Source organism: Pseudomonas sp. AS2.8, assembly GCF_014190935.1.
Lineage (GTDB): Bacteria > Pseudomonadota > Gammaproteobacteria > Pseudomonadales > Pseudomonadaceae > Chryseomonas.
Map to the genome: position 1 here is coordinate 673,850 of NZ_JACHVV010000003.1, position 55,903 is coordinate 729,752.

Here is a 55,903-nt window from a genome sequence, read left to right on the forward strand (position 1 = left end):
TCCGCCTGATGTTCATCGAGGAGCCGGTGCTCAGCGAGCACCACGAGGCACTCAAGGAGATCGCCCTGATGAGCAACACGCCCATCGCCCTGGGCGAGCGGCTGTACTCGCGCTGGGACTTCAAGCGCATCCTCCAGGAAGGCTACGTCGACATCCTGCAGCCGGATCCGTCCCATGCCGGTGGCATCACCGAGACGCGCAAGATCGCGAACATGGCCGAGGCCTACGACGTCGCCATCGCACTGCATTGCCCACTCGGCCCCATCGCCCTGGCGGTCAACCTGCAGCTGGACGCCAACTGCTACAACGCCTTCATCCAGGAGCAGAGCCTGGGCATCCACTACAACCAGGGCAACGACCTACTGGACTACATCAAGAATCCCGAGGTGTTCGACTACGCCGATGGCCACGTGAAGATTCCCCAGGGGCCAGGGTTGGGCGTCGAGGTCAACGAGGAATATGTCAAGGAACAAGCCGCCATTGGCCATCGCTGGCGCAACCCGATCTGGCGGCACAAGGACGGCAGTTTCGCCGAGTGGTAAATCTTCGATTCAACGCTGCTGCGCTTGCCGGAGCGGCGTTGAAAGCCGGTTCGAAATGCTCATGCACTTGATGTGCACTCCGCTTTCTCACCGGCTTTCGCCTTGCTGCGCTCGCGACGCGTTGCTTTCGAAGATTGGCGCCGCTGCTCCCTTACCCCAACCCTCTCCCGAGGGGAGAGGGAGCAAGAGCAGGAGCAGGAGCGCGGGGTAAGACTACCGCACCGACTATCCCCTCTCCCGCTGGGAGAGGGCCAGGGTGAGGGCCGCCGCGGCGCCCTGAACCCCAGACAGCAACAACGCTCGCCACAACGTCAATTACAGGACCCGAGCCATGCCAACCCCTACCCACGCCGCTCCGGCGGCAGCCGTGGCCGCGCCGGCCCTGGCCAAGCCCAGTCGGGCGCGCTTCTTCATCATGACGCTGCTGTTCGTCACCGTGGTGATCAACTACCTCGACCGCAGCAACCTCTCCATCGCCGCACCGCACCTGGCGCAGGACCTGGGCATCGAGCCGGTGCACATGGGACTGATCCTCTCGGCCTTCGGCTGGACCTACGCCGCCATGCAGATCCCCGGCGGCTGGCTGGTGGACAAGGTCGCCCCACGCATCCTCTATCCGGTGGCCATCGCGCTCTGGTCGCTGGCTACCATCGGCCTGGGCTTCGTTGGCAGCTTCATCGGCCTGATCATCCTGCGTCTCGCCGTGGGCGCCCTGGAAGCACCGGCCTATCCGATCAACAACCGGGTGGTCACCACCTGGTTTCCCGAGCGCGAGCGGGCCACCGCCATCGGCTTCTATACCTCCGGCCAGTTCGTCGGCCTGGCCTTTCTCACCCCGGTGCTGATCTACCTGCAGCAGACCTTTGGCTGGCACATGGTCTTTGTCGTCACCGGTGGCGTCGGCATCCTCTGGGCGGCTGTCTGGTACCTGGTCTATCGCGAACCCAAGGACTTCCGCGGCGCCAATGCCGCCGAGGTCGCGCTGATCCAGGAGGGCGGCGGCCTGGTCGATCTGGAGCAGAAGAATCGCAGCCGCGCGGCCTTCCAATGGCGTGACCTCTGGAGCGTGCTCAACAAGCGCAAGCTGTGGGGCATCTACATCGGCCAGTTCTGCCTCAATTCCACCCTCTGGTTCTTCCTGACCTGGTTTCCCACCTACCTGGTGAAATACCGCGGCATGGACTTTATCAAGGCCGGCTTCCTCGCCTCGCTGCCGTTCCTCGCCGCCTTCCTCGGGGTGATCTGCTCGGGCCTGCTGTCGGACTGGCTGATCCGCCGCGGCGCCTCCGTGGGCCTGGCGCGCAAGCTGCCGATCATCGGTGGTCTGCTGATCTCCACCAGCATCGTCGGCGCCAACTTCGTCGACTCGCCCGCGCTGATCATCGCCTGCCTGGCGCTGGCCTTCTTCGGCAACGGCCTGGCCTCCATCACCTGGTCGATGGTCTCGGCCATGGCACCGGAGCGACTGATCGGCCTCACCGGCGGGATGTTCAACTTCATCGGCAACCTCTCAGCCATCTGCGTGCCCATCGTCATCGGCTTCCTGGTCAAGGACGGCAGCTTCGCCCCGGCCATCGCCTTCATCGGCGTCACCGCGCTGATCGGCGCCCTCTGCTACGGCCTGGTGGTGGGCAAGGTGGAACGTCTGCCCGAATAAGGGCGACTAAAGAAGCGCTCGCAGGAGGCGCCTCCCGTCCTGGACGCGGAGGCGCTCTGCCACCGGCCTTGCCGGACCCATAACGACAACAAAGGAGTCTCCTCATGCCTCTCGCCCGCCGCACCTTTCTTGGCGTGTCCCTGGCCGCCTCGGCCGGTCTGGTCGCCAGTCGCGCCCTGGCCGACGACAAGTTCGGTCTCACCCGCAACTGGGAGGGCAAGCCGCCCATCGTCATGCCCGATCCCGCCTGGGAGATCCACGACCAGGCCTTCAAGGGCCGCCTGGGCAATGCCTTCGTCGAGCGGCTGTGGTCCGGCGGCCTCTGGACCGAAGGCCCGGTGTGGATGGCCGACTGGCGCTGCCTGCTGTTCAGCGACATCCCCAATGCCCGGGTGATGCGCTGGAGCGCCGACGACGGTCACGTCAGCGTCTACGACGACCAGTCCCACAACGCCAACGGCCACACCCGCGATCGCGAGGGGCGGCTGATCAGTTGCGAGCACGACAGCCGCCGCGTGACCCGCCGCGAGTTGAACGGCAGCGTCACGGTGCTGCTCGACCGCTTCGACGGCAAGCCGCTGAACGCGCCCAACGACGTGGTGGTCGGTGCCGACGGTGCCATCTGGTTCACCGATCCGGGCTACGGCATCCTCGGCGCCTACGAGGGCCACAAAGCCGAATTCGAGTTGCCCACCAACGTCTATCGCATCGATCCCCAGGGCAAGGCGACGGTGGCGGCGGGCGATTTCGGCCGCCCCAACGGCCTGGCCTTCGCCCCCGACGGCAAGCGCCTCTACATCAGCGACACCGCCGGCGGCGGTAACCCCGGCAAGCCCAATCACCTCAGGGCGTTCACCGTGAAGGACGACGGCACCCTCAGCGGTGGCGAGGTGCTGATCGACGCCAAGGAGCAGGGCGTGATCGACGGTTTCCGCGTCGACAGCGACGGCAACCTCTGGTGCAGCTGGGCCGGCTCGGCCGAGCAGAACAGCGTGCGGGTGTTCACGCCGAGCGGCCAGCCGCTGGCTACCCTGCACCTGCCGGAAACCGTCTCCAACGTCGAATTCGGCGGCCTCAAGGGCAATCGCCTGTTCATCACCGGCGGCGGTTCGCTCTATGCCACCTATGTGAACGCCCAGCCCGCACGGCTCTGGTAAGGGCTTCTTACCAGCCGAACCAAGGGTCGTGGGACAGGTCTGTAACAAACGGATACGGAACGACCCGCGACAACAAGATCGCCCACAAGGCGAGCGAGGAGCCTCTGCCATGAGCAACACCACTACCAACGCCGACGGCCACGTCACCGAAAAGGCCCAGCCCAAGGCGATCTTCGCCTGCCTGATGGCCGCCCTGGCCGGCCTCATGTTCGGCCTCGACATCGGCGTCATCTCCGGTGCCACCAAATTCATCCAGCAGGAATTCCAGATCTCCGACCAGGTGATCGAATGGATTGTCTCCAGCATGATGGCCGGTGCCGCCCTGGGTGCCCTCGGCGCCGGCTCGCTGTCGGCCAAGCTGGGTCGCAAGAAATCGCTGATGCTGGGCGCCGTGCTGTTCGTGATCGGCTCGATCCTCTGTGGCCTGGCCACTTCGCCGACCATGCTGATCTTTGCCCGCTTCCTGCTGGGCCTGGCCATCGGCATCGCCTCCTTTACCGCGCCGCTGTACCTGGCCGAGGTCGCTCCGGAAAACATCCGCGGCTCGATGATCTCGCTGTACCAGCTGATGATCACCGCCGGCATCCTGCTCGCTTTCCTCTCCAACACCGCCTTCAGCTACTACGAGGCCTGGCGCTGGATGCTCGGCATCATCGCCATCCCCGGGGTGCTGTTCCTGATCGGCGTCTTCGCTCTGCCCGACAGCCCGCGCTGGCTGATCATGGCGGGCCGCCGGGAAGAGGCGATCAAGGTCCTGCACCGGCTGCGCGGTGACGAAAAGGTCATCCAGCAGGAGGTCGCCGAGATCGAAGAGCAGCTCAAGGTCCCGCAAAAGGGCTGGTCGCTGTTCAAGGAGAATCCCAACTTCCGCCGCTCGGTGGGGCTGGGCGTGCTGCTGCAGGTGGTGCAGCAGTTCACCGGCATGAACGTGGTGATGTACTACGCCCCGCGTATCTTCGAAGGCATGGGCTACGACACCGCTGCCCAGATGTGGTTTACCGCCGCGGTCGGTCTGACCAACGTGCTGGCCACCTTCATTGCCATCTTCCTGGTCGACAAGTGGGGCCGCAAACCCATCCTCTATACCGGTTTCGTGGTCATGGCCGTGGGCCTGGGCGTGGTCGGCACCATGCTCGGCATGGGCAACCTTAGCCATGGTCAGCAGACCTTTACCGTGGTCATGCTGCTGATCTTCATCGTCGGCTTCGCCATGTCGGCCGGTCCGCTGATCTGGACCCTGTGCTCGGAAGTCCAGCCGCTCAAGGGCCGCGACTTCGGCATCGGCTGCTCCACCTTCACCAACTGGATCGCCAACATGATCGTCGGCGCCACCTTCCTGACCATGCTGGGCACCCTGGGGCAGGGCACCACCTTCTGGATCTATGCCGGATTGAACGTGGTGTTCATCTTCCTGGTGTTCCTGCTGGTACCGGAAACCAAGGGTGTCACCCTGGAGCGCATCGAACGCAACCTGATGCAGGGCAAGCGCCTGCGCGACCTCGGTCAGTAGGCTCGAGCGCACAGGAAAACGCCCGGCGATGCCGGGCGTTTTTTATTACCGATCCCAGTGCTTGTGTCGATGCTTGGCGTGCTTCCAGCCCTTGCCGGGATGGTCGCGGTAGCCACGATAGCCGCGGTCATCGCGGCCGCTGTCGCCCAGGTTGTTGCCCAGGGCACTGCCAGCACCGCCACCCAGGGCCGCGCCGACCAGGCCACCGGTGCTGCCACCGACCCGATTGCCGATCACGTTGCCGCCCGCCGCGCCCAGACCGCCGCCGATGGCGGCCTCGGTCCGATTGCGCCGGTCAGCGCCCAGTACACCACCTGCTGCACCGCCCACGCCGGCACCGATGGCCGCACCGGTGCTGCCGCCGACCTGCTGGCCGACCAGAGTACCGAGCACACCACCCACGGCGCCGCCGAGTCCGGCTTCGGTATTGCCCGCATAAGCCGGGGCAACGCCCGCCAGGGCAAGCAACAAGAACAGGGCTGAAGGTTTCATGGAGTCCACTCCGTGGTAGAGACGAGCCGATCCTCGGCAAAAATCGCTGCCCTGGCAAGTACCGAACGGTCGTTTGAATGGTAAAGGTTGTCTTTACCCATTCCTTTGATTTCCTTGAACAAACCTATACGGGAATAGTGGGTCTCGCCCCTCTGACCGCGTCTGGAGCAGGGTCTGCAGCCGGGCGCAGGCTGGTCTAGACTCAAGGCGATCGCGCTGCCAAGGGGACTCCATGATCCGCGCTCGTCTGTTGTCTGGCTGTCTCCTGTTCCTTGTCAGTGCCAGCGCCTCGGCCTGGGAATACACCCTCATCGCCCCCGACAAGCCGGTGCAGAACTGGAGCATCAGCAGCGATCGTCTGGGCCTGCGCGATGGCCTGGCCTTTGCCGTCGGCGTGCACCGCCTGAGTGGCGGGCGCCAGGAGGGCTCGGTGCTGATCGAGATCGATACCGGCGCCCTGCAACTCACCGTGGTGGCGACCCGGGGCATGAACGTCTTGCGCGCCCAGGCCGGCACCCTGCGACTGGGCTGGGACTCCCCGGTACGCGAGGTGGTCAATCCGGCCTTCGTCAACCTGGAAAGCCGCAACGGCCTGGGCTGGCTGGAAGGCTTCAACGAACTGGTGGCACGCGCCGGCTTCGAGTGGGTCGGCCATCCGGGCCTGGACAGGGGGCAACTCCTGACCCTGCATGGTCGGGCCAGCTACCTGCCGGCCAGCCAGGTGGTGCTGACCATCGACGAACAGCCGCCGCATCGCATCAGCCTCAGGGGCGTGCTGCACGAAGAGGCCTTCAAGCAGGCCAATTTCCGCATCGACACCGAACTGGTCACCCAGGCCGGAGCCACCGGCTTCACACTGCACGACCGCCTGACCAACCAGGGGGCGCATGCCGCCGAGTACCAGGTGCTCTACCACAGCAATTTCGGTCCGCCGCTGCTCGGCGAGGGTTCGGTATTCGCCGCCCCGGTACGGGAGGTGTCACCCTTCGATGCGCGGGCGCGCCGGGAGCTGGCCGAGTGGCAGACCTATCGCGCTCCCACGCCGGGCTATGGCGAGACGGTCTACAACCTCTATCCCTGGGGCGACGATCAGGGGCGCAGCCTGGCGGTACTGCACGATCGCAGTGCCCACCAGGGCGTGGCGCTGGCCTTCAATGTACGGGAGCTGCCGGTCTTCACCCTGTGGAAGAACACCGACGCCAAGGCCCAGGGCTATGTCACCGGCCTGGAGCCGGGCACCAGCTTTTCCTACAACCGCAGCCAGCAGCGGGCCCTGGGGCTGGTGCCGCGGATCGAAGCCGGCGGCACGCGCGACTTCACCCTCGATTATCGGTTGCTGGCCACCGCCGCCGAGGTCCGGCAGGCGCTGGAGCAGGTCGAAGGCATTCGCCACGGACGGCCGACCCGGGTGCGGGAAGCGCCGCTGGCCCAGGAGCCCTAACGGTCGGGCAAACTCGCGCTAGCGCCGCGCGGGCAACGGCCGGGTGCGGCCACTGCCGTCGATGGCGACAAAGACGAACACCGCCTCGGTCACCTTGCTCCATTCGCTGGACAGGGGATCGTCGCTCCAGACCTCGATGAGGATCTGGATGGAGCTGCGGCCCACTTCCAGGGTGTTGGTATAGAAGGAGAGCTGTGCACCCACGGGCACCGGCGTCATGAAGGCCATGCGGTCGATGGCCACCGTGGCCACTCGGCCGGCGGCCAGGCGACTGGCCATGGCGCTGCCAGCCAGGTCCATCTGAGCCACCAGCCAGCCGCCGTAGATGTCGCCGAAGCCGTTGGTCTCGCGGGGCAGAGCGGTGATCTGCATGGCCAGGTCGCCCTGGGGGATGGGATCTTCTTGTTCGAGCTCTTCGATCATGACAGGGCCCTCGGGAGCCCGGATAGGTAGGTAACGTTCAGCATCTGCACGCAAGAATGCTGCCAATCTCTCTAGGGAGATCGTTAGGGGGCTACAGTATAACGCCTGGGGCAGGGCGGCTCGACCGCTTTTGCACCAGGATGGAACAGTCATAGCTCGGCAGATGAGCCCTGAATGGGCACTGAATGAATAGCGGAAATTCCTTGCAGATTTGCTATCGTGGAGACCGTGCACGGCCAGGCAATCCAGAGGGTCGTGCACGTCCGATGATCAGGTAATGATCGGTAGACCTGCTGCTGCCGTGCTCCACAAGAGCGCAGGCGGCGCGGTGCAGGTCCGGCGCCCATCCGGCGACCCGCCCGATCCCTGCCAGCCGCCCCAGGCGGACGGTCACTCGGGGCCGCGTCTTGTCCGCTACACCCGGAGGGATGCCAGAGGCCGAATTTCCTTTGCGCTCCTCTCTTGTCCGGAATCCTCGATGAAACTGCAATCCGCCTCCGCGCCGCTCACGTCGCGCCCTCTGGGCCGCAACGACTACAAGACCCTCTCGCTGTCCGCCCTGGGCGGTGCGCTGGAGTTCTACGACTTCGTCATCTTCGTCTTCTTCGCCGCGGTGGTGGGAAAGCTGTTCTTTCCCGCCGACATGCCCGACTGGCTGCGGCAGATGCAGACCTTCGGCATCTTCGCCGCGGGTTACCTGGCGCGCCCACTGGGCGGCATCATCATGGCCCACTTCGGTGACCTCCTCGGGCGCAAGAAGATGTTCACCCTGAGCATCTTCATGATGGCCCTGCCGACCCTTGGCATGGGCCTGATGCCCACCTACGCCCAGATCGGCGTGGCCGCGCCGATCCTGCTGCTGGTGCTGCGCATCATTCAGGGCGCGGCCATCGGCGGCGAGGTGCCCGGCGCCTGGGTGTTCGTCTCCGAACACGTTCCCGGCAAGCACGTCGGCTATGCCTGCGGCACGCTGACCGCCGGCCTCACCTTCGGCATCCTGCTCGGCTCGCTGATGGCGACCCTGATCAATACCGTCTTCACCCCGCTGGAGGTGGCCGACTACGCCTGGCGCTTTCCCTTCCTGATCGGCGGGGTCTTCGGCCTGTTCTCGGTCTATCTGCGCCGCTGGCTGCACGAGACGCCGGTGTTCGCCGAACTGGCGATCCACAAGTCGCTGGCCGAGGAAGTGCCGCTCAAGGCGGTGCTGCGCGACCACCGCAGCAGCGTGATCCTGTCCATGCTGCTGACCTGGATGCTCACCGCCGGCATCGTGGTGGTCATCCTCATGACCCCGACCCTGCTGCAGACCCAGTACGGCTTCTCCGCCGCCATGGCGCTCAAGGCCAACAGCCTGGCCATCGTCTTCCTGACCCTGGGCTGCATCGTTTCCGGCGCCCTGTCCGATCGCTTTGGCAGCGGTCCGGTGTTCATCGTCGGCGGCCTGATCCTGGCGCTGGCCAGCTGGTCGCTCTATGCCGGTCTGAAGGTCCATCCGGAATGGCTGTTCCCGCTCTATGCCTTTGCCGGTGCAGCGGTCGGCGTCATCGGCGGCGTGCCGCGGGTGATGGTGCTGGCCTTCCCGCCCAAGGTGCGCTTCTCGGGGCTGTCGTTCTCCTACAACGTCGCCTACGCCATCTTCGGCGGCCTGACGCCCATGGTCGTTACCCTGATGCTCAAGGAGCATCCGCTGGGCCCGGCCTGGTACGTCATGGGGCTGGCCCTGCTGGGCGTGGGCATCGGCTGCTACCTGCTCAGCCGCGAGCGCCGCGCCGCCGCCCTGGCGCCCGCCTGACCCCGCCTGGTCGCGCCGCCCGCAGTGGCGGCGTGACCGGGATCGCCAGGCCGACCCGCAGGGACGACCTCGGCATCACCAAAAACGCCATCCCCACAGACGCCGCGCTTCGCGAGGACTAGGCTCGAACCGCTAGAGCCAGTCCAACAATAACAGCGAGGTGCAACATGTCCGGTAATCGTGGCGTCGTCTATCTGGGCGCGGGCAAGGTCGAGGTGCAGACCATTCCCTACCCGAAGATGGAAACCCCGCAGGGCAAGCGTATCGACCACGGCGTCATCCTGCGCGTGGTCTCCACCAATATCTGTGGTTCCGACCAGCACATGGTGCGTGGCCGGACCACCGCCCCCGAAGGCCTGGTGCTCGGCCACGAGATCACCGGCGAGGTCATCGAAGCGGGCCGTGACGTCGAGACGCTCAAGGTCGGCGACTTGGTCTCGGTGCCCTTCAACGTCGCCTGCGGTCGCTGCCGCACCTGCAAGGAGCAGGACACCGGCGTCTGCCTGACCGTCAATCCCTCGCGTGCCGGCGGTGCCTATGGCTACGTCGACATGGGCGGCTGGGTCGGTGGCCAGGCCGAATACGTGCTGGTCCCCTATGCCGATTTCAACCTGCTCAAGCTGCCGAATCGCGACGCGGCCATGGAAAAGATCCGTGACCTGACCTGCCTGTCCGACATCCTGCCCACCGGTTACCACGGCGCTGTCACCGCCGGCGTCGGTCCGGGCACCAGCGTCTATGTGGCCGGTGCCGGCCCGGTCGGTCTGGCCGCGGCGGCCTCGGCGCGCCTGCTGGGCGCGGCCGTGGTCATCGTCGGCGACGTCAACCCGGTGCGCCTGGCGCATGCCAAGGCCCAGGGCTTCGAGATCGCCGACCTGTCCCTGGACACTCCGCTGCACGAGCAGATCGCCGCGCTGCTGGGCACGCCGGAAGTGGATTGCGCCGTCGACGCCGTTGGCTTCGAAGCCCGCGGCCATGGTCACGAAGGCGCCAAGAGCGAGGCCCCGGCCACGGTGCTGAACTCGCTGATGGGCATCGTGCGGGTAGCCGGCAAGATCGGCATTCCCGGTCTCTATGTCACCGACGATCCGGGTGCGGTCGATGCCGCCGCCAAGCAGGGTGCCCTGAGCATCCGCTTCGGTCTGGGCTGGGCCAAGTCCCACAGCTTCCACACCGGCCAGACCCCGGTGATGAAGTACAACCGCCAGCTGATGCAGGCGATCATGTGGGATCGCATCAAGATCGCCGACATCGTCGGCGTGCAGGTCATCACCCTGGACGAAGCCCCCCGCGGCTACAGCGAATTCGATGCGGGCGTACCGAAGAAATTCGTCATCGACCCGCACAAGCTGTTCAGCGCGGCCTAGCTATTGCACTAAGGATTTTGCCCGAGACTGCTGGCCATTTGGCATTTCTCGGGCAAGCCGTGCAGTCGTTTGTCGTACCAGAGGGTCTACCTCCGCAGCGTCCACCCCGGGCGCTGTTTTTTTTGGTGCCACAGACGAGGCCAACATGACCCCGAATGTCCTTTCGACCCTTCGCCGTATCCTTCCCTCACTGCTGGTGGCGGCCCTATTGCTGCTGGGTAGCAATCCGGCCCGCGCCGAGGGCGGGGTGTCCTTTCGCTTCGCCGAAGAAGGGCAGGGCTGGATGCTGCGTGGCCCGGTCGATGTGCTCAAGTGGCCCTTCCTCTATGACCGTAGCCGCGAGCGCGCACGCAATACCCTCGTGCGGCTGGATGGCGACACCCAGGTGCGGGTGATCGAGACCCGTTCCTTCAAGCGCTGGAAGCGCATCGAGGTACAGCAGGACGGTCGTACCCTGCTGGGCTGGGTGGAGAGCTACAGCGTTCCCGACGCCGTGCGACTGGACTGATCGGGAGCAAAAGGCCACTGCCACCAGTCACACCTCTGACAGTCATCATTTCCAGAGGAGCGACGCATGTCCGCGATCACCCGTCTTCAGCTCAACGACGGTCACCACATTCCGCAATTCGGTCTGGGGGTCTGGCAGACTCCGGCCGAAGAGACCGCCCAGGTGGTCAAGACAGCCCTCGACCTGGGCTATCGACATATAGATACCGCCGCCATCTACGGCAACGAAGAAGGCGTCGGCAAGGCCATCGCCCAGGCCGGTCTGCCGCGTGACGAGCTGTTCGTCACCACCAAGCTGTGGAATGCCGACCAGGGCTACGACAGCGCCCTACGCGCCTTCGACACCAGCCTGGCCAAGCTGGGCCTGGAGCATGTCGATCTCTATCTGATCCACTGGCCACTGCCGGAAAAGGGCCTGTTCCTTGACAGCTGGAAGGCGCTGATCGAATTGCGCAATCAGGGTCGGGTGAAGTCCATTGGCGTGTCCAACTTCCGCCAGGCCGATATCGAGACCCTGCTGACCGAGACTGGCGTGGTACCGGTGGTCAACCAGATCGAGTGCCATCCTTTGCTGCAGCAGCAGGAGCTGCGTGACTTCAATACCTACAAGGGCATCGCCACCGAAGCCTGGAGTCCGCTGGCCCAGGGTGGCGAGCTGCTGGGCAGCCCGGTGCTGCAGCAACTGGCGGCCAAGCACGGCAAGACGCCGGCCCAGGTGGTGCTGCGCTGGCATATCCAGCTCGGCAACATCATCTTCCCCAAATCCAAGACGCCCAAGCGCATCGAAGAGAACATGCAGATCTTTGACTTCGCCTTGGACGACGAGGACATGCGGCAGATCACCGGGTTGAATCAGGACAAGCGCCTCGGCCCCGATCCCACCACCTTCAACGGCTGACGTTTGCGGGGCGCCGCGATGAGCGGCGCCTCTGTATGCCTGGCGTGCAAGGCGCCAGTGCCTGTATGCTGCGCGGCCCTTTCGGGACACCTCATGCCGGATCGGCATAGGGCAGGCGACAGCGGCATTAGACATACCCCGTTACCCTCTGGCAAAAGTGTGACGCCTTGGTGCTCCTCGTCCTTTTCGAGCACCGTTTCCGCAGCCTGAACGCACCCTCCACGTTGGCGTTGCATGCGCTTCGCGCATCACGACCCGGCACGGTGACGTTCGTCCCGAACTCCATCCAAATAGAACAAAGGTGTCGGTACATGACCAAGCCCAAGCTCAGCCTCGCGTGGCAGATCCTTATCGGCCTCGTGCTGGGGATCGCCGTCGGCGCACTGCTCAACCACTTCAGCGCCGAGAAGGCCTGGTGGATCTCGAACGTCCTCAAGCCGGCCGGCGACATCTTCATCCGGCTGATCAAGATGATCGTGGTGCCCATTGTCATCGCCACCCTGGTGGTCGGGATCGCCGGCGTCGGCGACTCCAAGAAGCTCGGGCGCATCGGCCTCAAGACCATCCTCTACTTCGAGATCGTCACCACCCTGGCCATCGTCGTCGGCCTGTTCTTCGCCGACAGCGTGCAGCCCGGTGCCGGCATCGACATGAGCACCCTGGGCACCACTGACATCTCCCAGTACCAGAAGACCACCGCGGAAGTGCAGCATGACCACGCCTTCATCGCGACCATCCTCAACCTGATCCCGTCCAACGTCTTCGCCGCCGTCGCCCGCGGCGAGATGCTGCCGATCATCTTCTTCGCGGTGATGTTCGGCCTGGGCCTGGGCGCCCTGCCGGAAGCCACCCGCGAGCCGGTGGTGCGGGTCTTCCAGGGCATTTCCGAGGCCATGTTCAAGGTCACCCACATGATCATGAACTACGCCCCCATCGGCGTCTTCGCCCTGATCGCGGTGACAGTGGCCAACTTCGGCTTCGCCTCGCTGCTGCCGCTGGCCAAGCTGGTGGTGCTGGTCTACGTCGCCATCGGCTTCTTCGCCCTCGGCGTGCTGGGCCTGGTGGCCAAGCTGTTCGGCTTCTCGATCTTCCGCATCATCCGCATCCTTAAGGATGAGCTGATCCTGGCCTATTCCACCGCCAGTTCGGAAACCGTGCTGCCGCGCATCATCGAGAAGATGGAGGCCTATGGCGCGCCCAAGTCCATCACCAGCTTCGTGGTGCCCACCGGCTATTCCTTCAACCTCGACGGCTCCACCCTCTACCAGAGCATCGCGGCGCTGTTCATCGCCCAGCTCTATGGCATCGACCTGTCGCTGAGCCAGCAACTGCTGCTGGTGCTGACCCTGATGGTCACCTCCAAGGGCATCGCCGGCGTGCCGGGCGTGTCCTTCGTGGTACTGCTGGCCACCCTGGGCAGCGTCGGCATTCCGCTGGAAGGCCTGGCCTTCATCGCCGGTGTGGATCGCATCATGGACATGGCGCGCACCGCCCTGAACGTGATCGGCAACGCCCTGGCCGCGCTGGTCATCGCCAAGTGGGAAGGTCTCTACGACGCCGAGAAGGGCGCCGCCTACTGGGCTGCCCTGCCGCACCTGAAGAGCACTGCCAAGGTCGAGGAACGTCCTCAGGCCACCCGCGGTGAAGCCCTGCGCGACTGAGTGGCTAGCTAGCTGAGAGCGGAGCCCGGCCTTGTGCTGGGCTCTTTCGTTTCAGCGGTCGAGAATCGCCGCGTAGCCTTCGCGATAGCTGGGGTAGCGGGGCGTCCAGCCCAGCGCCCGGGCGCGGGCGTTGCTGCACCTCTTGCTGCCGGCGCGGCGCAGCTGGGCCTCGTCGGACCAGAAGGTGATGCCCAGGCGCGCCCGCAGCCAGTCCACCACCTCGTCCAGCGGCGCCGGATCGTCGTCCACGCCCAGATAGAGAGCGTCCAGGTCGATCCCTTCGCGATCCCGCTGTAGCAGCAGCGCCAGCAGGCCGGCGGCATCCTCGACATGGATGCGATTGCCATACAGCGGCGGCTCGCGGGTCACCCGGGAGCCCTCGCGCACCTGGCGCAGCAGCGCCTCGCGGCCCGGGCCGTAGATGCCGGTCAGGCGGACCACGCTGGCGGGCAGGCCACTGCCCAGCGCTAGATCCTCGGCCTCGCGCAGGATGCGCCCGGAAAAGCGCTCGGGTTCGGCAGGGGCGGTTTCGTCGACCCAGGCGCCGTCGGCCTGGGCATAGACACCGCTGCTGGAGACGAACAGCAGGCGCTGCGGACGCTGGCCGCAGGCGGCCAGCCAGCCGAGCAGGTGGCGCAGGCCCTCGACATAGGCGGCGCGATAGCCGGCTTCGTCATGGTGGGTCGCGGCGGTGGCATAGATCACCTGGTCGAGGGGTTCGCGCGGCCAGGCGGCCGGCGGCGTAGGGTCGGCGAGATCGCCGGCGACCGGCAGTAATTCGGCGGGGAGGGCAGCGACAGTGCGTCTAAGGCCGAAGACGCGGTGGCCCTGGGCGACCAGTTGCAGGCCGAGACGGCTGCCGACATCGCCGCAACCGGCGATCAGGATGGTGCTCATCGGTGTTTCCTTCTGCAAAGGCCGGGACAGACGGCTAGGGTAGCCTGCGCCTGCTCGTGGTCCAATCCGGGAGAGCAGGCAGCTGCCCGTCGCGCTTGGCCGTTGATAGAGACAGCCGCTAAGATTGGCCGGCACCCCATGGAATTTGACTATGACCCTGACTGAACTGCGCTATATCGTCACGCTCGCCCAGGAACAGCACTTTGGCCGAGCTGCCGAGCGTTGCCACGTCAGCCAGCCGACGCTGTCGGTGGGCGTCAAGAAGCTCGAGGACGAGCTGGGCATTCTGATCTTCGAGCGCAGCAAGAGTGCCGTGCGCCTCACGCCCACCGGCGAGGGCATCGTCGCCCAGGCGCAAAAGGTGCTGGAGCAGGCCCAGGGCATCCGCGAACTGGCCCAGGCCGGCAAGAACCAGCTCACCGCGCCGCTGAAGATCGGCGCCATCTATACCATCGGGCCCTATCTCTTTCCGCACCTCATCCCGCAGCTCAATCGGGTGGCGCCGGAGATGCCGCTGTACATCGAGGAGAACTTCACCCACCTGCTGCGCGACAAGCTGCGCACCGGTGAGCTGGATGCCGTCATTCTCGCCCTGCCGTTCAACGAGCCGGACGTCCTGACCCTGCCGCTGTACGACGAGCCCTTCTACGTGATGATGCCGGCGCGGCATCCCTGGACCAAGCTCAAGGCCATCCCGCAAAACCAGCTCAGCGACAAGAGCCTGCTGCTGCTGGGCGAAGGCCACTGCTTCCGCGACCAGGTCCTGGAAGCCTGCCCGACCGTGCGCAAGCACGAGGAAAACAAGAATTCCACGGTGGAATCCTCTTCGCTGGAAACCATTCGCCACATGGTGGCCTCGGGTCTGGGCGTCTCGGTGCTGCCGTTCTCGGCCGTTGAGAGTCACCACTATGCCCCGGGCATCATCGAGGTGCGCCCCTTCGAGCGGCCGGTGCCCTATCGCACCGTGGCCATCGCCTGGCGCGCCAGCTTTCCGCGGCCCAAGGCCATCGAGGTGCTGGCCGACTCGGTCCGCCTGTGCTCGGTGGCGCGGCCTGAAGCCAAGGGCGTCGTGCAGCCGGCATGAGTGAACTGGCCGCGACGCCGGTCACCGCCCTCAAGGGGGTCGGCGCCGCCCTGCAGGAGAAACTCGCGCGGGTCGGCCTGGAAACCCTGCAGGACGTGCTCTTCCACCTGCCGCTGCGCTACCAGGACCGCACCCGCATCGTGCCCATCGGCGCCCTGCGGCCCGGTCAGGACGCGGTGGTGGAGGGCATGGTCGCCTCCGCCGAGGTGCTCATGGGGCGCCGCCGCAGCCTGCTGGTGCGCTTGCAGGACGGCAGCGGCACCCTGTCGTTGAGATTCTTCCACTTCAGCCAGGCGCAAAAGGACGGCCTCAAGCGCGGCACCCTGCTGCGCTGCTATGGCGAGGTGCGCCCGGGCGCCTCGGGCCTGGAGATCTACCACCCCGAATACCGCGCCCAGGACGAGAATGCCCCGGCGCCGGTCGAGCAGACGCTGACGCCCATCTACCCGACCACCGAAGGCCTCACCCAGCTGCGCCTGCGCCAGCTTAGCGCCCAGACCCTAGAGCGGCTGGGGCCCGAATCCCTGCCGGACTGGCTGCCGCCGGAGATGGCCGAGCACTATCGCCTGGGGCCGTTGGCCGATGCCCTGCGCTATCTGCACCGACCTCCGCCGGATGCGGACCTGGAAGAGCTGGCCGAGGGCCGGCACTGGGCCCAGGAGCGGCTGGTCTTCGAAGAATTGCTGACCCACCAGCTGTCCCTGCAGCGCCTGCGCGAGACCCTGCGCGCCCAACGTGCGGTGCCCCTGCCGGCGGCCCGCCGGCTGCCGCAGCTGTACCTGGACAACCTCGGCTTCACCCCCACCGGCGCCCAGCAGCGCGTGGGTCGCGAGATTGCCCATGACCTGGCCCAGTCCGAGCCCATGCTGCGGTTGGTGCAGGGCGACGTGGGCGCGGGCAAGACGGTGGTCGCCGCCCTGGCCGCGCTGCAGGCTATCGAGGCCGGCTATCAGGTGGCGCTGATGGCGCCCACCGAGATCCTCGCCGAGCAGCATTTCCTCAACTTCCAGCGCTGGTTCGCCGCCCTCGACATCGAGGTGGCCTGGCTGGCCGGCAAGCTCAAGGGCAAGGCCCGCGCCAGCTCCCTGGAGCGCATCGCCGCCGGGGCGCCCATGGTGGTGGGCACCCATGCGCTGTTCCAAGACGAGGTGCGCTTCGCCCGCCTGGCACTGGTGGTGATCGACGAACAGCACCGTTTCGGCGTACAGCAGCGCCTGGCGCTGCGCCAGAAGGGCGTCGACGGCCGCCTGGCGCCGCACCAGCTGATCATGACCGCCACCCCCATCCCGCGCACCCTGGCCATGAGCGCCTATGCCGACCTGGACACCTCGGTGCTCGACGAACTGCCGCCGGGGCGGACACCGGTCAATACCGTGAGCGTCACCGACAGCCGCCGCGAGGAAGTGGTGGAGCGGGTGCGCGCCGCCTGTCACGAAGGGCGCCAGGCCTACTGGGTCTGCACCCTGATCGAGGAATCCGAGGAGCTCACCTGTCAGGCGGCCGAGACCACCTACGAGGAATTGCAGTTGGCCCTGGCCGAATTGCACATTGGGCTGATCCACGGGCGCATGAAGCCGGCGGAAAAGGCCGCGGTGATGGCCGAATTCAAGGCCGGCAATCTGCAATTGCTGGTGGCCACCACGGTGATCGAGGTAGGGGTGGACGTGCCCAACGCCAGTCTGATGATCATCGAGAATCCCGAGCGCCTGGGTCTGGCCCAGTTGCACCAGTTGCGTGGCCGGGTAGGGCGGGGCAGCGCCGTCAGCTATTGCGTGCTGCTGTTCCATCCGCCACTGTCGCAGATCGGTCGCGAGCGGCTGGCGATCATGCGCGAGACCAACGATGGCTTCATCATCGCCGAGAAGGACCTGGAATTGCGTGGCCCGGGCGAGATGCTGGGGACCCGCCAGACCGGTCTGCTGCAATTCAAGGTGGCCGACCTGATGCGCGACGCCCACTGGCTGCCGGCGGTGCGCGATGCCGCCCAGGAGTTGCTGGCACGCTGGCCTAGTCATGCCGGTCCGCTGCTAGAGCGCTGGTTGCGCCATGGCCAGCAATACGGCCAGGTTTGACAAAGCTTATACAGACGACGCTACCTACAGAGCTGAATGGTTATACTCCAGGGCGTACGTGAGGAAGAAAATGCCATGACCGATGTAGCGCTCGCTTCGCCCCTCCCTGAGGTTCCCCCTTCGATCCAGCAGTTGCTCGCCCAGTTGAACCTGGCCTATCGGCCGACCCCGGCGACGACGCGCCAGCCGCAGGCGAATCGGGTGCATACGGTGCTCCTGAGCGACAGCGTCGGCATGCTGCTGGTGCTGCTGCCCGAGGATCATCTGCTGGATCTGCGCCGGCTGGTGGAGTTCACCGGGCGACAGCTGACGGTGGTGGCGCCGGAGCGGCTGATGCGTACCCTCGAGCGCTACGAACTGGATGTCCTGCCGGGGTTGCCGTCGCTGACCAATTCCCCCTGTCTGTATGACGAGCGCCTGTTGGAGGCGCCCCGGCTGCTGCTGGAATCCGGTGAGCGCTCGCTGCTGCTGGAAGTCGAAACGTCTGACTATAGGCGCCTGCTGAATCAGGCTACCGCAGGCAGCTTCGGCATCCCGGCGGCTGGTATCCAGCCCAATCTGCGGCAACCGGAGCGCGACGAGGCGGAAATCCTTCATGCCGCCACCGCCTTCACCGCGCGGCGCATCCGCCAGCGCCTGGAAGAAACCCTGGAGATTCCGCCCCTCTCCAAGACCGCGGAAAAGGTCATCAAGCTGCGGGTCGACCCCGACGCCACGGTGGACGACCTGGCCAACGTGGTGGAGACCGATCCGGCCCTGGCGGCCCAGGTGATCAGCTGGGCGGCCTCGCCCTACTATGCCGCGCCCGGCAAGATCCGCTCGGTGGAAGACGCCATCGTGCGGGTGCTGGGCTTCGACCTGGTGATCAACCTGGCCCTCGGCCTGGCCTTGGGCAAGACCCTGAGCCTGCCCAGCGACCAGGCCCAGCAGGAGACGCCCTACTGGAAGCAGGCCATCTACACCGCCGCCCTGATCGAAGGCCTGGCGCGCTCCATGCCGCGCGCGGAGCGACCGGAGATGGGCCTGGCCTATCTCGGCGGTCTGCTGCACAACTTCGGCTATCTGGTGCTGGCCCACGTCTTTCCGCCGCACTTCTCGCTGATTTGCCGCCATCTGGAGGCCAACCGCCAGCTCGATCACCAGGTGATCGAGCACCACCTGCTGGGCATCACCCGCGAGCAGATCGGCGCGGCCCTGATGCGCTGCTGGGAGATGCCCGAAGAGGTGGTGACGGCGCTGCGCTTCCAGGGCGATCCGGGCTACCAGGGCGAACAGGCGGTCTATCCCAACCTGATCTTTCTCGCCGTGCAGCTGCTGCGCGCCGAGGGCATCGGCAACGGCCCGGCCCAGCCGATTCCCGACGAGCTCTATGCGCGCCTAAGCATCGATCCGACCAAGGCGCGGGAATGCATGCAGAAGATCCTCGGCGCCGAAGCCGCCCTGCGCGAGTTGACCGGTCAGTTCAAGTGAACCGCTGACCAGGCCTTGGCGGCAGCCGCCGCCGGGCCGGACGCAAGACAACAAAAAACCCGCCGAGGCGGGTTTCTTGTTCAAGGGGCGATCAATTACTTGATCTTGCCTTCCTTGTACATGACATGCTTGCGCACGACCGGATCGAATTTCTTGATTTCGATCTTTTCGGGCTTGGTGCGCTTGTTCTTGTCAGTGGTGTAGAAGTGGCCGGTGCCGGCACTGGAAATCAAACGGATCAATTCACGCATGACGAATCCCCTTAGAATTTTTCGCCGCGGCTACGCAGCTCGGACAGTACGGTTTCGATACCGCGCTTGTCGATGATACGCATGCCCTTGGCAGAAACGCGCAGACGCACGAAGCGCTTCTCGGATTCTACCCAGAAACGGTGGTGCTGCAGATTCGGCAGGAAACGACGACGGGTTTTGTTGTTAGCGTGGGAAACGTTGTTCCCAGTAATCGGACCCTTACCGGTTACTTGGCAAACTCTCGACATGGCTCAGCCCTCATAAACCTCATGCCAAACCCGGCATGGGTTGGCCGCTTGTAACTGTATTGATTCCTGTTTTGACGGGGAGAGCCGGCAAATGCCGGGGACCTGAAGCGGCCATACCCCGAAAAAAGAGCGCTGTTTTATACCAGAAGTACTCTGGCATAACAAGGTAGGGCGACGGATGAAATGCCCGCGCACCGGGCGCTGTGCGAGCCCGGCCGGAATGCCAACCGTTCGTCGGTCGGAAGCATTGTGACGGACGGACGGGTGGTCTAGTTTAGAGCGACTGCCATTTTCAATCCACGTCCGTCAGACGACCGCCCGCAGCGCCCCGTCGGCCCACTTCGGATCCACAAGGAATCGTTCTATGCGTTTCGCCGCCTTGCCTCTGCTCTTCGCGCCCCTGCTGGCGCAGGCCGCCACGCTCAGCGTCTGCACCGAAGCCAGTCCGGATGGATTCGACGTGGTGCAGTACAACTCTCTGACCACCACCAATGCCTCGGCCGACGTGCTGATGAATCGCCTGGTGGAATACGACGCCAGCGAAGCCAAGCTGGTGCCGAGCCTGGCGCAGAGCTGGACGGTGTCGAACGACGGCCTGACCTATGACTTCGCCCTGCGCCCGGACGTGAAGTTTCACCAGACCGACTACTTCACCCCCAGCCGTACCCTGACCGCCGACGACGTGGTGTTCAGCTTCCAGCGCATGCTGGACAAGGATCACCCCTGGCACGCGGTGGCCAAGAGCGGCTATCCCCACGCCCAGTCGATGCAGTGGCCCAAGCTGATCAAGAGCGTGGAGAAAACCAGCGACCTCGGCGTGCGCATCGTACTCAACAGCCCGGACGCCACCTTCCTGCCGACGCTGAGCATGGGCTTCGCCTCCATCTACTCCGCCGAGTACGCCGAGCAGTTGCTCAAGGCCGGCAAGACCGCCCAGCTCAACGACGAACCCATAGGCACCGGCCCCTTCGTCTTCAAGCGCTACCAGAAGGATGCCGTGGTGCGCTACGCCGCCAATCCTGACTACTTCGCCGGCAAGCCCAAGCTGGACGGGCTGATCTATGCGATTACCCCGGATTCGGCGGTGCGCCTGCAGCGACTCAAGCGCGGCGAGTGCCAGATCGCCCTGTCGCCCAAGCCCCAGGATCTGCAGAGCGCCCATGAGGACAAGAGCCTGCAGGTGCTGCAGACCCCGGCCTTCATGACCGCCTTCGTCGGCATCAACACCAGCCATCCGCCGCTGGACAACATCAAGGTGCGCCAGGCCATCAACCTGGCGTTCGACAAGCAGAGCTATCTGAAGGCGGTGTTCCAGGACACCGCGGTGGCCGCCGATAACGTCTATCCGCCCACCACTTGGGGCTATGCCAAGGACGTGCCGGCCTATCCCTACGACCCGGCCAAGGCCAGGACGCTGCTGGCCCAGGCGGGCCTCAAGGACGGCTTCAAGACCACCATCTGGACGCGTCCCAGCGGCAGCCTGCTCAATCCCAATCCGCAACTGGGCGCGCAGATGCTGCAGGCCGACCTGAAGAAGATCGGTGTCGATGCGCAGATCCAGGTGATCGAGTGGGGCGAGCTGATCCGCCGCGCCAAGACCGGCGAGCACGACCTGCTGTTCATGGGCTGGGCCGGCGACAACGGTGATCCGGACAACTACCTGACGCCGCAATTCTCCTGCGCCTCGGTGCAGTCGGGCCTGAACTTCGCCCGCTATTGCGACAAGACCCTGGATGGCGCCATCAGCAAGGGCAAGACCCTGTCCGACCAGATGGCGCGGGCCACGGTGTATCACCAGGCGCAGCGCATCATCCACGACCAGGCGCTGTGGCTGCCGCTGGCGCACCCGACGGTGACGGTGCTGGCCAAAAATGGCGTCGAGGGCTACCAGCCCAATCCCTTCGGCCGCCAGGACTTCAGCAAGGTCAGCGGCGGTCGCTAGGACCGCGTGCGGCTCGCCCGCTCCGGCGCGGCGAGCGCTACGCAGCCAACCCTAGCGCCAGGGCTGGCCGTCGGTGCGTTCCACCTGCCTGACCCTCTGCTGGATGGCGGCGCGTGCCAGCATATGGGCGCTGACCGGCGCGGTGATGAAGATGAACAGGGCGATCAGCAATTCGTGCAGGCTGAGGCCCTCGCCCTGGACGCTGAAGAACAGCATCGAGGCGACGATGGTGCTGCCCACGCCCAGGGTGGTGGCCTTGGTCGGTCCGTGCAGACGCATGAAGAAGTCCGGCAGCCGGTACAGGCCGATGGCGCCGATGAGGGCGAAGCTGCTGCCGATGAGCAGCAGGGCGCAGATGAGCAGTTCGAGCCAGAAGGGCATGGGGCAGCGCTCCGTTAATCGATGATTTCGCCGTGCAGCATGTGCTTGCCCAGCGCTACGGTGCCGACGAAGCCGGTCACGGCGATGAGCAGCGAGGCTTCGAAGAAGACGTCGGTGGCCAGCCAGATGCCGAACAGGATGATGATCGCCAGGACGTTGATGTAGAGCGTATCCAGCGCCAGCACCCGATCCGGAATGTCCGGTCCCTTCACCAGGCGATAGACGTTGAGCACGGCGGCCACGCCCATCATCCCCAGGCACAGCAGGGTCACGTAGGTGAGCATTCGAAGATCTCCTTGAGCGGGGCTTCATAGCGCGTCTTGACCTGGCGGATCACCTCGTCCTTGTCGGCGACATCAAGACCGTGCAGCAGGAGGGTCTTGCGATCGCCGCTGAGGCCGGACGAGACGGTGCCGGGGGTGAGGGACACCACGCAGGCGAGCAGGGTGAGCAGGAATTCGTCCTCGATATCGATAGGGACCTCGATGAACGCGGGCATGAGCGCCTCGGTCCGGCCCAGCACCAGCCGCGCGACGTGCAGGTTGGCGACGATGATGTCGTACAGCACCATCAACATGTAGCGCAGCAGGAGCAGAGGGCGGCGCAAGCGGGGGGCGTGCAGCAGGAAGTCCTGGCAGAGCAGCGGGATGCCCCAGCCGAGCAGCAGGCCCAGCAGCAGCTGGCCGAGGCTCAGGCTGTTGTTGAGCAGCAGCCAGGTCAGGGTCAGCAGGACGGTGAGCAGCGGGTGTGGCAACAGGCGCCAGCGCTTCATGGGCCAACCCCCCGGACGATGTCGAAGTAGGGTGCGACGTCCAGCAGTTGCCGGGCGGTCTCCAGGGCATAGCCATGCAGCGGCGCCGCCAGCGCCATCAGCAGCGGGCTGCCCAGCAGCAGGCCGAGGATGGCAGCGAGCTGGACGGGATCGAGGCGAATGTTCAGGGCCGCGCCCTTGCCGCGCCAGAACAGCGTGGTCCCGGCGCGGGACAGGGCGATGATCATGCCCAGCCCGCCGAGCAGCACCACCGGCCAGATGATCAGCGCCGGCCAGGCGGTGCCGGTGGCCTGCAGCAGCATCACCTTGCCGAGAAAGCCGGGGAAGGGCGGCAGGCCGGCGACGGATACCGCACCGAGGAAGAACAGTCCGCCGAGCAGCCGTGGATGCGCCAGCGGTGGACCGCTATTGAGGATGTCGCCCTGGGGGCCACGCTGCTGGGCGATGAGATCCGCCAGCAGGAACAGGGCGCCGGCGATCCAGGTGCTGTGCACTAGGTAGAAGAGGCTGGCGGCGAGCCCGGCGACGCTGCCCAGGGCCACGCCGGTCAGCAGCATTCCCACCGAGATGACCACCAGGTAGCCGAGCAGGGCCTTGAGGTGATGGGCGGCCAGGGCGCCGAACACCCCGGCGGCTAGGGTGACCGCCGCCAGTGGCCAGAGCCAGGGCAGCACGTAGTGGGTGAGGGGGCCGGCGGCGGCGCCGAACACCAGCAGGAAGACGCGGACGATGGCGTAGAGCCCGACCTTGGTCATGATGGCGAACAGGGCGGCGACCGGCGCACTGGCCGCCGAATAGGCGCTGGGCAGCCAGAAATACAGCGGCAGCAGCGCGCCCTTGAGGCCGAACACCACCAGCAGCAGGAAGCCCGCCGCCGCCAGCAGCGGCGCCTGCTCGGGATCGGCATTGGCGACTCTCAGGCCCAGGTCGGCCATGTTCAGGGTGCCGAGCAGGCCGTAGAGCAGGCCGATGCCGATCAGGAACAGCGCCGAGCCCACCAGGTTGAGCACCACGTAGTGCAGGCCGGCGCGCACCCGCGCGGGGCCGGCGCCATGCACCAGCAGGGCATAGGAGGCGATCAGCAGGATCTCGAAGAAGACGAAGAGGTTGAACAGGTCGCCGGTGAGGAAGGCGCCGTTGATGCCCAGCAACTGGAACTGGAACAGCGCGTGGAAATCCGGGCCGCGCTGGTCGTCGCCGCGGCAGGCGTAGAGCGCCGCGCCAGCGGCCAGTACCGCCACGGTAGCCAGCATCAGCGCCGCCAGGCGATCCAGCAGCAGGACGATGCCAAAGGGCGCCGGCCAGTCGCCGAGCGCATAGACCTCCAGCTGGCCACCGCTGGCCCGCTGCAGGAGCAGCAGCGCCAGTGGCAGCAGGGCCGCGGTGGCGAGCAGCGACAGCCTGCGCGCGGTGCGGGCGGACAGCCGCGGGCGCATGAGCAGGAGGGCGCCCATGAACAGCGGCACGAGGATCGGCAGGATGATCAGGTGCTTCATCGGCGCGGCTCCTCGCCATCCACGTGGTCGGTGCGCAATTCGCCCAGGGCACGCAGCGACAGGGCGACCACGAAGGCGGTCATGGCGAAGCCGATGACGATGGCGGTGAGCACCAGCGCCTGGGGCACCGGATCGGCCTGCTCGGCGGCCTGGCCGATCACCGCCGGCACGCCGGTGCGCAGGCGGCCCATGGCGAACAGGAAGAGATTGACCGCGTAGGAGAGCAGGGTGAGGCCGAGCACCACCGGATAGAGGCGGGCCCGCAGCAGCAGGTAGACGCCGCTTGCGGTGAGCACCCCGAGGGCCGTGCAGAACAGGATTTCCATGCTAGAGCACCTCCTGGCTGGAGCCGTCCGTGTCCTTCTCGTCCCGGCTGACGTGGCCCAGGTTGGAGAGGATCAGGAGGGTGGCGCCGACGACGGCGAGGTAGACCCCGAGATCAAAGATCAGCGCGGTGGCCAGTTCGGTCTTGCCAACCAGGGGAATGGCGAAGTAGTCGAAGGCGGTGGTCAGGAAGGGCCGGTCGAACGCCAGCGAGCCCAGCCCGGTAAGGGCGGCGATCAGTACCCCGAGGCCGCAGAGGGCGTGGTAGCTGATCGGCAGGCGCCGCTGGGTCCAGGTCACGCCATGAGCCACGTACTGCAGGATCAGGGCGATGGCAGTGATCAGCCCGGCGATGAAGCCGCCACCGGGCAGGTTGTGGCCGCGCACGAAGATGAAGGCCGACACCAGCAGCGCCAGCGGCAGCAGCACCCGGGCCACGTTGTTGAGGATCATCGGATGGCTGTCGCGCGACCAGGGCGTGCCCTTGGGATCGACCAGCGGATGCGGCAGGTGCAGGTGCTTGAGCAGGCCGTAGACGCCCGCCGCGGCGATGGCCAGCACGGTGATCTCGCCGAGGGTATCGAAGCCGCGGAAGTCCACCAGGATGACGTTGACCACGTTGTAGCCACCGCCACCGGACACCGAGTTGGCCAGGAAGAAGTCGCCGATGCCGGTATAGGGCCGGGTGAGTACGGCATAGGCCAGCAGCGCCACCAGCAGCCCCAGGCCACCAGCCAGCAGGACGTCGCGCAGGCCGCGCAGGCTGCTGGATTCGATGGGGGTGCGATCGGGCATGAAGAACAGCGCCAGGACCAGCAGGATAATCGTCACCACCTCCACCGACAGCTGGGTCAGCGCCAGGTCCGGCGCCGAATAGCGGGCGAACAGCAGGGAGACGATCAGACCCACGGTGCTCAGGGTCATCAGCGCCTTGAGGCGATTGCGGTGGAAGAACACCGTCAGCACCGCGGTCAGCATCAGGATGCCCAGGCCCAGGGCGGTGAGCGGATCGAAGGGTGACAGGGCGACCGGGCCGTGGAGGCTGTCCAGGCCGGACAGCGCCGCCACCAGCAGCACCAGGGTGGCTGTCAGCATCAGGGCGATATAGCCCTGCAGCGAGCCGCTTTCCAGGCGCCCGGTGAGTCGCTGGGCAAAGCCGATCAGGCGATTCAGGCCCTGCTCGAAGACCAGCCGGGCATCGACGTCGGGCAGGCCTTCCTGCCAGCGGAACAGCGGCTGGCGGAAGGCATAGACCAACACGCCGCCGACCATGGCCAGGATGCTCATCACCAGGGCGGTGTTGAAGCCGTGCCAGATGGCCAGGCTGTAGTCGGGCAGGCTGCCACCGAGGGCGGCGCTGGCCCCGGCGGCCAGCAGCGGCGCCACGGTGTAGCCCGGCACCACGCCCACCAGCAGGCAGAGCAGCACCAATATCTCCACCGGGATCTTCATGTAGCGCGGCGGTTCGTGCGGCGGATAGTGGGGCAGGTCGCGCGGTTCGCCGTTGAAGAAGACGTCGTGAATGAAGCGCAGCGAATAGGCCACCGAGAAGACCCCGTAGAGCACCGCCACCGCCGGCACGATCCAGCTGAAGCTGCCGAACAGGCCGTGGTTGAGGGTCTCGTTGAAGAACATCTCTTTGCTCAGGAAGCCGTTGAGCAGCGGCACCCCGCCCATGGCGGCGGCGGCGACCATGGCCAGCACCGCGGTGTGCGGCATGTAGCGCCAGAGTCCGGCCAGGCGGCGCATGTCGCGGCTGCCGGTCTCGTGGTCGATGATGCCGGCGGCCATGAACAGCGAGGCCTTGAAGGTGGCGTGGTTGAGGATGTGGAACACCGCCGCCACGGTGGACAGCTGGGTATCGAGGCCGAACAGCAGGGTGATCAGTCCCAGGTGGCTGATGGTGGAGTAGGCCAGCAGGCCTTTGAGGTCGTGCTGGAACAAGGCCAGGATGGCGCCCACCACCAGGGTGGTGAGGCCGGTGAGGGTGACGATGTAGAACCACCACTCGGAATCGGCCAGGGCCGGATAGAGCCGCGCCAGTAGGAAGACCCCGGCCTTGACCATGGTCGCCGAGTGCAGATAGGCCGACACCGGCGTCGGCGCGGCCATGGCCTGGGGCAGCCAGAAGTGGAAGGGGAATTGCGCGGACTTGGTGAAGACGCCGAGCAGCACCAGGATCAGTGCCAGCGGGTAGAGGGCGTGGCCGGTGATCAGCGGACCGGCGGCGAGGACGTCGGTCAGCTCGAAACTGCCGACGATATGGCCGAGCAGGAGGATGCCGGCGAGCAGGGCCAGGCCGCCGCCGCCGGTGACGGTCAGGGCCATGCGCGCGCCCTGGCGGGCTTCCTTGCTGTGGCTCCAGAAGCCGATCAGCAGGAAGGACGACAGGCTGGTCAGCTCCCAGAACACCATCAGCAGCAGCAGGTTTTCCGCCAGCACCACGCCCAGCATGGCACCCATGAACAGCAGCAGGTAGGCGAAGAAGCGCCCGACCTTTTCATCCTTGCTCAGGTAATAGGTGGCATAGAGGATCACCAGCAGGCCGATGACCAGGATCATCAGCGCGAACATCAGCCCCAGGCCGTCCAGGCGCAGGCTGAGATTCAGCCCCAGCGCCGGCAGCCAGTCGACCCGGTGCAGCAGCACGGCGCCGTCCAGGACCGTGGGCAGTTGCGTGGCCAGCAGGGCCAGGGCCAGGGCGGGGGCCACGGCGGTGCCCAGGGCGCAGGCGCGCCGGCCGAAGCGATCGGTCGCCAGCGACAGCAGTGTTCCCAGGAAGGGCAACGCGATGATCAGCGCCAATACCATGCCTGCATCCTTTAGCTGAGCCGCCTCACGGCGGTTGGTAGATGGGGCTCCCTAGAGGCCTCGAGTGGCATTCGATCCCCGCGCCGAGGGACCTGCCAGGACGGCAGGGCGCGCGTGGATCAATCTCTGAGTTTCGTACAAGAACCGGCGGTTTAATAACCTACGGTGATAATAAGAGAGAGACCACAGATTCCTAGGCCTGTCTCCCTTACAAAATATTAGGAAACAGCCGCGGCGCGTCCAGTTCGGGATACGGACGCCGGGCAGCGGCGTTCCAAGCCTCTCTGAGACCTCTGGTACGGGCTTTTGCTCAGGCCGGCGGGGAAGGGAGGCAGCGGGTGCCGTGCCCTGGGCACGGCACCCGCCAGCGGGAAGAAAAAACCCGACACGCCAAAGGAGCAAGAGAACACGCGTGTCGGGGGTAAGCGCCGGCGTCAGAGCGCCGACGCGGGGGAAGCGTTGCCCTGGGCGAGACGCGCGGGTTGCACGTCCCAGCCGCCACCCAGGGCCTTGTAGAGGGCGACGATGCCGCGATAGAGCTCGATCTCGCCCTGGGCCTGCTGGTCCTCGGCGGCCAGGCGTTCGCGCTGGGCGTCGAGCAGCACCAGGAAGTCGGTGCCGCCTTCGCGGTAGCGGATCTCGGCCTGCTCGGCGGCGGCGCGGCTGGCCACCGACTGGCGGATCAGCGCCTGCAGGCGCTCCTGGCGACGGCCATAGTCGCTGAAGGCATTGGCACTCTCTTCCAGGGCGGTCAGCACCTGCTGCTCGTAGTTGGCCAGGGCCTCCTCGGAGCCGGCGCGGGCGCCGCGCAAGCGGGCGCGGACGCTGCCCAGGTCGAAGGCCGCCCAGCTGATGCTCGGGCCAAGGCCCCAGGCACGGGCGGCACTGCTGCCGATCTGCGAGCCGCGTCCGGCGGTGAAGCCGAGAAAGCCCGAGAGACTGACCCGCGGAAACAGATCGGCGGTGGCCACCCCCACGTCGGCGGTGGCGGCGGCCAGCCGGCGCTCGGCGGCGGCCACGTCCGGACGGCGCCGTAGCAATTCGCCGGGATCGCCGATGGGCAGACGCTTGGCGATGGCCGGCAGGGCCTTGGGTGCGAGATCCACGCTGAGGGCATCCGGGCGCTGGCCGAGCAGGGTGGCGATGCGATTGCGCGCGCGGGTGGCCTGGGCCTGGAATTCCGGCAGGCTGGCTTCGGTGGCAGCCAGTCGCGCTTCGCTGCGCTGCACGTCCAGGTCGCTGCCCATTCCTTCGTCCCTCAGGGTCACGGTCAGGCGGCGCGCTTCGCGCTGGTTGCCGAGGTTGTCGCGGGCAATGCGTTCGCGCAGCTGGGCGCCGCGCAGGTCGCCATAGGCGTCCACCAGTTCGGCGATCAGGCTGACCTGCAGGCCGGCGAGGTCGGAGGCCGCGGCTTCGGCGCGGGCATCGCTGGCTTCCAGGGTATGGCGCACGCGACCGAACAGGTCCAGCTCCCAGGCCATGTCCAGACCTAGGTCATAGCGGTCGCTGTTGACCCGCTGTTCGGTGAAGCCAGGCTGCTGGGCCTTGCCGAGCTGGCTGCTGGCGCGGCTGGTAACCGTGGGATAGAGGTCGTTGGCGTCGTCGTCGCGCAGCGCGCGGGCGGCGCGCAGGCGGGCGAAGGCGGCGCGCAATTCGCGGTTGCCATCAAGGCTGCTGGCGACCAGGGCGTTGAGGGTCGGATCCTCGAACTGGCGCCACCAGAGCGTCTCGAAGCGGCCCTGGTCGTAGACCGCGGGCTGCTGGCTGGCCTTGAGCTGGGCGGGTGCCTGTTTCGGCGCCTGGTAGTGCGGACCGACGGCGCAGGCGGAGACCGCCAGCGCCAGCAGCAGGGGAGCGAAAGCCTTCATGCCTGGGCCTCCTGGGCAACGGCGGAGCGGGCCTGGCGACGCTCCACGAAGGCGCGTACCAGCACAAAGAACAGCGGCGTGAGCAGCAGGCCGAAGAAGGTCACCCCGAGCATCCCGGAAAACACCGCGACGCCCATGGCGTGGCGCATCTCGGCGCCGGCACCGGTCGAGGTCACCAGGGGCACCACGCCCATGATGAAGGCGAAGCTCGTCATCAGGATGGGCCTCAGGCGCAGACGGCAGGCCTCCAGCACCGCGGCGACGCGGTCCTTGCCGGTGGCCTGCTGGTCCTTGGCGAACTCGACGATGAGGATGGCGTTCTTGCACGCCAGGCCCACCAGCACGATCAGACCGATCTGGGTGAAGATGTTGTTGTCGCTGCCGGCCAGGATCACCCCGGTGATGGCCGAGAGCAGGGTCATGGGCACGATCAGGATCACCGCCAGCGGCAGGCTCCAGCTCTCGTACTGGGCGGCCAGCACCAGGAAGGCCAGCAGCACGCAGAGCGGGAACACCAGCAGGGCGGTATTGCCGGAGAGGATCTGCTGGTAGGTCAGCTCGGTCCATTCGAAGGTCATGCCGTTGGGCAGCTCCTGCTTGAGCAGCCCCTCGATGGCCGCCTGGGCCTGGCCGGAGCTGTAGCCCGGGGCCGGCGCGCCGTTGATCTCGGCGGTGAGGAAGCCGTTGTAGTGCATCACCCGGTCGGGGCCGGCGGTGTCGCTGATCTTGACGAAAGTGGACAGGGGCACCATCTCGCCGCGATCGTTGCGCACCTTGAGCTGGCCGATCTGCTCGGGCTCCAGGCGGAAGCGCTGGTCGGCCTGGACGTTGACCTGGAAGGTACGGCCGAAGCGGTTGAAGTCGTTGGCGTAGACCGAGCCCAGGTAGGCCTGCAGGGTGTCGAAGATGGCGTCGATGGGCACCCCGTGGGTCTTGGCCTTCTCGCGATCGATGTGGGCATCAATCTGCGGCACGTTGACCTGGTAGCTGGTGAACAGCGACTCCGGTGCCAGTTGCGGCAACTGCCGCGCCTTGGCCAGCACGCTCTGGGTCTGGGCGTAGAGCTCTTCGTAACCCAGGTTGCCACGGTCCTCCACCTGCAGGCGGAAGCCGCCGATGCTGCCCAGTCCCTGCACCGGTGGCGGCGGGAAGATGGCGATGATGGATTCCTGGATGGCGGCGAACTCCCCGTTCAGCTGTGCGGCGATGGCGCCGGCCGACAGCGAGGGATCACGGCGCTCCTCGAAGGGCTTCAGGGTCACGAAGACGATGCCGCTGTTGGGGCTGTTGGTGAAGCCGTTGATGGACAGGCCGGGGAAGGCCACGGTGCTCTCCACGCCCGGGTGCTTGAGGGCGATGGCCGACATGCGGCGGATGACCTCTTCGCTGCGATCCAGGGTGGCGGCGTCGGGCAACTGAGCGAAGGCCACTAGGTACTGCTTGTCCTGGGGCGGCACGAAGCCGGTCGGCGTCTTCACCAAACCCAGGCCGGTCAGGCCCAGCAGCACCACATAGAGCACCAGCACGATGGAGCCGCCGCGCAGCACCCGGCGCACGGCGCCGACGTAGCCGTGGCTGGCCTTGTCGAAGAAGCGGTTGAAGGGGGCGAACAGCCAGCCGCCGAACAGCCGGTCGAGCAGCCGTGAGAAGCGGTCCTTGGGCGCGTTGTGGCCCTTGAGCAGCACCGCGGCCAGGGCCGGCGACAGGGTCAGGGAGTTGAAGGCCGAGATCACCGTGGAGATGGCGATGGTCAGGGCGAACTGGCGATAGAACTGCCCGGTGAGACCGGAGATGAAGGCGGTCGGCACGAACACCGCGCAGAGCACCAGGGCGGTGGCGATGATCGGACCGGTGACCTCGCCCATGGCGCGTCGGGTGGCGGCCACCGGATCGAGGCCGAGACCGATGTTCCGCTCGACGTTTTCCACCACCACGATGGCGTCGTCCACCACGATGCCGATGGCCAGCACCAGGCCGAACAGCGACAGCGCATTGAGCGAGAAGCCGAAGGCGTGCATCACCGCAAAGGTGCCGATCAGCGACACCGGCACCGCCGCCAGCGGAATGATGGAGGCGCGCCAGGTCTGCAGGAACAGGATCACCACCAGCACCACCAGGATGATGGCTTCGAACAGGGTGTGCACCACGGCCTCGATGGAGCCGCGCACGAAGATGGTCGGGTCGTAGACGATCTCGTAATCCATGCCCTGGGGGAAGCTCTGCTTGAGCTCGGCCATCTTGGCGCGCACCTGGTTGGACAGGTCGATGGCATTGCTGCCGGGGCGCTGGAAGATCGGGATGGCCACCGCCGGCTGGTTGTTCAGCAGGGATCTCAGGGCGTACTGGTTGGAGCCCAGTTCGATGCGGGCGATGTCGCGCAGCCGGGTGATCTGGCCGTCGCTGCCGGCGCGCACGATGATGTTGGCGAATTCTTCCTCATCCACCAGGCGACCCTGGGTGTTGATGGCCAGCTGGAAGCTGGTGCTGCCGGGGGCCGGCGGTGCGCCGAGGGCACCGGCGGCGACCTGACGATTCTGCTCGCGGATGGCGGTGACCACGTCGCTGGCGGTCAGGCCGCGCGAGGCCACCTTGTCCGGATCGAGCCAGACGCGCAGGGAATAGTCGCCCATGCCGAACAGCTGGACATCGCCCACGCCGTCCAGTCGCGCCAGTTCGTCCTTGACGTTGATCAGGGCGTAGTTGGACAGATAGAGCATGTCGTAGCGCTGATCCGGCGAGGTCAGGTGCACCACCATCGCCAGGTCCGGCGAGGCCTTGTCGGCGGTCACGCCGAGGCGCTGCACCTCTTCCGGCAGCTTGGGCAGGGTGCGGGTGACGCGGTTCTGCACCTGCACCTGGGCGGTATCCAGGTTGGTGCCCAGGGCGAAGGTGATGGTCAGGGTCAGCTTGCCGTCGGCGGTCGACTGGGACGACAGGTAGAGCATGTGCTCCACGCCGTTCATGGCCTGCTCCAGGGGCGCGGCGACGGTCTCGCCGATCACCTTGGGGTTGGCGCCGGGGAAGGTGGCACGCACCACCACGGTGGGCGGGACCACCTCGGGGTATTCGCTGATCGGCAGCTGGAACAGAGAGATGGCCCCGCCGATCAGGATGATCAGCGAGAGCACGGCGGCGAAGATCGGCCGGCGGATGAAGAACTGGGAGAAGTTCATCGGAAATGTCCTGGCAAGGAGGCGTACAGAACGCAGCCACACGAGGTCGCTCCCGCCTCAAAGTGGAGGCAGGAGCGACCTTTAAGGTCGCGTTGTCGATCGGATCTGGGATGCGGGGTACGGCGTCGGTTAGCGACTACCCACCTTGAGCGGCTGGGTGGGCGCCGGCAGGCTGGCCAATACCGCGTCGCGCTGGCGCTTGAGGGCAGCCAGGGTGGTGGCATCGGCCATGGGCACCGACTGGGCGTCGACGGTCATGCCCGGGCGCACCCGCTGCAGGCCGTTGACCACGATGCGATCGCCGGCTTCCAGGCCGCGGCGCACAATGCGCAGGCCTTCCAGGCGTGGGCCCAGGTCGACATTGCGATAGGCCGCCTTGCTCTGGCCATCCACCACCAGTACGAATTTCTTGCCCAGGTCGGTGCCCACGGCGGCGTCCTGGATCAGGGTGCCGTCGTAGGTACCGCTGCCCACCAGCCGCAGCCGGGCGTAGAGCCCCGGGGTGAAGCGACCGTCGGCATTGTCGAACACGGCGCGACCATGAATGGTGCCGGTGCGCGGATCGAGCTGGTTGTCCATGAAGTCCATGTGGCCTTCATGGGAGAAGTCGTCCTCGTTGGACAGCGCCATATAGACCGGGCTGGCCGCGCCGCGCTGACCCTGGCGGGCGAGGGCCTGCTGCTTGAGGAAGACGCGCTCGTCGGCGTCGAAATAGGCATAGACCTTGTCGGTGGAGACCAGGGTGGTGAGGCGGGTGTCTCCGGCGTTGACCAGGTTGCCGGCGGTCACCTCGGCGCGGCCGACGCGCCCGTCGATGGCGGCGCGGACCTCGGTGAAGCCTAGATTTAGGCGCGCGGCGTCCAGTTGCGCCTGGGCGGCGGCGACGCTTGCCTTGGCTTCCTGGGCAGCGCTGCGGCGGGCCTCGACGATTTCCGCGGAAATGGCGTTGCTGCTGCGCAGGCGTTCGCCGCGGGCGGCTTCGTCGGCCGTGCGACTGGCGTTGGCACGGGCCTGTTGCAACTCGGCTTCGAGGCGCTTGACCTCGGCCTGGAAGGGACGCGGATCGATCTGCAGCAGCAAGTCGCCGCGCTTGACCCGGGCGCCCTCGTGGAACAGCACGCGGTCGACGTAGCCGGAGACGCGGGGACGCACCACCACGGACTCGGGCGCTTCCAGGCGACCGGTCACCTCGTCCCATTCCACTACCGGCTGGCGCAGTACCTCGGCGGCGCTCACCTTGGGCGCGGGCGGCGCGGCGCTGGCCTGGGGATGGGAATCGCCGCAGGCGGCAAGGAACAGCGTAGAGGTCAGGGCCAGGGGGCCGAGGGTTTTCGCGAAGAGATCCATGTTCGAGTCCGCCCGAGGTGGAAAGAGGTCAGGGAGGCGAGTCTGCCGCCGCGCGCGGGCAGCGACGAATCGAAGGGCTCGAACTTATTTATCGATGGCGATGATGGTTTTGCTGTAGGTATCGCTGGCGGTGATAGAACCTGTCGTAAAGCTGCGATCTAGAGCGCTTCAGCTCGGCGTTCGTCCTAGACTAGAGTGGCAGGGCTTCAGACCCTGTCCTTGCCCATGCGCGCCGCGGCGCTCTCCAGGCTTCGGCCGAGATCCGCCGCAGGAGGATGACCATGTCGCTATCCCGCCACGCCCTGGTATTGGTTGCCGTGCTATTGGCCAGCGCGGCAACGGCCGCCCAGCCGGTCTTGTCGACGCCTGCGCCCTCTCATTCTGAATACCTGTTCCTGGCCGGCAACGGCGGAGCCGGCGGCGCGGGTGGCGCAGGCGGTAGTGGCGCACTGCCGGGCAAGGGCGGTAGCGGTGGCCAGGGCGGTGCCGCCGGGTCTGGCGGCGTTCCCGGCGCCAAGGGTGCGGACGGTGCCGAGGGCGCCGTTATCCCTGATCGTCGGACACATCGCGGCGATCAGGGGCACGACACTGGCGAGCGCTAAAGACTGTCCGGATCGCCAATGAACATCTGGATGCGCGACCTCAGCCAGCGCTCGCCTGGGTCGTGGTCCTGGGCGCCGCTCCAGGCCATGGGCAATTCATGGCTGCCGTCGCGCAGCTCTTCTGGCGGGTCTTCGTACCTCAGGCCACCGGTGCTGGCCAGCAGGCGCGCGGTGTAGTCCGGCACCATCACCAGCAGATCGGTTTCCGCCAGCAGTGACCCCAGGCCGTTGAACTGGGGCACCGCCAGCACCACCCGGCGCTGGCGGCCAAGCTTGTCGAGCAATTCGTCGATATAGCCGGTGAGATCGCCGGCATAGGACACCAGGGCATGGGGCCGCGCGCAGTATTCATCCAGGGTCAGGCGCCCGGGCTTGCTGTCGGCGCGCAGCACCTTGAAGCCGAAGCGGCGCACCGGCCGGCGCTTGGCATTGGCCGGCAATTCCTCGGTATAGCCCACCGCCACGGTGATCTCACCGGAGGCCAGCATGCCGGCGGCGGTCAGGTAATTCATCCGGCGCACCACCAGGGTGGTGCCGGGCGCCTCGATGCGGATGCGCCTGAGCAGCGGCGGCAGCAGGGCGAATTCGACGTCGTCGGAGAGGCCGACGCGAAATACCCGGTCGGCGCTGGCCGGCTCGAAACTCTGGGTGCGACTCACCGCGCTGGAGATCTGGTCCAACGCCGGCGACAGCAGGGCGGCGATTTCCTGGGCCCGCGGCGTGGGTTCCATGCTGCGCCCGGTGCGGACGAACAGCGGATCGTCGAACAGGGTGCGCAGCCGCGCCAGGGCCGCGCTGATCGCCGGCTGGCCGAGAAACAGCTTTTCCGCGGCACGGGTGACGCTGCGCTCGAGCATCAGGGTCTCGAACACGATGAGCAGGTTGAGGTCGACGCGACGCAGATCGGTACGGTTCATTCAGGCCCCGGCAGGGAGTGGATCGATACCCCCGATGTCCATTATCGATGGGGATGCATAGAATCCTAAGGGAAGGCTGGTTAGAGTCCTAGTCATAGCAGTCCGCCTCGGCAAACGTCCCGGGGTTGGCATCAACGCGAGGTAATGCCATGTCCCGCCTGATCCAGTTCACCGAATTCGGCCCGCCGGAGGTGCTCGCCTGCATCGACCGGCCCACGCCCGTGGCGGGTCCAGGCGAGGTGCTGGTACGGGTAGCAGCCATCGGCGTGAGCTGGTATGACGTGCTCTGGCGGCAGAATCTGGCCCCCGAGCAGGCCGTGCCGCCGGCCGGTCTCGGCTGCGAGCTGGCCGGGGTGGTCACCGCCCTGGGCGAAGGCGTGGCCGACCTGGCGGTGGGCGATCGCGTGGCCAGCTTCCTGGGGCACGACATCAATCGCTATCCGGCCTATGGCGACGACCTGGTCTATCCGGCCACCTCCCTGGTGCGCTACCCGGACGTGCTCGCCCCGGTGGAAGCCGCGGTGCACTACAACCCGCTGCTCACCGTCTATACCGCGCTGATGCACCAGGCCCGGCTGCAACCGGGCGAATGGGTGCTGATCACCGATGCCAGTCGCTGCTGCGGCCCGGCTTCTATCCAGCTGGCCAAGGCCCTGGGTGCGCGGGTCATCGCCAGTACCCACGACGCCGGCGACCGTGACTACCTGCGGGAACTGGGCGCGGAGAGGGTCATCGCCGCCGAGGAAGAGGATCTGGTCAGCCGCATCGCCAGCATCACCGACGGCGTCGGTGTGCATGTGGCCCTGGATGCCCTGGGCGGTCCGCAACTGGCGCTGCTCGGCGAGGCCATGGCGCCCCGCGGCCGGCTGCTGCTCTACGGCCTCAACGGTGGCAACCAGACCCCGCTGCCGGCCTGCGCGGCCTTCAAGAAGAAATTCAAGCTCTACATCCACTGCGTCCAGGACTTCACCGGCCAGCCGGAAATGGGCCTGGAAGCCGATTGCGCTGCAGTGCGCGAGGCCCTGCAGCACATCGACCAACTGACTCGCGATCGCCTGCTCAAGGCGCAGATCAAGCAGGTCTTTCCCTTCGAGCAGTTCGTCGAGGCCCACCGATGCATGGAGCAGTGCCCTACCCGGGGGCGTGTCGTGCTCAGCGTCGAGTGATCCGCCAGATAATGAAAAACCCACGCCAAGGCGTGGGTTTTTTTATGGCCGCTCGGTCTAGGCGGTGGCTTTCTTCTGCAGCGGCGGCGTGGTGCGATTGACTCGCGTCTTGGCGCCGAAGAAGGCCACGCTGAGGAAGTGCAGCGGACTGATGCGTTCCAGTACCAGCTTGAGCGCCACCGGCAGGAACAGGCCCATGACCATGCTGACGGTAAAGACCACCCAGACGTCGTGCACCTGCAGCTTGTTCAGCACGATGCGCGCACCGGCGGTGCCGAACACATGGAATAGGTAGATCTCGAAGGAGAAGTAGCCCAGCCAGGCCAGCGGCTTGAAGTAGAACCGGCGAGCGATCAGCAGGCTGATGGCGGCCAGGCCCAGAGCGGTGCCGATGATGGCCATGTCGGTCTCGTCGAGATCGACCAGTTCGAACAGATAGGCTTGGTCGATGGCCACCAGGATCGTCAGGGCCACGGCCATGGTGATCACGTTGCGCCGGGTGATGAGTTGCGCGCCGAAGCGGTATAGACCCAGGCCCAGGAGGAAGAAGGGGAACAGCTGCACCGCCTTGTAGAGGCTGAACAGGTCCGGGAAGCTCTCCCAGGCGAAGGACGCCGCCAGGGCCACGGCGAACACCAGGCCGAAATTGCGCAGGGTCAGCAGCAGACCGGCCTTTTCCAGCAAGGCGATCACCACGAAGATGCAGAAGATCGATTGCAGGAACCAGAAGTGCGCGTAGCTGAAGAAGTAAATGCTGAAGATGTCGGTCAGCTGCGGCTTGTAGTTGGTGTTGGGTACCGCCATCTGCAAGGCGAAGAACAGGGTGGACACCACCAGCAGGGGAATGCCGATACGTTTGAACTTGCCTTGGTAGAAGCGCGACAGGTCGCTGCCGGTGTTTACCGGGCGCAGCGCATAGACGTAGCCGGAAATGGCGGTGAACAGCGGCATCCGGACATAGACGAGCGAATCGTAGAGATAGCGCAGCACCGATTCGTCGGGCACCTTCATGCCCAGGGTCGACGAACTGCCGATGACATGGCCCGCTACCATCAGAAACAGCGCCAGTCCGCGAATCGTCTCGATGCGCAGATCCTTTTCAGGCGTGGTCTTGGTCATGCTGAGTCCTCTGTACTAGCTAAGCGAGACAGCGTTTCCACAGGAGCGGGAAAGGATGTCGGCGCATCAGATCATCTGAGCCCGCTGAGCTTAGGCTAGTTCGTTAGCTTCCTTGCGGTGAGGGCGGGAAAACTCCGGCTTTTCTTGCGCTGCATCACTTTTCTGTGAAGCGATTCCTAGAAGTGTGAACTTGCAACGGCAGCGATCAGCGCTGATTAAGGTGGCATTGTGCCAGGCTTAAGGCTTTCTTAAGCCAATTTGCGGTAAGGCGGAGGCGGCCGGTCAGGCCGCCGCAGGCAGGCTCAGACGAACGCCTTGCCGTCCAGAATCGCCTTGCGCCACCGGGTGATGCGGACTTCGCCCGGCAGGCCGGCGCTGGTGAAGGGATCGCGGGCGATGAAGGCTTCGGCCTCGGCGCGGGTTTCCACATCGACGATATAGACGCTGCCGGTGGCGGTCTCGCCATCGTCACTGAGCTTGGCGCCACAGGCCAACAGGGCAGCGGCGTTCTCGCGCAGGAAATCCAGGTGGGCCGGGCGATGCTGCTGGCGCAGGGCCAGGCTGTCCGGCTTGTCGAAGGTCTCGATCAGAAAAGGCATGGCAGGCTCCGATAGGGTCGACGGCCCCGGTGGCCGCCGCTGGCGCAGGGTGGCGCGATCCTGGTGTCAGCGTCAATCGGACCTTGGCCGGCTAACGTTGCCTGGCCCGGGCATAGCCTTAGCAGAGAAACGTATTAAACATTCCGGTCTAGATAGGCCAGGCTGACCTTTCCAAATGGAATATAAGGAAGGTCACCATGTTTCGCTCCTCTCTCAGACGATGGCTGGCGCAGGGCGCCCTCCTGCTGCTGACACTCTCTGTGCTCGCGCCGGCGCAGGCCGCCGACCAGGCCCTGCGCATCGGCTATCAGAAGGGCGGCGGTCTGCTGGCCGTGCTCAAGGCCCAGGGTACGCTGGAGCAGGCCCTGGGCGCTCGGGGCTATCAGGTGAGCTGGCGCGAATTCCAGGCTGGGCCGCAACTGCTGGAGGCGCTCAACGCCGGCAGCATCGACGTCGGCTACACCGGGTCACCGCCGCCGATCTTCGCCCAGGCGGCCGGGATCGATCTGGTCTATCTGGGCGCCGAACCGGCCAGCGAGGCGGTGGAGGCCATCCTGGTGCCGACCGCCTCGCCGATCCGCGACGTCGCCGGTCTCAAGGGCAGGAAGGTGGCGGTGCAGAAGGGCTCGAGCGCCAACTTCCTGCTGGTCGCCGCCCTGGAAAAGGCCGGGCTGAGCTTCAAGGACATCCAGCCGGTCTATCTGCCGCCAGCGGACGCCCGTGCCGCCTTCGTCAACGGGTCGGTGGACGCCTGGGTGGTCTGGGATCCCTATTTGGCGGCCATCCAGCAGAGCCAGCCGGTGCGCGTGCTCGCCGACTACCAGGGGCTGCTGCACGCCAACAGCTTCTATGAGGGGTCGCGCCGTTTCGCCGACGCCCACCCTGAGGCCATCCGCCTGCTGCTGGCGGAACTGGCCAGGGCCGGCGCCTGGGCCAATGCCCACAAGCCGGAGGTGACGCGCATCCTGGCCGAGCAGATCGGACTGCCGGAAGCGGTGATCGCCACTTGGCAGGCGCGTACCGGTTACGGCGCGACGGCGCTGACGCCGGCGATCATCGCCACCCAGCAGCAGACCGCCGACATCTTCAAGGCCCAGGGACTGATCCCCCGGGCGGTAGACGTCAGCCAGGCGGTCTGGCAGGCGCCGCGCTAGACCGCCTAGGCGCGGCGGGGCAGCAGGTAGCCCAGCAGAAACATCCCGGCGGCGGCCACCACCACCGAGGGGCCGGCCGGGGTGTCCTGGTACCAGGACAGGGTCAGACCCAGGCACACCGCGGCCATGCCCAGCAGGCTGGCGCCACAGGCCATCTGCTCCGGGCTGCGGGCGTGGCGCTGGGCGGTGGCGGCGGGAATGATCAGCAGCGAGGTTATCAGCAGCACCCCGACGATCTTCATGGCCACGGCGATGACGATGGCCACCAGCAGCATCAGCGCCAGGCGGATCCAGGTCACCGGCAGGCCTTCGACCTGGGCCAGTTCCTCGTGCACGGTGATGGCCAGCAGCGGACGCCACAGGCAGGCCAGGGCTACCAGCACCAGGGCGCTGCCGCCAAGGATCCAGCGCAGATCGCCGGGACCCACCGCCAGCAGATCGCCAAACAGGTAGCTCATCAGATCGATGCGCACCTCGTGCATGAACGACAGCGCCACCAGCCCCAGCGACAGGGTGCTGTGGGCGAGGATGCCGAGCAGGGTGTCGGCGGCTAGGCCTCGACGGCGCTGGAGCACTACCAGCACCACGGCCAGGGCCAGGCAGCCGACGGTGACGGTCAGGGTCGGGCTGACATCCAGCAGGAAGCCCACGGCCACCCCGAGCAGGGCGGCGTGGGACAGGGTGTCGCCGAAATAGGCCATGCGCCGCCAGACCACGAAGGAGCCGAGGGGACCGGCGACGAGGGCGAGGGCGAGACCGGCGAGCAGGGCATACAGCAGAAAATCAGCCATGCTTGCAGTGGGCTCCATGGACATGCGGGGTCTTGACCACGCCGCCATGCAGGTCGTGGGCGTGATCGTGATGATGGTGATAGACGGCGAGGTTGCGCGCGCTCTGGCCGAACAGCGCCTGATAGGCCGGATCGCCGCTGACCTGCTCGGGGTGGCCGGAGCAGCAGATGTGGCGATTCAGGCAGATCACCTGGTCGGTGGCGCCCATCACCAGATGCAGGTCGTGGGAGACCATCAGCACGCCGCAGCCATGGCGTTCACGCAACTGGCCGATCAGCCGGTACAGCTCGCTCTGGCCGTTGATGTCGACGCCCTGCACGGGTTCGTCGAGCACCAGCAACTCCGGCTGGCGGAGCAGGGCGCGGGCCAGCAGCACCCGCTGCAGCTCGCCGCCGGAAATGCTCTGCAGGGGACTGTCGATGACGCCCTCGGCGCCCACTTCACCCAGGGCGGCCAGGGCACTGGCACGATTCACGCCCGGCACCAGGCGCAGGAAACGCAGCACCGACAGCGGCAGGGTGGCATCCACCTGCAGCTTCTGCGGCATGTAGCCGATGCGCAGCCGCGGGCGGCGCCAGACGCTGCCACGATCGGGCGTGAGCAGGCCGAGCACGCTGCGCACCAGGGTGGTCTTGCCGGCGCCGTTGGGGCCGATGAGGGTGACGATGCGACCGGGATCCAGGGTCAGGCTGACCTGATCGAGCACCGCCTGCCCGGCAAAGGTCACGCCGACATCCTGCAGCCGGATCAGCGCCTCGCTCATGCCTGCTTCCGGCAGGCGGCGCACTGACCGACCACTTCCACGGTCTGGCCTTCCACCTGGAAGCCCACGGCGCTGGCGCCGTCGAGGATGGCCTGGTGCACGGCCGGCTGTTCCAGCTCGATGCTCACCTGGCAGCTGCGGCAGATCAGGAACTGGCCCTGGTGGGCCTCGCCGGGATGGTTGCAGCCGACGAAGGCGTTGAGCGAGGCGATGCGGTGCACCAGGCCGTTCTCGACCAGGAAATCCAGCGCCCGGTAGACGGTGGGCGGCGCGGCGCGGCGGCCGTCCTGCTCGCTGAGCACGGCCAGGATGTCGTAGGCGCCGAGCGGCTTGTGGCTTTGCCAGACCAGCTCCAGCACCCGCTTGCGCAGATCGGTGAGGCGCACGCCGGCGCGGCTGCAGAGGGTGTCGGCCTCGGCCAGCGCGTGGGCGACGCAGCGCGAATGATCGTGGGGCCGAAAGGCCAGGGGGGCGTCGGACATGAAACAGTACCTTGGGAGCCAGGACGTTATTATATTGCACCTCTCTTAAGAATCGGGATTTTCACGTGCCGCGCCTCCTACCCCTCGTCGCCTCTCTGCTGCTCGCCTGCACCCTGCTGCCCGCCCAGGCCGAGGTGAAGGTACTGACCAGCATCAAACCCCTGCAACTGATCGCCGCGGCCATCCAGGACGGCGCCGGCCAGCCCGCTGTGTTGTTGCCGCCGGGCGCCTCGCCGCACCATTACGCCCTGCGGCCCTCGGACCTGCGCCAGGTGCGCGAGGCCAACCTGGTCTACTGGATCGGCCCGGATCTGGAGGCCTTTCTGCCGGCGGTACTCAAGGAGCGCCAGGGCCCCAGCCTGGCCGTCCAGGAGTTGCCCGGCCTGCACCTGCGCCGCTTCGGCGCAGGGCATGCGGACGCCCATGACGACGATCACGGCGATGAGCACGAGCACGCGCATGCGCACGGTGATGAACAGGGCGGCGAACCGGAATACGCCCACGACCACGACCATCGTCCGGGCAGCCTGGATGCCCATCTCTGGCTGAGCCCGGCCAATGCCCGGGTGATCGCCGCCCGGCTGGCCGCCGACCTGAGCCAGGCCGATCCGGCCAATGCGCAACGCTACGCGGCCAACCTCAAGGCCTTCGAGAACGGCCTGGCCGCCAAGGACCAGAGCTTGCGCACCCAGCTGGCGCCGCTGGCCGGCAAGCCCTATTTCGTCTTCCACGAGGCCTTCGACTATTTCGAGGAAGCCTATGGCCTGAGCCATCGCGGCGTCTTCGCCCTGGGCGCCGACGTCCAGCCCGGCGCCCGTCACGTGGCCGCCATGCGTGAAGAGCTCAAGGCCGCCGGCCCGACCTGCGTCTTCACCGAGCCGCCGCTGCAACCAAAGATCGCCACCACCCTGAGCAGCGGTCTGCCGGTGACCCTGGTGGAGCTCGATCCCCTCGGCGCGCACATCCCGGCCGGTACCGAAGGCTATACCCAGCTCCTGCAGAACGTGGCCGACACCCTTGGCGGTTGCCTGGGCAAGCTGCCCTGAAGTTTCGCCGGGCGACGGATTGGCAACCGCTGCCGTCTGTCGCTCTTGGGCCACTTCGCGGCCGTTCAGCTAGCGTTCAGGACGAGTTCAGGCAGCGTTCAGGGCCATTGGCCTAATCTGCAACTGTCAGATCAGCAACGCCGAGGTCGCCCGGACATGTTCACCCTAGCGCAGCTCCCGCTACGGCAGATCGTCCGGACACTTCGACCCGACCTGGCGATGTTCATCCTTGTAACTCCACTGCAGGGTCACCAAGTCAGCTCTGGTCCCCTGTAGCCGTCTCGCGACGGAGCCGTCCCCCAACGGCAGTTTCCGATCCCCATGAAGTGCTCCTTACCTCTCCAACTGGAGAGGTTTTTTTTGCCTGGAATAAAGTGAGTGACCCCGTCCATGCCTTCCCCGCTCTCGCCGTCAACCCGCCAAAGCCGCCATAATCGGTACCCGGGCGTTGCTGCGCGAAGCGTGAGCTACGTGCGGTCGCAGCCACAGAGAGTCTCGTTAGCTGTTCAGGAGTCTGCATGAAGATCCTCGTCGTCGAAGACGAAAACCTGCTGCGCCACCACCTCAAGGTGCGTCTGGGTGAAGCCGGTCATGTCGTCAATGCCGTGGCCGATGCGGAAGAAGCGCTCTACAGCGCCCGCGAATTCCATCACGATCTCGCCATCATCGACCTGGGCCTGCCCGGCATGAGCGGCCTCGATCTGATCCGCCAGCTGCGCAACCAGGGTGCCACCCTGCCGATCCTCATCCTCACGGCCCGCGGCAGCTGGCAGGACAAGGTCGAGGGCCTCGGTGCCGGGGCAGACGACTACGTGGTCAAGCCCTTCCAGTTCGAAGAGCTGGAGGCGCGCCTCAATGTACTGCTGCGCCGCTCGGCGGGATTCGTCCAGCCCAGCATCCGCGCCGGCTCGCTGAAGCTGGACCTGGGTCGCCAGCAGGCCTTCAACGAAGAACAGCCGCTGCAGCTGACCGCCTACGAATACCGGCTGCTGGAATACCTGATGCGCAACCACCAGCAGGTGATCACCAAGGAGCGGCTCATGGAGCAGCTCTACGACGATGATGGCGAGCACGACAGCAACGTCATCGAGGTGCTGGTCGGCCGCCTGCGGCGCAAGCTGGAGGCCAGCTGCCAGATGCAACCCATCGAAACGGTCCGGGGCCGCGGCTACCTGTTCACCGAGCGCTGCCAGTGATCCGTTCCTTTCGCGTGCGGCTGCTGCTCAGCGCGGCGCTGCTGGTGATCGTCTGCCTGGCGCTGATCGTGCCGGCGATCCGCAATGCCTTCGACCGCACCGTGGAAAACTTCGTCGCCGCGCGGCTGGAGGCCAACGCCAACACCCTGATCGGCGCAGCGCGGGCCATCGACGGGCGCCTGGCGATGCCGGAGATGATCGCCGAAGAGGTCTTCGACCGACCCGGTTCGCCGATCCTCGGCTACGTCTACGACCAGAACGGTCGCCTGCTCTGGCGCTCGCGCTCGGCGATCAAGGAGCGGCCCAACTACAAGCCCACCTTCGACGGCGGTGGCGTCAAGCTGGTCAAGGCCACCGATGACCAGGGCCAGGGCTTCTTTGTCTTCGATCGCGAGGTGCTGCTGGGCAATCCGCCGGTGGCCGGCTTCAGCGTGGTCACCATGCAACCGGCCGAGGAATACGAGCGGCTGCGCGCGACCTTCGTGCACCAGGTGATTCTCTGGCTGGTAGGGGTGCTGGGTGCGCTGCTGGTATTACTGGCCCTGGTCATGCAATGGAGCCTGCGTCCGCTGCGCCGCCTCAGCCAGCAGCTGGATGCGGTGGAAACCGACCAGCGCGAGCTGCTCGACGAGAAGAACGTGCCCAGCGAGATCAGCCGCCTGATCCGCTCGCTCAACCGCCTGCTCGACCACGAACGGCTGCAACGCGAGCGCTACCGCGACACCCTGGGCGATCTGGCCCACAGCCTGAAGACCCCCTTGGCGGTATTGCAGGGGGTGACCGAGGAATTGCGCCGGCGGCCGCAGCTGGATCAGGAGGTCGGCACCCTGCAGACCCAGATCGAGCGCATGAACCAGCAGGTGATGTACCAGTTGCAACGCGCCACCCGCCAGGGCGGTGCGGTGCTCAGCCGGCCGCTGGAACTGGCACCGCTGCTGGAATCCCTGTTCAGCACCCTGGACAAGGTCTATGCCGAGAAACGCGTCCAGGCCGAAATGGACCTGCCGCCGAATCTGCGGGTGCAGGCCGAGGAAGCCGCCATGCTGGAGGTGTTCGGCAATCTCCTGGAAAACGCCTATCGGCTCTGCCTGACCCAGGTGCGGGTCAGCGCCCGTCGCCATACCGAGCACTGGGTGCTCGACATCGAGGATGACGGTCCCGGCATCCCGGCCGAACGGCGCGAAAGCGTGCTGCGCCGCGGCATGCGCATGGACAGCCGGCATCCCGGACAGGGCATCGGCCTGGCGGTGGTCCAGGACATCCTCGAAGGCTATCGCAGCAGCCTGACCATCGACGAGTCGAGTCTGGGCGGCGCCCGTATCCGCTTCCGCCTGCCGGCGGCGATTTCCCCGGAGCGGCCTTCCTTGGTGCACAATGGCGCTAGGACGTGACCCATGGGTCATGGCTTGCGTCTGCTCCTGATAGTGAAATTCTGTCTGTAAGGACCCCGGCATGAGCCGCGACTGCCGTCACCTCGAATCCCTGTTGCACCACGATATTCCCATCACCAAGGCCTTGGGCCTGGAAGTCCGCGACTGGAGCGAGCAGCGCCTGCAGCTGCATGCTCCGCTGGATGCCAACATCAACCACGCCAGCACCATGTTCGGCGGCAGTCTCTATTGCGTGGCCGTGCTGGCCGGTTGGGGCTGGCTGTACCTGCGCCTGCGCGAAGCCGGCATCGAAGAAGGCCACATCCTCATCCAGGAAGGCCAGATCAGCTATCCGCGGCCCATCACCGCCGACGCCCTGGCCTATGGCGAGGCGCCCGAAGCGCGCGCCTGGGAGCGCTTCGAGACCACCTTCCGCCGTCGCGGTCGCGCGCGCATCACCCTGCAGTCGCGCATCGTCACCGAGAGCGGTGAGGATGGGGTGCGCTTTACCGGTCAGTACGTGCTGCACCGCTGACAGCGGGCGCGGCATGCAAAAGGGCGACCCCGGGGTCGCCCTTTTTTGTGGCCGTTCCCCGGCTAGCCGTGGGGGTGCGGCTCGGCCTTCGCCTGCTGGGCGGTATTGGTGTCGGGCAGGTTGTCCGGCGGCACGGCCAGGGCGCGCAGGGCGCCGGACATGATCTCGCTGAAGGTCGGCGCCGAGACCAGGCCGCCGAAGTAGCCTTCCTTGGTCGGGGTATCCAGCATCACCGCCAGCACCAGCTTGGGATCGGCCGCCGGCGCCATGCCGACGAACATCGAGCGATAGGCGTGCTCGGTATAGCTGCCGGAGCCGGCCTTGCGCGCGGTACCCGACTTGCCGGCCACGTGATAGCCGGGCACCCGGGCGCGGATCACGCCGCCGTCGTCTTCCACCACGTGGTTGAGCATCATGCGGATGCGCCGGGCGATGGTCGGGTCCATGGCCTGGACGCTCTGCTGCTTCTGGTCCTTGAGCAGGGTCAGGGGCGTCAGCTGGCCGTCGTTGGCGATCACCGAGTAGGCCTGGGCCAGTTCGGCGACGTTGACCGCCAGGCTGTAGCCAAAGGACATACTGGCCGTGGCGATCTGCGACCACTTGGTGTGGCCGGGCAGGTAGCCGGCGTTCTCGCCGGGAAAGCCCAGTGCCAGGGGGTTGCCGAAGCCGACCCGGCTGAGCTGCTCGTAGATGGGCAGCGGCCCGATCTGCAGGGCCACCTTGCTCATGCCGATATTGGACGAGTTGAGCAGTACCCCGGTCATGGTCAGCACGCCGCGCTTGGCCACGTCGTGGATGGTATGACCGTCGATGGTCATCCAGCCCGGCGCCACGTCCACGGTGCTGTTCTCGTTGAACTTGCCCGAGGCCAGGGCCACCGACATGCTGAACGGCTTGATCACCGAGCCGGGCTCGAAGGCGTCGGTCAGGGTGCGGTTGCGCATGTTGGGGATCTGCAGGGTGGCGCGGTTGTTGGGGTTGTAGGAGGGGAAGTTGGTCATCGCCAGGATCTGGCCGGTCTTGGGATTGACCAGCACCGCCGACCCGGACTGGGCGCCGAACTTCTCCACCGCGGTCTGCAGGGCGCGATAGGCGATGAATTGCAGGCGCAGGTCGATGGACAGGGCGACGTCCTTGCTCGGTTGCGGCTGGCGCACCACGCGGATGTTCTTGACCACCGAGCCACGCGGGTTGATCAGCACCTCGCGCACGCCGCCCTTGCCGGCTAGCCAGTCCTCGAAGCCGAGTTCCAGCCCCTCCTGGCCATGGCCGTCGATGTTGACCATGCCGATCACCTGGGCCACCAGGTCGGAACTGGGGTAATAGCGCTTGTATTCCTTGATCTGGCGTACCCCGGGCACGCCGAGGGCCATGATGTTCTCGCCGTCGATGGGCGACAGCGCCCGGGCCAGGTAGAGGAAGTGCTTTTCCGGATGGCCGAGGATCAGGTTGCGCAACTCGGCCTCGGGCTTGTGGATGGCCTGGGCCAGGCGACCCAGCTGGTCGGCGCTGTCCTGCATCTCCGCCGGATTGCACCAGATGGTCACCACCTCGGTGGAAACCGCCAGGGGCGCGCCGTTGCGATCGGTGATCATGCCACGGGTGACCGGAATGGGAATGTGGCGCACCGAGCGGCGGTCGCCCTGGTCGCCGAGGAAGGCGGCGTCGATCAGCTTGAGGTAGGTAATGCGGCCGGCGACCACGCAGGTCAGCAGGACCAGCACGGCGACCACGACATAGAAGCGATAGCGGGGTGCGGCCGTCATGGCGGCTCCTGCGCGAGAAGAGGGCTTGGGCATGGTCACAACTGGTTACAACCGTCAGGGACGCGCATGGTAACTGGTCCAGCCATCGGCCGGAAACCGCTGGGCGGTCGGGGGCGGTACACTACGCACATGAGCGACATCCCCCTGCACGACCTTTCCACCCCAACCGTGACCTGCGAGAGCTGTCAGGCCTGGTGCTGCCGCCAGGAAGTCCTGCTGTTCGACGATGCCGGCGTGCCTGCCCGCTACATCGAGGAAGACTGGACCGGCACCCGCATGAGGCGTCTCGACGACGGCTGGTGCGCGGCCCTGGATCGCGAGCAGATGAACTGCAGCATCTACGAGGTGCGCCCCTGGGTCTGCCGGATCTTCGACATGGCCGGTCCGGAGTGCCTGGAAGAACGGGCGGACATGAAAAAGGCGATGGAGAGCGGCGAGTTCTAGCGTCCTGTCGCGGCCAGGCACGCGATAGCCGTAGGTTGGATTGAGACGGCTCTATCATCGAAGCCCCGCGTGCAGTCCAGTCCGCCCCGTTGGGCTTCGCTGCGCTCAACCCAACCTACGGGTTCAGCCTTTGGACACCGTAGGTTGGGTTGAGACGTCTTCTTCGTCGAAGCCCAACAATGCAGGCAGGCGGTGATTCGCCCCGTTGGGCTTCGCTAACGCTCAACCCAACCTACGGGTTCAGCCTTTGGGCACCGTAGGTTGGGTTGAGACGGCTCTTTCGTCAAAGCCCAACGATGCAGGTATGCCGGGGCACGTCCTGTTGGGCTTCGCGGCGCTCAATCCCACCTGCGACGGATCGCCGTCTAGCGCAGCTTCTGCGGCTTGTAGGCGCAGTAGTTCGGGCGCGGGCCGACCCTTGGGTGGTTGCGGCAGGTTTCCGGGCGCTGGTCGTAGATGGTGCACAGCCGCGTCTTGGGATGCAGATAGATGCAGTCGTTGTTGGACAGCCGCACCAGGGTGAACAACCCGGTCTTGGCATTGAGGCGTTCGACCACGCCGTCCTTCTTGAGCCGCTTGGCGATGTCCTTGAGCGGCTCGCCCTTCTCGAATTCGTCCACCACGCCCATGCGGATCAGATCGGACAGGCGGGCTTCCACCGGCAGGGTGCAGCAGCTGGACACGCAGTCCAGGCACATGGCCTTGTCGTAACGGATCCAGGTTTCGGTGCGATCGAGATCGGCACCGAGAATGCGCAGTATCTGAGCCATGGCTTACTCGGCGAAGGTGACCTGACCATCGGCCAGGGAGGCGACACGGGCCAGGGATTCGACGCGATAGCCCTGGGCATCCAGTTCGGCGCGACCGACCTGGAAGGACTTCTCGATGACGATGCCAAGTCCGACCACTTGCGCCCCGGCCTGACCGATGATGGAGATCAGCGCCTTGGCCGCCTTACCGTTGGCGAGGAAGTCGTCGATGATCAGCACCCGATCGTCGGACGAAAGGTGCATGGTCGAGACGGCTATGGTGCTCTCCGTCTGCTTGGTAAAGGAATAGACGCTGGCCACCAGCAGGTTGTCGGTCAGGGTCAGCGACTGGTGCTTGCGGGCAAAGATCACCGGCACGCCCAACTCCAGTCCGGTCAGCACCGCCGGGGCGATCCCCGAGGCTTCGATGGTCACGATCTTGGTGATGCCGGCGTCGGCGAAGCGGCGGGCGAACTCTTGACCGATGTCGCGCATCAGCGCCGGATCGATCTGGTGGTTGAGGAAGGCATCGACCTTGAGCACCTGCTCGGAGAGTACTTGGCCTTCGCTGCGAATCTTGGCTTTGAGGCGTTCCACGCGGACGGTCCTTTAACGGCAACGCCCGGGCCTGAATGCAGGACCGGGTCTGGGAATACGGGAGGGCGGCGATTGTGCCCTATCTTTCAAGAAAGTCGTTAGTTTGCCGACAAATCGTCTTATAGCTGTCCGCAACGGATAGCCGACGCTTGCCGGTGGCTGGCACAGGAGTGGTCGAACATGGGTGTTTTGTTGTCACCGGGGATTCGCGTGCTGAGCCAGTTCGGCTTCGCTCGCAAGTTCGCTCTGCTACTCGTGCTGTTCATCCTGCCCCTGGCGGTCAGTCTCTGGCTGCTGGGCGCCGATTTCCAGGCCAAGCTGGCCACCGTCAGTGGCGAGCGCAGTGGCGTGCGGCTGCTGCAACGGCTGGACGCCATGGAAGAAGAACTCACCCTCCGGCGCAACCTGACCGCGCGCTGGAAGGCGATCGACACCAGTCGCCAGGAGACGCCGGCCGTGCAGGCCGCCATCGCCGCCCTGGAAAGTCGCAACGACAGTCGTCGCGAGCGGCTCGCCCAGCTCGGGCAGCAACTGGAGATAGAAGGGGCGGGCGCGGATGTGCAGGCCCGCTTCAAGTCCCTGCAGCAGGCCCTTGCTGGGCTCGAGGTCGCGGATCTGCGCAGCCTGGGCTGGTGGCCGAACGGCTATGACAGATTCACCGCCGCCCTCGGCGCCGTCCAGGCGCTGCGCGAGGAAATCGCCTTGGACAGCGGCCTCATCCTCGATCCCTGGCTGGAAACCTATCTGCTGATGCAGATCAGCACCACCCAGTCGGTCGAGTTATATGAGCGCCTCGGCCGCCTGGCCAGCGTAGGTCAGGCCAGTGTGGTTTCTGGCCAGTTCAGTCTGCAGAGCCGCCTGCAGCTACGCGACCTGCGCGCCCGCGTCGGCGACTCCAACGAGAGCTTGGCGAAGGTTGCCACCCTGCTTGGCAGCAAACTGCCCGCCGACATGGCCGGCTGGAAGGACGACTATCAGAAGGTCAGCAGCCAGCTGGACGGCAGTCTCAAGACCCTCGATCAGGGGGTGTTCGGCGGCGAGATCACGCTCAAGCCGGAGCAGTTCGAAGCCACCCTGGACGGGGTCCTGCAGGGGCTGCAGACCTTCCGCCAGCAGACCCTGAAGAACCTGGATCAACGGCTGCAATACTATGGCGCCGATGCCGTGCGCAGCTTTGGCGCCATCGCCGCCGGCTTCGGCCTGCTGCTGGTGGTGACCTGCTATCTGCTGCTGTGTATGCAGGCCGCCATTCGCGGCAGTGCGCGGCGCATTACCACCTTGGCCGAAGGCCTGCGCGACGGTGATCTGACCCGCTCGGCCCAGGTGAGTGGCCAGGACGAACTGGCCGAGATCGGGCGCGCCCTGGACCTGGCCGTGGTGCAGCTGCGGGGCAGCCTGCAGGCGGTCGAGCAGGAGAGTCGCCAGGTGGGCACGGCTTCCGGGGAGCTGGGCCAGCAGGCCGAGGCGGCGCTGGGCGCCGTCGAAGCCCAGCGCCAGCAGATCACCCAGATCGCCACCGCCGCCACCGAACTGGCCGCCACCGCCCAGGGCGTGGCACGGAGTTGCGAAGAGGCCGCCGGCCGCGCCGAGCAGATGCGCGGCATCGCCGAGGCCAGCCAGAGCGACAGTCGCCAGACTACCGCCAGCATTCAGCGCCTCAACCAGCGCCTGGACGAGACGGCTGCGGCCATGGCCCAGGTCAATGCCCAGGCCGGGCAGATCCAGCAAGTGGTGGACGTCATCCGCGGCATCGCCGAACAGACCAACCTGCTGGCGCTCAACGCCGCCATCGAGGCGGCCCGGGCGGGTGACCAGGGAAGGGGCTTTGCGGTGGTCGCCGATGAGGTGCGTTCGCTGTCGCAGCGCACCCAGGCCTCCACGGCGCAGATCGCTGGGACCGTTGGCAGCCTGAGCGGCACCGTGGCCCAGGCCGTCTCGCTGATGCAGGATGCCTGCGGCCAGGCCGCCAGCGACGCCCAGTCGATCACCGGGCTGGGACGGCGGCTGGAAGAGATCGCCGAATCGGTACAGGGCGTTTCCGACACCCTGGTGCAGATCGCCACCGCCGCCGAACAGCAGGCGGTTACCGCCGACCAGGTCAGCGGCAACATCCAGCAGGTCGATGGGGCCGCGGCCGATCTGCTCGGCAATGCGCGCACGGTGCAGAGCACGGCGGTGGGTCTGGAGGCGGGCAGTCGTACCCTGACCGCCAACACCACCCGTTTCCGCCTGGGCTAGAACGCAGAAGGGGCGCCTCTCAGGGCGCCCCTTCCACTCAAAGCTTGGCTATCAGGCGCGGGTATCGAGCAACCGGCCCAGGGTTTCCTGCGAGGCCTGCATGACCTTGGTACCGGCCAGCGCCTGGTACTTGCCGACATCCAGATTGACCAGTTCGCTGGCCAGGTCGGCCTGGCTGTTGGTGGTCGCGCCCAGGGCTTGCTGCTCGTTGCGCGCCGTCTGGGAGGCGAGGGCGGCACCGGCCTTTTCGAACGTACGGCTGCCGTTCTGGTAGGCCTGCACCCCGGCATAGAGCGAATTGCTTGAAGTCACGTTCATGGACAGGGTCCTCGACGGTGATGTCAAAGGGCTATTGAAGCAGCTTTGACGCCAAAGAACCAGCAGCCCGTGTCGCCGCCTGTGTCCGGCTATTGCCGGATGGTCGCCCGGTTGCCCTGGCCGCTCTGGCGGAGGTTGAGGCTGTTGCCCCCATCGGCCTGACTGATCGAGGCGTACTGGCTGGCGCCCTGCTGGCTGACGCTGACCCGGGCGTCGCTGGCCAGTCCCGCCTGCAGGACATGGCCGTCGCCCAGTTGCTCGACACCGAGTTCGACGTTGTCGCCCACCCAGACCGCACTGATCTCGTTGTCGTTGCCCTGGGTAGCCAGGGTCAGGCGGGAATCGTCACCGCCGATCAGGACGCCGGCGCTGTTGCGCTTGCCCTGCTGTTGCAGCTCGAGGCGATTGCCATTGCCGGTCACGCTCGCCTGGACAGCGTTATCGTCGCCCAGCTGTCGCACGCTGACGCCCTGGGGTCGATCGGCGAGGCTGTTCTGCTGCACCGTCGCGCTGTTGCGCTGGCCGAGTTGGACCAGCTCCGCCTCCTGCTGTCGCGTGCTCTGGCGAATCGCCGCCTGGTTGTCGTCACCCCGCTGCTCGACCAGCGCCCGATTGGCACCGCCGCCCTGCAGTAGCTCGACCTCGTTGCGCGCGCCCAGGCTCAGCACGTCCTGGACATGATCGTCGCCCACCTGCCTGAGTCGCGCGGCGCTGCCGCGACCGTCCTGGAACAGATTCAGCCCGTTGCGCTCGCCCTCTTGCTCGATGCGCAGCCGCTGGTCGTCACCACCCTGGCGCACCAGGGCTTCGTCGAGCAGGCCGCGCTGGACGATGTCCACCGTGTTGCGCTGGCCATGGCCCTGGTAGACATAGGCGTGGTTCTGGCTGGCCTCGCGCTGGTCGATAAGGACCTCGCGCGCACCACCGGCGGCCTGGGTGACATTGGTGAAGTTGCCGACGCCGCCCTGCTCGACGCGGGTACGGTCGCCTTGGGAGGCGTTCTGGGTGAGATAGGCCTGGCTGGCACGACCGCTCTGGCTGACCTCCAGGGTGCCCTGGCGGGTATCCGGCGCCTGGCTCAGAAAGGCGCCGAGGCGCTCGCCGCGCTGCTCCACACGGGTCTGGTTGTCCAGCGCCCAGGCATGGCTGGTCAGGCCGAGCAGGCCCAGGCAGGTCAGGAACTTGAAGGTAGGCACTGGGGCGATCCGGCAGCGGTAGACAGGGCAGTCTGCCGCCGGCCTGGCCCTGCGGCCATCGCCCGAAAGACTGATATCAGCCAGGCAGGCGCAGGTGCGCGGCGACCGCGGCGGGGGTGGCCGCGGCCAGGTGCGGCACCGTACCCAGGCAGGGCGCCGGTAGGCGTTCGTGCAGGGTGGCGAGGTTATCCTCCAGGCGCAGGGTGGCCGGCGCCACCAGATTGGCCACCCAGCCGGCCAGAGTCAGGCCGTCGGCGAGGATGGCCTCGGCGCTGAGAAGGGCGTGGTTGATGCAGCCCAGGCGCACCCCCACCACCAGGATCACCGGCAGACACAGCTCGCGGGCCAGATCGGACAGGGACTCGCGGCCGGCCAGGGGCACGCGCCAGCCGCCGGCGCCTTCCACCACGCTGAAGTCGGCCTGCAGCGCCAGGATCCGCCGCACCGGCGCGGCCAGGGCGGCGACGCTGAGGTCGATGCCGGCTTCGCGGGCCGCCAGATGCGGGGCGATGGCGGGTTCCAGGGCGATGGGATTGATGTCGCCATAGCCGAGCGGCAGCGAGGTTTCGCCGAGCAGCGCCAGGGCATCGCCGTTGCGCAGGCCCTCGGCAGTGCGTTCGCACCCGGAGGCCACCGGCTTGACCCCGGCGGTGGCGAGCCCTTGCAACCGGGCCCGGTGCAGCAGGCCGGCGGCGATGGTGGTCTTGCCGATCTCGGTGTCGGTGCCGGTGACGAAGTAGGCGGGCATGGGGGTCATTCCTTGCGCAGCAGGACGTGGATCACCTGGTAGGTGGCGGGCAGCCCGGCCGGCTCGCGCAGGCCCTCGTAGGCCTGGGTAAAGGCGGCCAGGCGCTGGCGACCGGTGAGGCCCTGGGGGCGTCCCTGGTTGAGGTTGTGGGCGCCAATGGCCTTGAGGTGCTGGGTCAGAGCGCGCAGATCGGGGAAGTGCAGCCGCTCGGGCGCGACCTCTAGCGTCAGCACCTGCAAGCCGCTGGTCTGTGCGGCTGCGGCATAGGCCGTCCGCTGCCGGAAGCGATTGACGTGCACCTGGTCGTCCACCCGGGCCCAGCTCTGGCGCAGTTCGTCGAGGGTGCCGGCGACCAGGCTGCTGAAGGCCAGCACGCCACCCGGGCGCAGGATGCGGCGCGCCTCGGCGAGTACCGCGGGCAGGTCCGGGCACCACTGCAGGGCCAGACTGGAAAGGACGAGATCGCAGCAGGCGTCGCGCAGCGGCAGGCGTTCGGCGTCGGCGGTCAGGTAGTGGCCGGCACCGGCGCCCTGGGCACGGGCATGGCGGAGCATGCCGGGCGCCAGGTCCAGGGCCAGGCCTTCGGCCTGCGGATGGCGCTGGGCCAGGGCGCGGCTGCAATAGCCGGTGCCACTGCCCAGGTCCAGCCAGCGTTGCGGCTGCAGGACCGGTAGTCGGGCGAGCAGGCCGTCGGCGACCCGGCGCTGCAGCAGGGCGGCGCCGTCGTACTGCGCGGCGGCGCGGGAAAAGGACAGCGCCACCTGGCGCTTGTCGGGCAATACGTCAGCCATCGCGTCCTGCATAGATGAATTCACGGATACGGGTGGCCACCTCGTCCGGGCGTTCCAGGGGCAGGCCATGGCTGGCGTGCTCCAGGACCTCGACCTGGGCGCTGGGCAGCTCGTCGCGCAGTGCCTGGGCGGCGCTGGCCGGGACCAGGGCGTCATGGGCGCCGAATAGGTGCAGCTGGGGACCGCTGAAGGCCTGCAGGGCGGCGCGGGTGTCCAGCCGTGCGAGCAGCTCCAGACCGGCGATGACCACCTCGGGATCGACCTCAGGCAGGGTCACCTGCAGCTGGCGGGCGAGGGTGCGGCTGTCGCGCGCGCCCTGGGCCACCAGCAGGGTGAAGCGCCTGAGGGTCTGGTCGGCGTCCAGCGAGCAGGCCTCGAAGAAATCGGTGAAGACGCTGCGCGCCATGGCGGTCTGCCAGCCGGCGCGGGCGACGAAGCAGGGATTGCTGGCCAGGGTGATGAGGCCGTGCACGCCCTGCGGGCGGCGCAGGGTGAATTCGCTGGCGAGCATGCCGCCCAGCGACCAGCCGGCCAGCCAGCCGCCCTCGGCGATGCGGGCTTCCAGGTCGGTGAACCAGGCCTGGGTGTCGGTCAGGGTCGGCAGCGGTTCGATCAGCACGTCGAGAAAGGGTGCCTGCTCGACGAGTTCGTCACGCAGGGGCTCCAGCGGAGCGTTGCCCAGGCCCCAGCCGGGCAGCAAGATCAGGGTATCGCGCATGGGTCGGTCACTTATCCGCGTCAGGCGGTAATTCGGCCATGGCCTGGGCCAGAGCGTCGAGCAAGAGGTCCACGTGCGCTTCGCGATGGGCCGCCGTCAGGGTTACCCGCAGGCGGGCACTGCCGGCCGGTACGGTGGGCGGTCGAATGGCGGTGACCAGGATCCCGCGTCGGCGCAGGGCGGCGGAGAGTGCGAGGGCGCGCGCGCTGTCGCCGACCAGGATGGGCTGGATCGGCGTGGCGCTGAGCATAAGGTCCAGGCCGAGAGCCGTCGCGCCCCTGCGGAATCTCTGGATCAAAGTGTGCAGAAGCTCACGGCGCCAGCCTTCCGCGCGGACGAGCTGCAGGGCGGCGAGGGTGGCGCAGGCCACCGCCGGCGGCTGGCTGGTGGTGTAGATGTAGGGCCGGGCGAACTGGATCAGCGTCTCGATCAGTTCTTCGCTGCCGGCGACAAAGGCCCCGGCGGTACCGCAGGCCTTGCCCAGGGTGCCGACCAGCACCGGGACCTGGCTCTGGTCCAGGCCGAAGTGCTCGACGATGCCGCCGCCGGTTGCGCCCAAGGTGCCGATGCCGTGGGCGTCGTCCACCAGGGTCCAGGCGCCGTAACGCTGGGCGACCTGGCAGAGCTCGGGCAGGGCGGCCAGATCACCGTCCATGCTGAAGACCCCGTCGGTGACTACCAGAGTGTCGCCCTCGGCCTTGGCCAGGCGCGTGGCCAGGCTGGCGGGATCGTTGTGTAGATAGCGGCCGAAGCGCGCGCCGCTGAGCAGGCCGGCGTCGAGCAGGGAGGCATGGTTGAGGCGGTCTTCCAGCACGGTGTCGCCGCGCCCGACCAGGGCGGTGACCGACGCCAGGTTGGCCATGTAGCCAGTGGAAAACAGCAGGGCGCGCGGCCGGCCGGTGAGGTCGGCCAGGGCTTCTTCGACCTGGTGGTGCGGATCGCTGTGGCCGATCACCAGGTGCGAGGCGCCACCGCCCACGCCCCAGCGCTCGGCGCCCGCGCGCAGGGCGGCGAT

The 55,903-nt window shown here is 66.7% G+C and carries 52 protein-coding genes (2 of these 52 cut by a window edge); 23 read left to right on the forward strand and 29 right to left on the reverse strand.

Going from position 1 to position 55,903, the window contains the following annotated elements; all coding sequences use genetic code 11:
* From dgoD to FHR73_RS15555, 4 genes are all read left to right on the forward strand, one after another.
* Positions 1-542, forward strand: partial view of a galactonate dehydratase gene (gene dgoD / locus FHR73_RS15540; RefSeq protein WP_183632456.1) — the 3' portion only. It extends 607 nt beyond the left edge of the window; only the last 542 of its 1,149 coding nucleotides appear in the window; its start codon lies off the left edge, out of view; it ends in the stop codon at positions 540-542.
* Between the two features lie 331 nt (positions 543-873).
* The gene (locus FHR73_RS15545; RefSeq protein WP_183632457.1) at positions 874-2,199 is read left to right on the forward strand and encodes an MFS transporter; all 1,326 of its coding nucleotides are present in this window, start codon (positions 874-876) and stop codon (positions 2,197-2,199) included.
* A 104-nt stretch (positions 2,200-2,303) separates the two neighbouring features.
* A complete protein-coding gene (locus FHR73_RS15550; RefSeq protein WP_183632458.1) occupies positions 2,304-3,356 on the forward strand; it encodes an SMP-30/gluconolactonase/LRE family protein in 1,053 nt (350 codons plus the stop codon).
* Positions 3,357-3,465: 109 nt separating this feature from the next.
* Positions 3,466-4,866: a sugar porter family MFS transporter gene (locus FHR73_RS15555; RefSeq protein WP_064309180.1), complete on the forward strand. Its 1,401-nt coding sequence runs from the start codon at positions 3,466-3,468 to the stop codon at positions 4,864-4,866.
* Between the two features lie 45 nt (positions 4,867-4,911).
* Here the strand turns inward: FHR73_RS15555 and FHR73_RS15560 are convergent, their stop codons facing one another.
* Entirely contained in the window at positions 4,912-5,358 is a 447-nt protein-coding gene (locus tag FHR73_RS15560; protein WP_044342526.1) for a hypothetical protein, read from the reverse strand.
* A 232-nt stretch (positions 5,359-5,590) separates the two neighbouring features.
* On the opposite strand from FHR73_RS15560, the gene FHR73_RS15565 reads away from it, so the two are divergent.
* On the forward strand, positions 5,591-6,799 hold the full coding sequence (locus FHR73_RS15565; protein ID WP_221191555.1) for an aldose 1-epimerase family protein: 1,209 nt from the start codon (positions 5,591-5,593) through the stop codon (positions 6,797-6,799).
* Between the two features lie 18 nt (positions 6,800-6,817).
* On the opposite strand, the gene FHR73_RS15570 is transcribed toward FHR73_RS15565, so the two are convergent.
* Positions 6,818-7,219, reverse strand: coding sequence for an acyl-CoA thioesterase (locus FHR73_RS15570; RefSeq protein WP_026083995.1), 402 nt, complete (start codon positions 7,217-7,219; stop codon positions 6,818-6,820).
* A 487-nt stretch (positions 7,220-7,706) separates the two neighbouring features.
* On the opposite strand from FHR73_RS15570, the gene FHR73_RS15575 reads away from it, so the two are divergent.
* From FHR73_RS15575 to gltP, 5 genes are all read left to right on the forward strand, one after another.
* Positions 7,707-9,014 carry an MFS transporter gene (locus FHR73_RS15575; RefSeq protein WP_178118361.1) on the forward strand — a complete coding sequence of 436 codons (1,308 nt, stop codon included), beginning with the start codon at positions 7,707-7,709 and terminating at the stop codon, positions 9,012-9,014.
* Between the two features lie 167 nt (positions 9,015-9,181).
* On the forward strand, positions 9,182-10,381 hold the full coding sequence (gene fdhA, locus FHR73_RS15580) for a formaldehyde dehydrogenase, glutathione-independent (protein WP_133860026.1): 1,200 nt from the start codon (positions 9,182-9,184) through the stop codon (positions 10,379-10,381).
* Between the two features lie 145 nt (positions 10,382-10,526).
* A complete protein-coding gene (locus FHR73_RS15585) occupies positions 10,527-10,889 on the forward strand; it encodes a hypothetical protein (RefSeq protein WP_260175713.1) in 363 nt (120 codons plus the stop codon).
* Between the two features lie 66 nt (positions 10,890-10,955).
* On the forward strand, positions 10,956-11,786 hold the full coding sequence (locus FHR73_RS15590; RefSeq protein WP_183632459.1) for an aldo/keto reductase: 831 nt from the start codon (positions 10,956-10,958) through the stop codon (positions 11,784-11,786).
* 311 nt (positions 11,787-12,097) lie between these two features.
* Positions 12,098-13,447 (forward strand): glutamate/aspartate:proton symporter GltP, encoded by a 1,350-nt coding sequence (gene gltP, locus FHR73_RS15595; RefSeq protein WP_007159910.1) that lies wholly within the window; start codon positions 12,098-12,100, stop codon positions 13,445-13,447.
* A gap of 51 nt (positions 13,448-13,498) precedes the next feature.
* Here gltP and FHR73_RS15600 read toward each other — a convergent pair whose 3' ends face one another.
* Entirely contained in the window at positions 13,499-14,344 is an 846-nt protein-coding gene (locus FHR73_RS15600; protein ID WP_183632460.1) for an NAD-dependent epimerase/dehydratase family protein, read from the reverse strand.
* A gap of 151 nt (positions 14,345-14,495) precedes the next feature.
* Here FHR73_RS15600 and FHR73_RS15605 point away from each other — a divergent pair, with 151 nt between their 5' ends.
* From FHR73_RS15605 to FHR73_RS15615, 3 genes are all read left to right on the forward strand, one after another.
* The gene (locus FHR73_RS15605) at positions 14,496-15,428 is read left to right on the forward strand and encodes a hydrogen peroxide-inducible genes activator (protein WP_007159908.1); all 933 of its coding nucleotides are present in this window, start codon (positions 14,496-14,498) and stop codon (positions 15,426-15,428) included.
* Positions 15,425-17,500 (forward strand): ATP-dependent DNA helicase RecG, encoded by a 2,076-nt coding sequence (recG, locus tag FHR73_RS15610; protein WP_183632461.1) that lies wholly within the window; start codon positions 15,425-15,427, stop codon positions 17,498-17,500. The genes FHR73_RS15605 and recG overlap by 4 nt, the downstream gene beginning before the upstream one ends.
* Before the next feature lie 75 nt (positions 17,501-17,575).
* A complete protein-coding gene (locus tag FHR73_RS15615; protein ID WP_183632462.1) occupies positions 17,576-18,970 on the forward strand; it encodes an aminoacyl-tRNA deacylase and HDOD domain-containing protein in 1,395 nt (464 codons plus the stop codon).
* Positions 18,971-19,065: 95 nt separating this feature from the next.
* Here the strand turns inward: FHR73_RS15615 and rpmG are convergent, their stop codons facing one another.
* On the reverse strand, positions 19,066-19,221 hold the full coding sequence (gene rpmG / locus FHR73_RS15620) for a 50S ribosomal protein L33 (RefSeq protein ID WP_007159904.1): 156 nt from the start codon (positions 19,219-19,221) through the stop codon (positions 19,066-19,068).
* 11 nt (positions 19,222-19,232) lie between these two features.
* Positions 19,233-19,469 (reverse strand): 50S ribosomal protein L28, encoded by a 237-nt coding sequence (rpmB, locus tag FHR73_RS15625; RefSeq protein WP_007159903.1) that lies wholly within the window; start codon positions 19,467-19,469, stop codon positions 19,233-19,235.
* Between the two features lie 364 nt (positions 19,470-19,833).
* Here rpmB and FHR73_RS15630 point away from each other — a divergent pair, with 364 nt between their 5' ends.
* Positions 19,834-21,411 (forward strand): ABC transporter substrate-binding protein, encoded by a 1,578-nt coding sequence (locus FHR73_RS15630; RefSeq protein ID WP_183632463.1) that lies wholly within the window; start codon positions 19,834-19,836, stop codon positions 21,409-21,411.
* Between the two features lie 51 nt (positions 21,412-21,462).
* Here FHR73_RS15630 and FHR73_RS15635 read toward each other — a convergent pair whose 3' ends face one another.
* The 9 genes from FHR73_RS15635 to FHR73_RS15675 all read right to left on the reverse strand — a co-directional run bounded on the left by FHR73_RS15635 (position 21,463) and on the right by FHR73_RS15675 (position 33,583).
* A complete protein-coding gene (locus FHR73_RS15635; protein ID WP_183632465.1) occupies positions 21,463-21,792 on the reverse strand; it encodes a Na+/H+ antiporter subunit G in 330 nt (109 codons plus the stop codon).
* A gap of 14 nt (positions 21,793-21,806) precedes the next feature.
* Positions 21,807-22,076 carry a K+/H+ antiporter subunit F gene (locus FHR73_RS15640; RefSeq protein ID WP_183632467.1) on the reverse strand — a complete coding sequence of 90 codons (270 nt, stop codon included), beginning with the start codon at positions 22,074-22,076 and terminating at the stop codon, positions 21,807-21,809.
* Positions 22,061-22,564 (reverse strand): Na+/H+ antiporter subunit E, encoded by a 504-nt coding sequence (locus FHR73_RS15645; protein WP_183632469.1) that lies wholly within the window; start codon positions 22,562-22,564, stop codon positions 22,061-22,063. The genes FHR73_RS15640 and FHR73_RS15645 overlap by 16 nt, the downstream gene beginning before the upstream one ends.
* On the reverse strand, positions 22,561-24,060 hold the full coding sequence (locus tag FHR73_RS15650) for a monovalent cation/H+ antiporter subunit D (RefSeq protein ID WP_183632472.1): 1,500 nt from the start codon (positions 24,058-24,060) through the stop codon (positions 22,561-22,563). Before FHR73_RS15650 ends, FHR73_RS15645 begins: the two co-directional genes overlap by 4 nt.
* Positions 24,057-24,386: a Na+/H+ antiporter subunit C gene (locus FHR73_RS15655; RefSeq protein ID WP_027597400.1), complete on the reverse strand. Its 330-nt coding sequence runs from the start codon at positions 24,384-24,386 to the stop codon at positions 24,057-24,059. Before FHR73_RS15655 ends, FHR73_RS15650 begins: the two co-directional genes overlap by 4 nt.
* Position 24,387: 1 nt before the next feature.
* Positions 24,388-27,195 (reverse strand): monovalent cation/H+ antiporter subunit A, encoded by a 2,808-nt coding sequence (locus FHR73_RS15660; protein WP_183632474.1) that lies wholly within the window; start codon positions 27,193-27,195, stop codon positions 24,388-24,390.
* A gap of 434 nt (positions 27,196-27,629) precedes the next feature.
* A complete protein-coding gene (locus FHR73_RS15665) occupies positions 27,630-29,063 on the reverse strand; it encodes an efflux transporter outer membrane subunit (RefSeq protein ID WP_183632476.1) in 1,434 nt (477 codons plus the stop codon).
* Positions 29,060-32,236: an efflux RND transporter permease subunit gene (locus FHR73_RS15670; RefSeq protein ID WP_183632478.1), complete on the reverse strand. Its 3,177-nt coding sequence runs from the start codon at positions 32,234-32,236 to the stop codon at positions 29,060-29,062. The genes FHR73_RS15665 and FHR73_RS15670 overlap by 4 nt, the downstream gene beginning before the upstream one ends.
* A 129-nt stretch (positions 32,237-32,365) precedes the next feature.
* Positions 32,366-33,583, reverse strand: a complete 1,218-nt coding sequence (locus tag FHR73_RS15675) for an efflux RND transporter periplasmic adaptor subunit (RefSeq protein ID WP_183632480.1) — start codon at positions 33,581-33,583, stop codon at positions 32,366-32,368.
* Positions 33,584-33,864: 281 nt separating this feature from the next.
* Here FHR73_RS15675 and FHR73_RS15680 point away from each other — a divergent pair, with 281 nt between their 5' ends.
* A complete protein-coding gene (locus tag FHR73_RS15680) occupies positions 33,865-34,185 on the forward strand; it encodes a hypothetical protein (RefSeq protein WP_183632482.1) in 321 nt (106 codons plus the stop codon).
* Here FHR73_RS15680 and FHR73_RS15685 read toward each other — a convergent pair.
* Positions 34,182-35,102, reverse strand: coding sequence for a LysR family transcriptional regulator (locus tag FHR73_RS15685; protein ID WP_027597405.1), 921 nt, complete (start codon positions 35,100-35,102; stop codon positions 34,182-34,184). The two genes, FHR73_RS15680 and FHR73_RS15685, sit on opposite strands and share 4 nt — an antisense overlap.
* 149 nt (positions 35,103-35,251) lie before the next feature.
* Between FHR73_RS15685 and FHR73_RS15690 the strand changes: the two genes are divergently transcribed.
* A complete protein-coding gene (locus tag FHR73_RS15690; RefSeq protein WP_183632484.1) occupies positions 35,252-36,268 on the forward strand; it encodes a zinc-dependent alcohol dehydrogenase family protein in 1,017 nt (338 codons plus the stop codon).
* A 57-nt stretch (positions 36,269-36,325) separates the two neighbouring features.
* On the opposite strand, the gene FHR73_RS15695 is transcribed toward FHR73_RS15690, so the two are convergent.
* Together FHR73_RS15695 and FHR73_RS15700 are read right to left on the reverse strand one after the other, a co-directional pair.
* Positions 36,326-37,387: an acyltransferase family protein gene (locus FHR73_RS15695; protein ID WP_183632486.1), complete on the reverse strand. Its 1,062-nt coding sequence runs from the start codon at positions 37,385-37,387 to the stop codon at positions 36,326-36,328.
* 302 nt (positions 37,388-37,689) lie between these two features.
* Complete coding sequence (locus FHR73_RS15700) at positions 37,690-37,986, reverse strand: YciI family protein (RefSeq protein ID WP_027600646.1); 297 nt, start codon at positions 37,984-37,986, stop codon at positions 37,690-37,692.
* Positions 37,987-38,183: 197 nt separating this feature from the next.
* Between FHR73_RS15700 and FHR73_RS15705 the strand changes: the two genes are divergently transcribed.
* Positions 38,184-39,140 (forward strand): aliphatic sulfonate ABC transporter substrate-binding protein, encoded by a 957-nt coding sequence (locus tag FHR73_RS15705; protein WP_183632488.1) that lies wholly within the window; start codon positions 38,184-38,186, stop codon positions 39,138-39,140.
* A gap of 5 nt (positions 39,141-39,145) precedes the next feature.
* On the opposite strand, the gene znuB is transcribed toward FHR73_RS15705, so the two are convergent.
* Genes znuB through FHR73_RS15720 form a run of 3 tightly spaced genes read right to left on the reverse strand, consistent with a single transcriptional unit; the run spans position 39,146 to position 41,176 of the window.
* Entirely contained in the window at positions 39,146-39,931 is a 786-nt protein-coding gene (gene znuB, locus FHR73_RS15710; protein ID WP_017642327.1) for a zinc ABC transporter permease subunit ZnuB, read from the reverse strand.
* On the reverse strand, positions 39,924-40,694 hold the full coding sequence (znuC, locus tag FHR73_RS15715) for a zinc ABC transporter ATP-binding protein ZnuC (RefSeq protein ID WP_183632490.1): 771 nt from the start codon (positions 40,692-40,694) through the stop codon (positions 39,924-39,926). The genes znuB and znuC overlap by 8 nt, the downstream gene beginning before the upstream one ends.
* Positions 40,691-41,176, reverse strand: coding sequence for a Fur family transcriptional regulator (locus tag FHR73_RS15720; protein WP_133860004.1), 486 nt, complete (start codon positions 41,174-41,176; stop codon positions 40,691-40,693). Before FHR73_RS15720 ends, znuC begins: the two co-directional genes overlap by 4 nt.
* Before the next feature lie 65 nt (positions 41,177-41,241).
* On the opposite strand from FHR73_RS15720, the gene znuA reads away from it, so the two are divergent.
* The 4 genes from znuA (at position 41,242) to FHR73_RS15740 (ending at position 45,323) form a co-directional block, all read left to right on the forward strand.
* Positions 41,242-42,222: a zinc ABC transporter substrate-binding protein ZnuA gene (gene znuA / locus FHR73_RS15725; RefSeq protein WP_183632492.1), complete on the forward strand. Its 981-nt coding sequence runs from the start codon at positions 41,242-41,244 to the stop codon at positions 42,220-42,222.
* 518 nt (positions 42,223-42,740) lie between these two features.
* Positions 42,741-43,418 (forward strand): response regulator transcription factor, encoded by a 678-nt coding sequence (locus FHR73_RS15730; RefSeq protein ID WP_007159882.1) that lies wholly within the window; start codon positions 42,741-42,743, stop codon positions 43,416-43,418.
* On the forward strand, positions 43,415-44,809 hold the full coding sequence (locus FHR73_RS15735; protein ID WP_183632494.1) for an ATP-binding protein: 1,395 nt from the start codon (positions 43,415-43,417) through the stop codon (positions 44,807-44,809). The genes FHR73_RS15730 and FHR73_RS15735 overlap by 4 nt, the downstream gene beginning before the upstream one ends.
* A gap of 61 nt (positions 44,810-44,870) precedes the next feature.
* The gene (locus FHR73_RS15740; RefSeq protein ID WP_183632496.1) at positions 44,871-45,323 is read left to right on the forward strand and encodes a thioesterase domain-containing protein; all 453 of its coding nucleotides are present in this window, start codon (positions 44,871-44,873) and stop codon (positions 45,321-45,323) included.
* Positions 45,324-45,385: 62 nt separating this feature from the next.
* On the opposite strand, the gene FHR73_RS15745 is transcribed toward FHR73_RS15740, so the two are convergent.
* Positions 45,386-47,089 carry a penicillin-binding protein 2 gene (locus FHR73_RS15745; protein WP_183632497.1) on the reverse strand — a complete coding sequence of 568 codons (1,704 nt, stop codon included), beginning with the start codon at positions 47,087-47,089 and terminating at the stop codon, positions 45,386-45,388.
* A 129-nt stretch (positions 47,090-47,218) separates the two neighbouring features.
* On the opposite strand from FHR73_RS15745, the gene FHR73_RS15750 reads away from it, so the two are divergent.
* Positions 47,219-47,533: a YkgJ family cysteine cluster protein gene (locus FHR73_RS15750; RefSeq protein ID WP_183632498.1), complete on the forward strand. Its 315-nt coding sequence runs from the start codon at positions 47,219-47,221 to the stop codon at positions 47,531-47,533.
* A gap of 365 nt (positions 47,534-47,898) precedes the next feature.
* Here FHR73_RS15750 and FHR73_RS15755 read toward each other — a convergent pair whose 3' ends face one another.
* Together FHR73_RS15755 and FHR73_RS15760 are read right to left on the reverse strand one after the other, a co-directional pair.
* Positions 47,899-48,303, reverse strand: a complete 405-nt coding sequence (locus FHR73_RS15755; RefSeq protein ID WP_093255091.1) for a YkgJ family cysteine cluster protein — start codon at positions 48,301-48,303, stop codon at positions 47,899-47,901.
* A gap of 3 nt (positions 48,304-48,306) precedes the next feature.
* Entirely contained in the window at positions 48,307-48,879 is a 573-nt protein-coding gene (locus FHR73_RS15760) for a xanthine phosphoribosyltransferase (protein ID WP_007159876.1), read from the reverse strand.
* A 1,593-nt stretch (positions 48,880-50,472) separates the two neighbouring features.
* Here FHR73_RS15760 and FHR73_RS22845 point away from each other — a divergent pair.
* Positions 50,473-51,117: a methyl-accepting chemotaxis protein gene (locus FHR73_RS22845; RefSeq protein ID WP_405046313.1), complete on the forward strand. Its 645-nt coding sequence runs from the start codon at positions 50,473-50,475 to the stop codon at positions 51,115-51,117.
* 51 nt (positions 51,118-51,168) lie between these two features.
* Here the strand turns inward: FHR73_RS22845 and FHR73_RS15770 are convergent, their stop codons facing one another.
* The 6 genes from FHR73_RS15770 to bioF all read right to left on the reverse strand — a co-directional run.
* On the reverse strand, positions 51,169-51,435 hold the full coding sequence (locus FHR73_RS15770) for a hypothetical protein (RefSeq protein ID WP_183632500.1): 267 nt from the start codon (positions 51,433-51,435) through the stop codon (positions 51,169-51,171).
* Positions 51,436-51,524: 89 nt separating this feature from the next.
* Positions 51,525-52,631, reverse strand: a complete 1,107-nt coding sequence (locus FHR73_RS15775; RefSeq protein WP_183632501.1) for a hypothetical protein — start codon at positions 52,629-52,631, stop codon at positions 51,525-51,527.
* Positions 52,632-52,707: 76 nt separating this feature from the next.
* The gene (gene bioD / locus FHR73_RS15780; RefSeq protein WP_183632502.1) at positions 52,708-53,379 is read right to left on the reverse strand and encodes a dethiobiotin synthase; all 672 of its coding nucleotides are present in this window, start codon (positions 53,377-53,379) and stop codon (positions 52,708-52,710) included.
* Positions 53,380-53,384: 5 nt separating this feature from the next.
* The gene (gene bioC / locus FHR73_RS15785; RefSeq protein WP_183632504.1) at positions 53,385-54,182 is read right to left on the reverse strand and encodes a malonyl-ACP O-methyltransferase BioC; all 798 of its coding nucleotides are present in this window, start codon (positions 54,180-54,182) and stop codon (positions 53,385-53,387) included.
* A complete protein-coding gene (locus FHR73_RS15790) occupies positions 54,163-54,888 on the reverse strand; it encodes an alpha/beta fold hydrolase (protein ID WP_183632506.1) in 726 nt (241 codons plus the stop codon). The genes bioC and FHR73_RS15790 overlap by 20 nt, the downstream gene beginning before the upstream one ends.
* A gap of 7 nt (positions 54,889-54,895) precedes the next feature.
* On the reverse strand, positions 54,896-55,903 hold the 3' portion of the coding sequence (gene bioF, locus FHR73_RS15795) for an 8-amino-7-oxononanoate synthase (protein ID WP_183632507.1). It continues 168 nt past the right edge of the window; only the last 1,008 of its 1,176 coding nucleotides appear in the window; its start codon lies off the right edge, out of view; its stop codon occupies positions 54,896-54,898.

Excerpts from the sequence above, each read along its gene's own strand:
- FHR73_RS15545 (WP_183632457.1), top strand. The coding sequence starts at position 874 with ATGCCAACCCCTACCCACGCCGCTCCGGCGGCAGCCGTGGCCGCGCCG.
- FHR73_RS15550 (WP_183632458.1), top strand. The coding sequence starts at position 2,304 with ATGCCTCTCGCCCGCCGCACCTTTCTTGGCGTGTCCCTGGCCGCCTCG.
- FHR73_RS15555 (WP_064309180.1), top strand. The coding sequence starts at position 3,466 with ATGAGCAACACCACTACCAACGCCGACGGCCACGTCACCGAAAAGGCC.
- FHR73_RS15560 (WP_044342526.1), bottom strand. The coding sequence starts at position 5,358 with ATGAAACCTTCAGCCCTGTTCTTGTTGCTTGCCCTGGCGGGCGTTGCC.
- FHR73_RS15565 (WP_221191555.1), top strand. The coding sequence starts at position 5,591 with ATGATCCGCGCTCGTCTGTTGTCTGGCTGTCTCCTGTTCCTTGTCAGT.
- fdhA (WP_133860026.1), top strand. The coding sequence starts at position 9,182 with ATGTCCGGTAATCGTGGCGTCGTCTATCTGGGCGCGGGCAAGGTCGAG.
- FHR73_RS15585 (WP_260175713.1), top strand. The coding sequence starts at position 10,527 with ATGACCCCGAATGTCCTTTCGACCCTTCGCCGTATCCTTCCCTCACTG.
- FHR73_RS15590 (WP_183632459.1), top strand. The coding sequence starts at position 10,956 with ATGTCCGCGATCACCCGTCTTCAGCTCAACGACGGTCACCACATTCCG.
- gltP (WP_007159910.1), top strand. The coding sequence starts at position 12,098 with ATGACCAAGCCCAAGCTCAGCCTCGCGTGGCAGATCCTTATCGGCCTC.
- FHR73_RS15600 (WP_183632460.1), bottom strand. The coding sequence starts at position 14,344 with ATGAGCACCATCCTGATCGCCGGTTGCGGCGATGTCGGCAGCCGTCTC.
- FHR73_RS15605 (WP_007159908.1), top strand. The coding sequence starts at position 14,496 with ATGACCCTGACTGAACTGCGCTATATCGTCACGCTCGCCCAGGAACAG.
- recG (WP_183632461.1), top strand. The coding sequence starts at position 15,425 with ATGAGTGAACTGGCCGCGACGCCGGTCACCGCCCTCAAGGGGGTCGGC.
- FHR73_RS15615 (WP_183632462.1), top strand. The coding sequence starts at position 17,576 with ATGACCGATGTAGCGCTCGCTTCGCCCCTCCCTGAGGTTCCCCCTTCG.
- rpmG (WP_007159904.1), bottom strand. The coding sequence starts at position 19,221 with ATGCGTGAATTGATCCGTTTGATTTCCAGTGCCGGCACCGGCCACTTC.
- rpmB (WP_007159903.1), bottom strand. The coding sequence starts at position 19,469 with ATGTCGAGAGTTTGCCAAGTAACCGGTAAGGGTCCGATTACTGGGAAC.
- FHR73_RS15630 (WP_183632463.1), top strand. The coding sequence starts at position 19,834 with ATGCGTTTCGCCGCCTTGCCTCTGCTCTTCGCGCCCCTGCTGGCGCAG.
- FHR73_RS15635 (WP_183632465.1), bottom strand. The coding sequence starts at position 21,792 with ATGCCCTTCTGGCTCGAACTGCTCATCTGCGCCCTGCTGCTCATCGGC.
- FHR73_RS15640 (WP_183632467.1), bottom strand. The coding sequence starts at position 22,076 with ATGCTCACCTACGTGACCCTGCTGTGCCTGGGGATGATGGGCGTGGCC.
- FHR73_RS15645 (WP_183632469.1), bottom strand. The coding sequence starts at position 22,564 with ATGAAGCGCTGGCGCCTGTTGCCACACCCGCTGCTCACCGTCCTGCTG.
- FHR73_RS15650 (WP_183632472.1), bottom strand. The coding sequence starts at position 24,060 with ATGAAGCACCTGATCATCCTGCCGATCCTCGTGCCGCTGTTCATGGGC.
- FHR73_RS15655 (WP_027597400.1), bottom strand. The coding sequence starts at position 24,386 with ATGGAAATCCTGTTCTGCACGGCCCTCGGGGTGCTCACCGCAAGCGGC.
- FHR73_RS15660 (WP_183632474.1), bottom strand. The coding sequence starts at position 27,195 with ATGGTATTGGCGCTGATCATCGCGTTGCCCTTCCTGGGAACACTGCTG.
- FHR73_RS15665 (WP_183632476.1), bottom strand. The coding sequence starts at position 29,063 with ATGAAGGCTTTCGCTCCCCTGCTGCTGGCGCTGGCGGTCTCCGCCTGC.
- FHR73_RS15670 (WP_183632478.1), bottom strand. The coding sequence starts at position 32,236 with ATGAACTTCTCCCAGTTCTTCATCCGCCGGCCGATCTTCGCCGCCGTG.
- FHR73_RS15675 (WP_183632480.1), bottom strand. The coding sequence starts at position 33,583 with ATGGATCTCTTCGCGAAAACCCTCGGCCCCCTGGCCCTGACCTCTACG.
- FHR73_RS15680 (WP_183632482.1), top strand. The coding sequence starts at position 33,865 with ATGTCGCTATCCCGCCACGCCCTGGTATTGGTTGCCGTGCTATTGGCC.
- FHR73_RS15685 (WP_027597405.1), bottom strand. The coding sequence starts at position 35,102 with ATGAACCGTACCGATCTGCGTCGCGTCGACCTCAACCTGCTCATCGTG.
- FHR73_RS15690 (WP_183632484.1), top strand. The coding sequence starts at position 35,252 with ATGTCCCGCCTGATCCAGTTCACCGAATTCGGCCCGCCGGAGGTGCTC.
- FHR73_RS15695 (WP_183632486.1), bottom strand. The coding sequence starts at position 37,387 with ATGACCAAGACCACGCCTGAAAAGGATCTGCGCATCGAGACGATTCGC.
- FHR73_RS15700 (WP_027600646.1), bottom strand. The coding sequence starts at position 37,986 with ATGCCTTTTCTGATCGAGACCTTCGACAAGCCGGACAGCCTGGCCCTG.
- FHR73_RS15705 (WP_183632488.1), top strand. The coding sequence starts at position 38,184 with ATGTTTCGCTCCTCTCTCAGACGATGGCTGGCGCAGGGCGCCCTCCTG.
- znuB (WP_017642327.1), bottom strand. The coding sequence starts at position 39,931 with ATGGCTGATTTTCTGCTGTATGCCCTGCTCGCCGGTCTCGCCCTCGCC.
- znuC (WP_183632490.1), bottom strand. The coding sequence starts at position 40,694 with ATGAGCGAGGCGCTGATCCGGCTGCAGGATGTCGGCGTGACCTTTGCC.
- FHR73_RS15720 (WP_133860004.1), bottom strand. The coding sequence starts at position 41,176 with ATGTCCGACGCCCCCCTGGCCTTTCGGCCCCACGATCATTCGCGCTGC.
- FHR73_RS15730 (WP_007159882.1), top strand. The coding sequence starts at position 42,741 with ATGAAGATCCTCGTCGTCGAAGACGAAAACCTGCTGCGCCACCACCTC.
- FHR73_RS15740 (WP_183632496.1), top strand. The coding sequence starts at position 44,871 with ATGAGCCGCGACTGCCGTCACCTCGAATCCCTGTTGCACCACGATATT.
- FHR73_RS15745 (WP_183632497.1), bottom strand. The coding sequence starts at position 47,089 with ATGACGGCCGCACCCCGCTATCGCTTCTATGTCGTGGTCGCCGTGCTG.
- FHR73_RS15750 (WP_183632498.1), top strand. The coding sequence starts at position 47,219 with ATGAGCGACATCCCCCTGCACGACCTTTCCACCCCAACCGTGACCTGC.
- FHR73_RS15755 (WP_093255091.1), bottom strand. The coding sequence starts at position 48,303 with ATGGCTCAGATACTGCGCATTCTCGGTGCCGATCTCGATCGCACCGAA.
- FHR73_RS22845 (WP_405046313.1), top strand. The coding sequence starts at position 50,473 with ATGCGCGGCATCGCCGAGGCCAGCCAGAGCGACAGTCGCCAGACTACC.
- FHR73_RS15770 (WP_183632500.1), bottom strand. The coding sequence starts at position 51,435 with ATGAACGTGACTTCAAGCAATTCGCTCTATGCCGGGGTGCAGGCCTAC.
- bioD (WP_183632502.1), bottom strand. The coding sequence starts at position 53,379 with ATGCCCGCCTACTTCGTCACCGGCACCGACACCGAGATCGGCAAGACC.
- bioC (WP_183632504.1), bottom strand. The coding sequence starts at position 54,182 with ATGCAGGACGCGATGGCTGACGTATTGCCCGACAAGCGCCAGGTGGCG.
- FHR73_RS15790 (WP_183632506.1), bottom strand. The coding sequence starts at position 54,888 with ATGCGCGATACCCTGATCTTGCTGCCCGGCTGGGGCCTGGGCAACGCT.